The sequence below is a fragment of the Massilia sp. ZL223 genome (assembly GCF_018119395.1).
In the GTDB taxonomy this organism is placed as follows: domain Bacteria; phylum Pseudomonadota; class Gammaproteobacteria; order Burkholderiales; family Burkholderiaceae_D; genus Telluria.
Window position 1 is genome coordinate 57,672 of the sequence record NZ_JAGPWD010000011.1, and the last position, 57,168, is coordinate 114,839.

49 protein-coding genes and 1 pseudogene are annotated in these 57,168 nt (G+C 66.4%); 30 read left to right on the top strand and 20 right to left on the bottom strand.

Annotated features, from left to right (window positions below; genetic code table 11):
- Nucleotides 1-51 precede the first annotated feature (51 nt).
- The 7 genes from KBW95_RS09650 to KBW95_RS09680 all read left to right on the top strand — a co-directional run bounded on the left by KBW95_RS09650 (nt 52) and on the right by KBW95_RS09680 (nt 8,843).
- A complete protein-coding gene (locus tag KBW95_RS09650; protein WP_211522684.1) occupies nt 52-2,079 on the top strand; it encodes a methyl-accepting chemotaxis protein in 2,028 nt (675 codons plus the stop codon).
- Nucleotides 2,080-2,124: 45 nt separating this feature from the next.
- Nucleotides 2,125-3,216 carry a low specificity L-threonine aldolase gene (locus KBW95_RS09655; RefSeq protein ID WP_211522683.1) on the top strand — a complete coding sequence of 364 codons (1,092 nt, stop codon included), beginning with the start codon at nt 2,125-2,127 and terminating at the stop codon, nt 3,214-3,216.
- Nucleotides 3,217-3,240: 24 nt separating this feature from the next.
- Entirely contained in the window at nt 3,241-4,035 is a 795-nt protein-coding gene (locus tag KBW95_RS09660) for a thymidylate synthase (RefSeq protein WP_211522682.1), read from the top strand.
- A 126-nt stretch (nt 4,036-4,161) separates the two neighbouring features.
- Complete coding sequence (locus KBW95_RS09665) at nt 4,162-4,650, top strand: dihydrofolate reductase (protein ID WP_211522681.1); 489 nt, start codon at nt 4,162-4,164, stop codon at nt 4,648-4,650.
- Nucleotides 4,651-5,289 (top strand): DUF4337 domain-containing protein, encoded by a 639-nt coding sequence (locus tag KBW95_RS09670; RefSeq protein ID WP_211522680.1) that lies wholly within the window; start codon nt 4,651-4,653, stop codon nt 5,287-5,289.
- A 177-nt stretch (nt 5,290-5,466) separates the two neighbouring features.
- Nucleotides 5,467-7,725: an arginine/lysine/ornithine decarboxylase gene (locus tag KBW95_RS09675; RefSeq protein ID WP_211522679.1), complete on the top strand. Its 2,259-nt coding sequence runs from the start codon at nt 5,467-5,469 to the stop codon at nt 7,723-7,725.
- Nucleotides 7,726-7,973: 248 nt separating this feature from the next.
- Nucleotides 7,974-8,843, top strand: a complete 870-nt coding sequence (locus KBW95_RS09680; RefSeq protein WP_211522678.1) for a sigma-70 family RNA polymerase sigma factor — start codon at nt 7,974-7,976, stop codon at nt 8,841-8,843.
- Here the strand turns inward: KBW95_RS09680 and KBW95_RS09685 are convergent.
- Both KBW95_RS09685 and dcd read right to left on the bottom strand, forming a co-directional pair.
- Entirely contained in the window at nt 8,830-9,474 is a 645-nt protein-coding gene (locus tag KBW95_RS09685) for a cation transporter (protein WP_211522677.1), read from the bottom strand. The genes KBW95_RS09680 and KBW95_RS09685 overlap by 14 nt on opposite strands.
- A gap of 51 nt (nt 9,475-9,525) precedes the next feature.
- Nucleotides 9,526-10,092, bottom strand: a complete 567-nt coding sequence (gene dcd / locus KBW95_RS09690) for a dCTP deaminase (RefSeq protein WP_211522676.1) — start codon at nt 10,090-10,092, stop codon at nt 9,526-9,528.
- Nucleotides 10,093-10,228: 136 nt separating this feature from the next.
- Between dcd and KBW95_RS09695 the strand changes: the two genes are divergently transcribed.
- On the top strand, nt 10,229-10,477 hold the full coding sequence (locus tag KBW95_RS09695; RefSeq protein ID WP_211522675.1) for a hypothetical protein: 249 nt from the start codon (nt 10,229-10,231) through the stop codon (nt 10,475-10,477).
- A 31-nt stretch (nt 10,478-10,508) separates the two neighbouring features.
- Here the strand turns inward: KBW95_RS09695 and KBW95_RS09700 are convergent, their stop codons facing one another.
- The 3 genes from KBW95_RS09700 to KBW95_RS09710 form a co-directional block, all read right to left on the bottom strand.
- A complete protein-coding gene (locus KBW95_RS09700; RefSeq protein WP_211528121.1) occupies nt 10,509-11,345 on the bottom strand; it encodes an alpha/beta fold hydrolase in 837 nt (278 codons plus the stop codon).
- A gap of 76 nt (nt 11,346-11,421) precedes the next feature.
- Nucleotides 11,422-12,273 (bottom strand): intradiol ring-cleavage dioxygenase, encoded by an 852-nt coding sequence (locus tag KBW95_RS09705; RefSeq protein WP_211522673.1) that lies wholly within the window; start codon nt 12,271-12,273, stop codon nt 11,422-11,424.
- Nucleotides 12,274-12,423: 150 nt separating this feature from the next.
- Entirely contained in the window at nt 12,424-12,576 is a 153-nt protein-coding gene (locus KBW95_RS09710) for a hypothetical protein (RefSeq protein WP_211522672.1), read from the bottom strand.
- A gap of 134 nt (nt 12,577-12,710) precedes the next feature.
- Between KBW95_RS09710 and KBW95_RS09715 the strand changes: the two genes are divergently transcribed.
- From KBW95_RS09715 to KBW95_RS09725, 3 genes and pseudogenes are all read left to right on the top strand, one after another.
- Nucleotides 12,711-13,397, top strand: coding sequence for a response regulator transcription factor (locus KBW95_RS09715; protein ID WP_211528122.1), 687 nt, complete (start codon nt 12,711-12,713; stop codon nt 13,395-13,397).
- 1 nt (nt 13,398) lies between these two features.
- Nucleotides 13,399-14,757, top strand: coding sequence for a cell wall metabolism sensor histidine kinase WalK (locus KBW95_RS09720; protein ID WP_211522670.1), 1,359 nt, complete (start codon nt 13,399-13,401; stop codon nt 14,755-14,757).
- Nucleotides 14,758-14,819: 62 nt separating this feature from the next.
- Nucleotides 14,820-15,501 (top strand): annotated as a pseudogene (locus KBW95_RS09725) (response regulator transcription factor).
- Between the two features lie 4 nt (nt 15,502-15,505).
- Here the strand turns inward: KBW95_RS09725 and KBW95_RS09730 are convergent.
- The 9 genes from KBW95_RS09730 to KBW95_RS09770 form a co-directional block, all read right to left on the bottom strand.
- Nucleotides 15,506-17,854 carry a DNA internalization-related competence protein ComEC/Rec2 gene (locus KBW95_RS09730; protein ID WP_211522669.1) on the bottom strand — a complete coding sequence of 783 codons (2,349 nt, stop codon included), beginning with the start codon at nt 17,852-17,854 and terminating at the stop codon, nt 15,506-15,508.
- A gap of 64 nt (nt 17,855-17,918) precedes the next feature.
- Nucleotides 17,919-18,254 carry a hypothetical protein gene (locus KBW95_RS09735; RefSeq protein WP_211522668.1) on the bottom strand — a complete coding sequence of 112 codons (336 nt, stop codon included), beginning with the start codon at nt 18,252-18,254 and terminating at the stop codon, nt 17,919-17,921.
- Between the two features lie 39 nt (nt 18,255-18,293).
- The gene (locus KBW95_RS09740; protein ID WP_211528123.1) at nt 18,294-20,018 is read right to left on the bottom strand and encodes a T6SS immunity protein Tli4 family protein; all 1,725 of its coding nucleotides are present in this window, start codon (nt 20,016-20,018) and stop codon (nt 18,294-18,296) included.
- Nucleotides 20,015-21,724: a triacylglycerol lipase gene (locus KBW95_RS09745; RefSeq protein ID WP_211522666.1), complete on the bottom strand. Its 1,710-nt coding sequence runs from the start codon at nt 21,722-21,724 to the stop codon at nt 20,015-20,017. Before KBW95_RS09745 ends, KBW95_RS09740 begins: the two co-directional genes overlap by 4 nt.
- Nucleotides 21,721-24,597: a type VI secretion system Vgr family protein gene (locus KBW95_RS09750; protein ID WP_211528124.1), complete on the bottom strand. Its 2,877-nt coding sequence runs from the start codon at nt 24,595-24,597 to the stop codon at nt 21,721-21,723. The genes KBW95_RS09745 and KBW95_RS09750 overlap by 4 nt, the downstream gene beginning before the upstream one ends.
- Before the next feature lie 171 nt (nt 24,598-24,768).
- Nucleotides 24,769-25,572 carry a TatD family hydrolase gene (locus tag KBW95_RS09755; RefSeq protein WP_211522664.1) on the bottom strand — a complete coding sequence of 268 codons (804 nt, stop codon included), beginning with the start codon at nt 25,570-25,572 and terminating at the stop codon, nt 24,769-24,771.
- A 2-nt stretch (nt 25,573-25,574) separates the two neighbouring features.
- A complete protein-coding gene (gene lolD / locus KBW95_RS09760) occupies nt 25,575-26,270 on the bottom strand; it encodes a lipoprotein-releasing ABC transporter ATP-binding protein LolD (RefSeq protein WP_211522663.1) in 696 nt (231 codons plus the stop codon).
- On the bottom strand, nt 26,263-27,528 hold the full coding sequence (locus tag KBW95_RS09765) for a lipoprotein-releasing ABC transporter permease subunit (RefSeq protein WP_211522662.1): 1,266 nt from the start codon (nt 27,526-27,528) through the stop codon (nt 26,263-26,265). Before KBW95_RS09765 ends, lolD begins: the two co-directional genes overlap by 8 nt.
- 43 nt (nt 27,529-27,571) lie before the next feature.
- A complete protein-coding gene (locus KBW95_RS09770; protein WP_211522661.1) occupies nt 27,572-28,852 on the bottom strand; it encodes a lipoprotein-releasing ABC transporter permease subunit in 1,281 nt (426 codons plus the stop codon).
- A 156-nt stretch (nt 28,853-29,008) separates the two neighbouring features.
- Here KBW95_RS09770 and KBW95_RS09775 point away from each other — a divergent pair, with 156 nt between their 5' ends.
- Genes KBW95_RS09775 through KBW95_RS09785 form a run of 3 tightly spaced genes read left to right on the top strand, consistent with a single transcriptional unit; the run spans nt 29,009 to nt 32,842 of the window.
- Nucleotides 29,009-30,028, top strand: a complete 1,020-nt coding sequence (locus KBW95_RS09775; RefSeq protein WP_211528125.1) for a hypothetical protein — start codon at nt 29,009-29,011, stop codon at nt 30,026-30,028.
- The gene (gene recJ, locus KBW95_RS09780) at nt 30,025-31,728 is read left to right on the top strand and encodes a single-stranded-DNA-specific exonuclease RecJ (RefSeq protein WP_211522659.1); all 1,704 of its coding nucleotides are present in this window, start codon (nt 30,025-30,027) and stop codon (nt 31,726-31,728) included. Before KBW95_RS09775 ends, recJ begins: the two co-directional genes overlap by 4 nt.
- 4 nt (nt 31,729-31,732) lie before the next feature.
- The gene (locus KBW95_RS09785; RefSeq protein ID WP_211522658.1) at nt 31,733-32,842 is read left to right on the top strand and encodes a metallophosphoesterase; all 1,110 of its coding nucleotides are present in this window, start codon (nt 31,733-31,735) and stop codon (nt 32,840-32,842) included.
- Here the strand turns inward: KBW95_RS09785 and KBW95_RS09790 are convergent.
- Nucleotides 32,839-33,921 (bottom strand): MBL fold metallo-hydrolase, encoded by a 1,083-nt coding sequence (locus tag KBW95_RS09790; protein ID WP_211522657.1) that lies wholly within the window; start codon nt 33,919-33,921, stop codon nt 32,839-32,841. The genes KBW95_RS09785 and KBW95_RS09790 overlap by 4 nt on opposite strands.
- Nucleotides 33,922-34,194: 273 nt before the next feature.
- Between KBW95_RS09790 and KBW95_RS09795 the strand changes: the two genes are divergently transcribed.
- The 4 genes from KBW95_RS09795 to KBW95_RS09810 are packed head-to-tail and all read left to right on the top strand — an operon-like array spanning nt 34,195 to nt 38,935.
- Complete coding sequence (locus KBW95_RS09795) at nt 34,195-35,358, top strand: exo-alpha-sialidase (protein WP_211528126.1); 1,164 nt, start codon at nt 34,195-34,197, stop codon at nt 35,356-35,358.
- Entirely contained in the window at nt 35,358-36,095 is a 738-nt protein-coding gene (locus tag KBW95_RS09800) for a hypothetical protein (RefSeq protein WP_211528127.1), read from the top strand. Before KBW95_RS09795 ends, KBW95_RS09800 begins: the two co-directional genes overlap by 1 nt.
- Nucleotides 36,073-36,894: a hypothetical protein gene (locus KBW95_RS09805; RefSeq protein WP_373888781.1), complete on the top strand. Its 822-nt coding sequence runs from the start codon at nt 36,073-36,075 to the stop codon at nt 36,892-36,894. The genes KBW95_RS09800 and KBW95_RS09805 overlap by 23 nt, the downstream gene beginning before the upstream one ends.
- Nucleotides 36,895-36,916: 22 nt before the next feature.
- Nucleotides 36,917-38,935 carry an LTA synthase family protein gene (locus KBW95_RS09810; RefSeq protein WP_229429651.1) on the top strand — a complete coding sequence of 673 codons (2,019 nt, stop codon included), beginning with the start codon at nt 36,917-36,919 and terminating at the stop codon, nt 38,933-38,935.
- 69 nt (nt 38,936-39,004) lie between these two features.
- Here KBW95_RS09810 and KBW95_RS09815 read toward each other — a convergent pair whose 3' ends face one another.
- The gene (locus tag KBW95_RS09815) at nt 39,005-39,457 is read right to left on the bottom strand and encodes a DUF4440 domain-containing protein (RefSeq protein ID WP_211522654.1); all 453 of its coding nucleotides are present in this window, start codon (nt 39,455-39,457) and stop codon (nt 39,005-39,007) included.
- Between the two features lie 118 nt (nt 39,458-39,575).
- Between KBW95_RS09815 and KBW95_RS09820 the strand changes: the two genes are divergently transcribed.
- Genes KBW95_RS09820 through KBW95_RS09830 form a run of 3 tightly spaced genes read left to right on the top strand, consistent with a single transcriptional unit; the run spans nt 39,576 to nt 41,024 of the window.
- Nucleotides 39,576-40,013: an MbcA/ParS/Xre antitoxin family protein gene (locus KBW95_RS09820; protein ID WP_211522653.1), complete on the top strand. Its 438-nt coding sequence runs from the start codon at nt 39,576-39,578 to the stop codon at nt 40,011-40,013.
- Nucleotides 40,014-40,700, top strand: coding sequence for an RES family NAD+ phosphorylase (locus tag KBW95_RS09825; RefSeq protein ID WP_211522652.1), 687 nt, complete (start codon nt 40,014-40,016; stop codon nt 40,698-40,700).
- A gap of 3 nt (nt 40,701-40,703) precedes the next feature.
- Nucleotides 40,704-41,024 (top strand): DUF2288 domain-containing protein, encoded by a 321-nt coding sequence (locus KBW95_RS09830; RefSeq protein WP_211522651.1) that lies wholly within the window; start codon nt 40,704-40,706, stop codon nt 41,022-41,024.
- 154 nt (nt 41,025-41,178) lie between these two features.
- On the opposite strand, the gene KBW95_RS09835 is transcribed toward KBW95_RS09830, so the two are convergent.
- Both KBW95_RS09835 and KBW95_RS09840 read right to left on the bottom strand, forming a co-directional pair.
- Nucleotides 41,179-41,568 (bottom strand): sel1 repeat family protein, encoded by a 390-nt coding sequence (locus tag KBW95_RS09835; RefSeq protein WP_211528128.1) that lies wholly within the window; start codon nt 41,566-41,568, stop codon nt 41,179-41,181.
- Nucleotides 41,565-43,577: a bifunctional 2',3'-cyclic-nucleotide 2'-phosphodiesterase/3'-nucleotidase gene (locus KBW95_RS09840; RefSeq protein ID WP_211528129.1), complete on the bottom strand. Its 2,013-nt coding sequence runs from the start codon at nt 43,575-43,577 to the stop codon at nt 41,565-41,567. The genes KBW95_RS09835 and KBW95_RS09840 overlap by 4 nt, the downstream gene beginning before the upstream one ends.
- A gap of 343 nt (nt 43,578-43,920) precedes the next feature.
- Between KBW95_RS09840 and KBW95_RS09845 the strand changes: the two genes are divergently transcribed.
- The 7 genes from KBW95_RS09845 to lysS all read left to right on the top strand — a co-directional run bounded on the left by KBW95_RS09845 (nt 43,921) and on the right by lysS (nt 51,754).
- Entirely contained in the window at nt 43,921-44,862 is a 942-nt protein-coding gene (locus KBW95_RS09845; RefSeq protein WP_211522648.1) for a cohesin domain-containing protein, read from the top strand.
- Between the two features lie 17 nt (nt 44,863-44,879).
- Complete coding sequence (locus KBW95_RS09850; RefSeq protein WP_211522647.1) at nt 44,880-46,337, top strand: triacylglycerol lipase; 1,458 nt, start codon at nt 44,880-44,882, stop codon at nt 46,335-46,337.
- 11 nt (nt 46,338-46,348) lie between these two features.
- On the top strand, nt 46,349-48,016 hold the full coding sequence (locus KBW95_RS09855) for a choice-of-anchor X domain-containing protein (protein WP_211528130.1): 1,668 nt from the start codon (nt 46,349-46,351) through the stop codon (nt 48,014-48,016).
- 32 nt (nt 48,017-48,048) lie between these two features.
- Complete coding sequence (locus KBW95_RS09860; RefSeq protein WP_211522645.1) at nt 48,049-48,354, top strand: hypothetical protein; 306 nt, start codon at nt 48,049-48,051, stop codon at nt 48,352-48,354.
- Between the two features lie 70 nt (nt 48,355-48,424).
- Nucleotides 48,425-49,529 (top strand): peptide chain release factor 2 gene (prfB, locus tag KBW95_RS09865; protein WP_211522644.1). Its coding sequence is split into 2 segments (ribosomal slippage): nt 48,425-48,505 and nt 48,507-49,529, totalling 1,104 coding nucleotides; the frame shifts between segments, so codons are not numbered across the junction.
- A 1-nt stretch (nt 49,530) separates the two neighbouring features.
- Entirely contained in the window at nt 49,531-50,202 is a 672-nt protein-coding gene (locus KBW95_RS09870; protein ID WP_211528131.1) for an HAD family phosphatase, read from the top strand.
- A 16-nt stretch (nt 50,203-50,218) separates the two neighbouring features.
- Nucleotides 50,219-51,754, top strand: a complete 1,536-nt coding sequence (gene lysS, locus KBW95_RS09875; RefSeq protein WP_211522642.1) for a lysine--tRNA ligase — start codon at nt 50,219-50,221, stop codon at nt 51,752-51,754.
- Between the two features lie 177 nt (nt 51,755-51,931).
- On the opposite strand, the gene ppnN is transcribed toward lysS, so the two are convergent.
- Nucleotides 51,932-53,302: a nucleotide 5'-monophosphate nucleosidase PpnN gene (gene ppnN / locus KBW95_RS09880; RefSeq protein ID WP_211528132.1), complete on the bottom strand. Its 1,371-nt coding sequence runs from the start codon at nt 53,300-53,302 to the stop codon at nt 51,932-51,934.
- A gap of 257 nt (nt 53,303-53,559) precedes the next feature.
- Here ppnN and KBW95_RS09885 point away from each other — a divergent pair, with 257 nt between their 5' ends.
- A complete protein-coding gene (locus KBW95_RS09885; RefSeq protein WP_211522640.1) occupies nt 53,560-55,068 on the top strand; it encodes a peptide MFS transporter in 1,509 nt (502 codons plus the stop codon).
- A gap of 142 nt (nt 55,069-55,210) precedes the next feature.
- On the opposite strand, the gene KBW95_RS09890 is transcribed toward KBW95_RS09885, so the two are convergent.
- Nucleotides 55,211-56,110 carry a LysR substrate-binding domain-containing protein gene (locus tag KBW95_RS09890; RefSeq protein WP_211522639.1) on the bottom strand — a complete coding sequence of 300 codons (900 nt, stop codon included), beginning with the start codon at nt 56,108-56,110 and terminating at the stop codon, nt 55,211-55,213.
- Nucleotides 56,111-56,216: 106 nt separating this feature from the next.
- Between KBW95_RS09890 and KBW95_RS09895 the strand changes: the two genes are divergently transcribed.
- Nucleotides 56,217-57,140, top strand: coding sequence for an NAD-dependent epimerase/dehydratase family protein (locus tag KBW95_RS09895; protein WP_211522638.1), 924 nt, complete (start codon nt 56,217-56,219; stop codon nt 57,138-57,140).
- Nucleotides 57,141-57,168: the final 28 nt, after the last annotated feature.

Sequence of the window (57,168 nt, forward strand, 5' to 3'; positions counted from 1 at the left end):
AGCGCGCTAAGATGAATGGTCACCTTTCTCCCTTGACCAACGCGCCCGCCTATGAAAAACAGCAAATATCATCCTGCCAACTGGAGCGTCGGCACCCGCATCAGCGCCATCAACTTCACCCTCGTCAGTGTCATCATCGCTGTCCTGGTCGGCGCCATCACGGTGTCCACCTCGCGCATGCTGGAAGAGCGCGCGGCGCAGAGCGTCGCCAACGAGCTCAAGGGCGTGACCAGCACCGTCGAACTGTTCAACAAGACCGTCAGCGGCCAGGCGGTGGGCCTCGGCCACATCTTCCGCGCCTCGCTGCCGGGCAGCCTGGAGCTCGACACCGAGAGCACCGGCACCATCGACGGCAAGACCGTGCCGCGCCTCAAGCTCGACGGCAACCCGCTCAACCTCGACTTCAGCGCCCCCGACTCCTTCACCGAGCAGACCGGCGGCAACGCCACCATCTTCGTGCTCGACGGCGAGGATTTCGTGCGCGTCAGCACCTCGGTCAAGAAGGAAAACGGCGCGCGCGCCGTGGGCACCAGCCTGGACCGCGCCAGCCCCGCCTACGCGGCCCTGCGCGAAGGCAAGACCTACATCGGCATGGTCAGCCTGTTCGGCAAGCCGACCATCACCCAGTACGAGCCGGCGCGCGACGCCAGCGGCAAGATCGTCGGCGCGCTCTACGTGGGCGTCGACATCAGCAAGGACATGGCGCTGCTCAAGGAGCGCATCCGCTCGATCAAGATCGGCGACACCGGCTACTTCTACGTGCTGAACGCGGCGCCGGGCAAGCAGTACGGCGAACTGGTGGTGCACCCGGCCAAGGAAGGCCAGAACATCCTCGACAGCCGCGCCGCCGACGGCCGCCCCTTCATCAAGCAGATCCTCGAATCGAAGAACGGCACCATCAACTACGACTGGCAGAATCCGGGCGAAACCAGCCCGCGCGAGAAGTTCGTGGCCTACGCCCATGTGAAGGACTGGAACTGGGTGATCGCCGGCGGCACCTACCGCGACGAGATCGTTGCCGCCGCTTCCGACCTGCGCAAGCGCTTCATCCTGCTGGGACTGGTGTCCCTCGCCATCCTGTCCGGCGTGCTGCACTACGTGATTCGCCGCAGCGTCTCGCGCCCGCTCGCCCAGGCCCGGGAAGTCGCTAGGCGCATCGCCGAGGGCGACCTGACCGCCCAGGCCACCGTCAAGCACCGCGACGAGATCGGCGCCCTCACCCAGGCCATGAACGCCATCGGCGGCCGCCTGTCCAGCGTGGTGGGCCAGGTGCGCGAAGGCGCGGAGCAGATCGCCAACGCCTCGCAGGAAATCTCGGCCGGCAACCTCGACCTGTGCCAGCGCACCGAGGAGCAGGCCGCCAGCCTGGCGACCACGGCCTCGTCGATGGACGACCTGACCGGCACCGTGCGCCAGAACGCCGAGCATGCGAACCAGGCCAACGAGCTGGCGCGCAAGGCCTCCAGCATCGCCCAGAAAGGCGGCGACACCGTGGCCCAGGTGGTCGAGCGCATGGAATCGATCACCCAGGCCTCGCGCAAGATCTCGGACATCACCGGGGTCATCGACGGCATCGCCTTCCAGACCAACATCCTGGCGCTGAATGCCGCGGTGGAAGCCGCGCGCGCCGGAGAGCAAGGACGCGGCTTCGCGGTCGTGGCCAACGAAGTGCGCGGCCTGGCCCAGCGCTGCGCGGCCGCCGCCAAGGAGATCAAGGGCCTGATCGAGGCCTCCAACGGCGAAGTCGACGCCGGCAGCCGCCTGGTGGCCGAAGCCGGCCAGACCATGCAGGAAGTGCTGGCCAGCGTGGGCCGCGTGACCGACATCATGGCCGACATCAGCGCTGCCGGCCACGAGCAGACGCGCGGCATCGAGGACGTCAACCGCGCGATCGGCGAAATGGACGCCGTGACCCAGCAGAACGCGGCCCTGGTCGAAGAAGCCAGCGCCGCCGCCACGGCGATGCACGAGCAGGCCGATGCGCTGGCGCGTTCGGTGCGCCAGTTCCGTCTGGCGGACGACGGCGAGACGGGCAAACCCGCCCTGGCGCCGACGCGCCGGCCCGCACTGGCCCGCTGACCGGGCAAGGTGTAGAGTAGCGGGCTCTTGTCCCAGGAGCCCGCCTTGAACGAATCCGAACTGCTGCGCCGCTGCCACACCATCTTCCCGGGGCACCGCGCGCGCCGTCCCGCCGAACTCTACGCCGACATGGCGGCCTGGTGCGAGCGGCACGATATCGACCACGACGTGTACGGCAGCGGGGCGCTGATCCAGTCCTTCGAGGACAAGATCGCGCGCCTGCTGGGCTTCGAGGCCGCCGTGTTCTGCGTCACCGGCACCATGGCCCAGGTGACCGCCCTGCGCCTCGGCGCGGAAGACCGCGGCAGCCGCCTGGTCGCCCTGCATCCGACTTCCCACATCTTCGTGCACGAGCGCTCGAACTACCAGCTGCTCGGCCACTTCCACGCCCTGCAGGCGGGCGACCGCCATCGTCCCTGGCTTGCCGCCGACCTGGAAGCCATCCCCGACCGCCTGGGCGCCGTGGGCCTGGAGATCCCGATGCGCGAGATCGGCGGCCAGCTCTCGAGTTGGGACGAACTGCAGGCGATCAAGGCGCATTGCCGCGTGCGCGGCGTCCACCTGCACATGGACGGCGCCCGTGTGTGGGAAGCCCAGGCAGGCTACGGCCGCAGCGCCGCCGAGATCGCGGCCGGCTTCGATTCCGTCTACGTGTCGCTGTACAAGGGCATCGGCGGGCTGGGCGGCGCGATGCTGGCCGGCAGCCGCGAATTCGTCGGCCGCGCCGCGGAATGGTTCCGGCGCGAAGGCGGAAATGTCATCCACCGCTCGCCCTATATCGTCGCGGCGGCGATGCAGTTCGACCAGCGCCTGGCGGCCATGCCGGACTACTTCCGCCGCACGCAGTTCCTGGTTGAAGCGCTGCGCGCGCATCCGGAAATCCGCGTCAACCCGGCCGCGCCGCAGGCCAACATGCTGCATCTTCACCTGCCCGTGGGCCGCGGGCGCGCCCTCGCGATCCGCAACGAGTTGGCCGCTGAACACGGCATCTGGATGTACAACCGCGTGGCCCACAACGCGCTGCCCGATACGAGCCTGGTCGAGATCTACGTCGGCGACAACCTCGCGGCCATGGACGACGACAGCCTGCGCGGCGCCCTGGCCCTCTTCGCGGCCAAGCTGTCTGAGTTACAATAGCCGGCTACTGTAGAAAGACCCGCAATGCGCCAATACCTCGAATTCATGCGCCATGTGAAAGAGCATGGCGCCGTCAAGACGGACCGCACCGGCACCGGCACCCTGTCCGTCTTCGGCTACCAGATGCGCTTCGACCTGCAGGAGGGTTTTCCCCTCCTGACGACCAAGAAGGTCCACCTGAAGTCCATCATCCACGAGCTGCTCTGGTTCCTCCAGGGCTCGACCAATATCGCCTACCTGAAGGAACACGGCGTCACGATCTGGGACGAGTGGGCCGACGCCAACGGCAACCTGGGTCCGATCTACGGCTACCAGTGGCGCAGCTGGCCGGCGCCCAACGGCGAGCACATCGACCAGATTGCGCAGGTGATGGACCAGATCAGGCACAATCCGGACTCGCGCCGCATGATTGTCTCGGCCTGGAACGTGGCCGACGTGCCGAACATGAAGCTGCCGCCCTGCCATGCCCTGTTCCAGTTCTACGTTGCCGACGGCAAGCTGTCCTGCCAGCTCTACCAGCGCAGCGCCGACATCTTCCTGGGCGTACCCTTCAACATCGCCTCCTACGCGATCCTGACCCACATGATGGCCCAGCAGGCCGGCCTGGAAGTCGGCGACTTTGTCTGGACCGGCGGCGACTGCCACCTGTATGCGAACCACCTGGAGCAGGTGGAGCTGCAGCTGTCGCGCGAGACCCGCGCTTTGGCGCGCCTGGAGATCAAGCGCAAGCCGGATTCGTTGTTCGACTACCGCTTCGAGGATTTCGAGGTGGTGGGCTACGACCCGCATCCCGGGATCAAGGCGCCCGTTGCGGTCTGACGTGTCTTTACAGCTTGACAGATCGCTTGCAAACAGACAACATTTGCAACTCGGAATTACAATCAACGCGAGGACGGTTACAAGGATGCCTGCCCTTTCACTCGAATCACCTTTGGGAGCAGGCCAATGGCGCAGCTGACTCTCGTGGTTGCGGTCGACGCCCAGAACGGCATCGGCGTCGACAACCAGCTCCCCTGGCACCTGCCCGAAGACCTGGCCCACTTCAAGCGCGTCACCCTGGGCAAGCCCATCATCATGGGCCGCAAGACCTTCGACTCGATCGGCCGTCCGCTGCCCAAGCGGCGCAACATCGTCGTCACCCGCAACCTTGAATGGCACCACGAAGGCGTCGAGACCGCGCCCTCCCTCGAGGCGGCCGTGGCCCTGCTGGCGGGCGAGCCGGCCAGCATCATCGGCGGCGCCCAGATCTTCCGCGAGTCGATGGACATCGCGGACGCGATGATCGTCACCCACATCGACCGCGTCTACCGCTGCGACACCTTCTTCCCGGCCATCGACCCGGAGGTCTGGGTCGAGACCGAGCGCGAGACGCATCACTCCGACGCCGACGGCGTCGACTACGCCTTCGTCACCTACGTCCGCAAGGAGCGCTGAATGGCCGACCAACACATCCTCCCGCCGGGCTCGCGCGGCGGCGACCGTTTCGCCGGCAAGATCGCGGTCCTGATCGCCGTACTGGCGACCATCGGCACCCTGTTCGCCTTCCTCGGCAGCAGCTCGCACAACGACGCCGCCATGTACAAGAGCAACGCGGCGATCGACAAGACCAGCGCGGCCAACGCCTGGAGCCATTACCAGGCCAAGTCGAACAAGCAGAACCTGGCCGAGCTGGCTTCCAACCTGCCGGGCGTGAACCAGCTGCGCTACCGCGACGAGATGGAACGTTACCAGAGCGAGAAGGAAACCATCCGCAAGGAAGCCGAGCGCTGGGAAGCCTCGTCGAGCGAATGGAACCGCCGTGCCGAGGAAGAGCTGCACCGCCAGCGCCAGTGGGCCGCGGCCTCGGTGGCCCAGCAGATCGCGATCACCCTGGCCGCCATCACCTTGCTGGCGCGCCGCACCTGGCTGCTGACCCTCACATGCGCCGTCGCCGCCTTCGGGATCACCCTCGCGGTCTTCGCCGCCCTGCACACCACGCCGACCGCCCTGTCGCCGGTTCCCCTGATGAGCGCGCTCGCTGCGGCGGCCCTGACGGAGGGCTTGCGGCGCGCGGGGCGGCGGCTGGACGGCTAAAGTGCGCCAGTGATCGGGGACTCTGGATAATCTAGCAAAAATAATTGCACCGGAGTCCGCGATTTCTGCGAAAATCCGCTTCTTCTTTTTTTCGGTGCCGTGCGCGGCGGCCGGGCCTGTCCGGGATGACCCGGTGAGGGACCGCCGCCCCCACGGCGCTTCGCATTGGAGCTGTCGATGAAATTTCGTTTCCCCATCGTCATCATTGACGAGGACTTCCGCTCGGAGAACACCTCCGGTCTCGGCATTCGCGCCCTGGCGGCCGCGATGGAACAGGAAGGCATGGAGGTCGTGGGCGTAACCAGCTACGGCGACCTGTCGTCCTTCGCCCAGCAGCAGTCGCGCGCATCCGCTTTCGTGCTGTCGATCGACGACGAGGAATTCGGCGGCGGCTCGCTGGAAGAGACGGATTTCGCCCTGGCCGGCCTGCGCGCCTTCGTCCAGGAGATCCGCCACAAGAACGCGGACATCCCGATCTACATCTACGGCGAGACCCGCACCAGCCGCCATATCCCGAACGACATCCTGAAGGAGCTGCACGGCTTCATCCACATGTTCGAGGACACCCCGGAATTCGTGGCGCGCCACATCATCCGCGAAGCCAAGTCCTACCTCGACAGCCTGGCGCCGCCCTTCTTCCGCGCGCTGGTGAACTATGCCTACGACGGCTCCTACTCGTGGCACTGCCCGGGCCACTCGGGCGGCGTGGCCTTCCTGAAGTCGCCGATCGGCCAGATGTTCCACCAGTTCTTCGGCGAGAACATGCTGCGCGCCGACGTATGCAACGCGGTCGAGGAACTCGGCCAGCTGCTCGACCACACCGGCCCGGTGGCCAAGTCCGAACGCAACGCAGCGCGCATCTACAACGCCGACCACTGCTACTTCGTGACCAACGGCACCTCGACCTCGAACAAGATGGTCTGGCACTCGACCGTGGCTCCGGGCGACATCGTGGTCGTGGACCGCAACTGCCACAAGTCGATCCTGCACTCGATCATCATGTGCGGCGCGGTGCCGGTGTTCCTGATGCCGACCCGTAACAACCTGGGCATCATCGGCCCGATCCCGCTGGAAGAGTTCACGCCCGAGTCGATCGCCCGCAAGATCGAGGCGAATCCGTTCGCGCGCGAAGCCGTCAACAAGAAGCCGCGCATCCTGACCATCACCCAGTCGACCTACGACGGCGTGGTCTACAACGTCGAGACCCTGCGCGAAATGCTGGACGGGAAGATCGACACCCTGCACTTCGACGAAGCCTGGCTGCCGCACGCCGCCTTCCACGACTTCTACAAGAACATGCACGCGATCGGCAAGGACCGCCCGCGCGCCAAGGAGTCGATGATCTTCTCGACCCAGTCGACCCACAAGCTGCTGGCCGGCCTGTCGCAGGCCTCGCAGGTGCTGGTGCGCGAGTCGGAATCGGTCAAGCTGGACCAGGACGCCTTCAACGAGGCCTACCTGATGCACACCTCGACCTCTCCGCAGTACTCGATCATCGCGTCCTGCGACGTGGCCGCGGCCATGATGGAAGCGCCGGGCGGCACCGCCCTGGTGGAGGAATCGATCCTGGAAGCGCTGGACTTCCGCCGCGCCATGAAGAAGGTGGACGAGGACTTCGGCCAGGACTGGTGGTTCAAGGTCTGGGGCCCGGACGTGCTGTCGGAAGAAGGCATCGGCGAGCAGAAGGACTGGATGATCCACGCCGACGACGACTGGCACGGCTTCGGCAAGCTGGCCGAAGGCTTCAACATGCTGGACCCGATCAAGTCCACCATCGTGACCCCAGGCCTGGGCCTGGACGGCAAGTTTGGCGAGACCGGCATCCCTGCCTCGATCGTGACCAAGTACCTGGCCGAGCATGGCGTGATCATCGAGAAGTGCGGCCTGTACTCGTTCTTCATCATGTTCACCATCGGCATCACCAAGGGCCGCTGGAACACCCTGGTGACGGCGCTGCAGCAGTTCAAGGACGACTACGACAAGAACCAGCCGATGTGGCGCGTGATGCCGCAGTTCGCGAGCGCCAACCCGCGCTACGAAAACCGCGGCCTGCGCGACCTGTGCACCGAGATCCACCAGTTCTACGCGCAGTACGACGTAGCGCGCCTGACCACCGAGATGTACCTGTCGGACATGGTGCCGGCCATGAAGCCGTCGGACGCCTTCGCCAAGATGGCGCACCGCCAGATCGAGCGCGTGGCGATCGACCAGCTGGAGGGCCGGATCACGGCGATCCTGCTAACGCCGTATCCGCCGGGCATTCCGCTCCTGATTCCGGGCGAGCGCTTCAACAAGACCATCGTCGACTATCTGCGCTTCGCGCGTGATTTCAACGAGCGCTTCCCGGGCTTCGAGACGGACGTGCACGGGCTCGTCAAGCGCGTGGTGGACGGCAAGCTGGACTACTTCGTGGATTGCGTCAGACAGGATGCCTGAGCGCATGCTGTAGAGGAGCCCGGCAAAAGCCGGGCTTTTTGCTTGTCGGGCCGCGGTGCGAACTTGGGCTCCCTTGGCGGGGACCCAAGTTCGATGCGCGGCCGCAAAATATGTGCAGCCCATGTCACACGCCGCCTCCCTGAATCGTCCTTGCTGCATCCCCAGCATCCACCAAGGACGACATGCCCGCCACTCCTCTCCAATCCTGTACTAGCGTCCCCGCCACGCCAGGAGTAAGCTCCCAGCGCATGGACCCCATCAACCTTGATCACGCGAGCTTCTTCGCCTCCCGCCGCCGACGGCTGCAGCGCATCGCCTACCGCATGCTCGGTTCCGTTGCCGAAGCCGAGGACGTGGTGCAGGACGCCTACCTGCGCTGGCACAACGCCGACCGCGAAGCCGTGATCGAACCCGAGGCCTACCTGGTCCGCACCGTCACCCGCCTCTGCCTCGACGTGCTGAAATCCGCCCGCGTCCAGCGCGAGCAGTACATCGGCGCCTGGCTGCCCGAACCTTTCATCGACCCCGGCGACGAGACCGACGACATCACCCTGCCCCTGATGCTGGCCATGGAACGCCTGTCGCCACTGGAGCGCGCCGCTTTCCTGCTGCACGATGTGTTCGAGATGGAGTTCAACGAGGTGGCCGACGCCATCGGCCGCGACCCGGCGGCCGCGCGCCAGCTGGCCAGCCGCGCGCGCACCCATGTCGCTGCGGCGCGTCCGCGCTTCCCGGTGCCCGATGAGCAGCGCCGGAAGATCGCCAGCGCCTTCTTCGCCGCGTCGCGCAGCGGGAACCTGGGCCAGCTCAAGCAGTTGCTGGCGGACGATGTGGTGTTCTATGCGGATGGCGGCGGCAAGCGCAACTCGTCGATCAACCCGATCTATGGCCTGGACAAGGTGAGCCGCTTCCTGGCCGCGCTGGCCGGCAAGGGATGGAGCGCAGCCGAAGTGCTGCGCGACGCCTCGATCGACGGCCTGCCGGGCCAGATCACGCTCGAAAACGATGCGCTGCCCCAGACCATCGCGGTGGACATCGACGACGGCAAGATCAAGGCCATCTATGTGACGCGCAATCCGGACAAGCTTGCACGCCTGGGCCCGCTCAGCGGCGCCTGAGCGCGACCACCGAGGCCCCGGCGCGCAGCTCGCCCAGGGCCTGGCCGATCACCGTGCGCGCCGCCGACAAACCGAGCAGCCCCATGACGGTCGCCACCAGCAGGTCGGGCACGCCGCTGCCGGCCTTCCAGACGCCGACGGCCGCCAGCAGCACCGCCAGGTTGCCGATGGCGTCATTGCGGGTGCAGAGCCAGACCGAGCGCATGTTGGCGTCGCCGTTGCGGTAGGCGAACAGCAAGGCGCCGACCAGGCAGTTGGCGGCCAGCGCGGCCACGCCGATGGCGCCCATGGTCTGGGCTTGCGGTACGGTGCCGGAACGGAGGTGCCAGAAGGTCGTCGCCAGGACGAACAGGCCATACAGGCCCATGGTCGCCCCCTTGAGCAGAGCGGTGCGCGAGCGCCACACGGGCGCCAGCGCGAGGACGAACAGGGAAATGCCGTAATTGGCCGCATCGCCCAGGAAGTCGACTGCGTCGGCCAGCAGCGAGACCGAGCCCGCCCGCCAGCCGCCCGCCAGCTCGACAACGAACATCAGGGCGTTCACCCAGAGGGCAATCCAGAGGATGCGGCGGTAGCGCGGATCGACTGGCGGCTTGCCCGTTGAGCAGCCGCCGCTGCAGCAGGCGGACATGTGGACCCCAAAATATGATTCAAATTCGGCAAATACCTGTCGAAAAATGAATCAGGTTTTCGGCAGGGTCACGCCGTGCTGGCCCTGGTACTTGCCGCCGCGGTCCTTGTACGAGGTTTCGCAGACTTCGTCGCTCTCGAAGAACAGCACTTGGGCGCAGCCTTCGCCGGCGTAGATCTTGGCGGGCAGCGGCGTGGTGTTCGAGAACTCCAGGGTCACGTAGCCTTCCCACTCGGGTTCGAACGGGGTGACGTTGACGATGATACCGCAGCGCGCGTAGGTCGACTTGCCCAGGCAGACGGTCAGCACGTTGCGCGGGATGCGGAAGTACTCGATGGTGCGGGCCAGCGCGAAGGAATTCGGCGGGATGATGCAGACATCGCTCTTGACGTCGACAAAGGAGTTGGAATCGAAGTTCTTCGGGTCCACGATGGTGCTGTTGATGTTCGTGAACACCTTGAACTCGTCCGCGCAGCGGATATCGTAGCCGTACGAAGACGTGCCCCACGAAATGATCTTGCGGCCGTCCGACTCGCGCACCTGGCCTGGCGAGAAGGGTTCGATCATGCCGTGTTCTTCCGCCATGCGGCGGATCCATTTGTCGCTCTTGATAGTCATCGTGGTGTTTCCAAAGCAGGAAGAAAATCCTGCAATTTTACGCGAAATAATCCGCCCGGTGCCCTGTTGGCTTGGACAGGATTGTCGAATTGATCATTTGTGCGTAGCATGGGAGTCCCCGACCACGGAGCTTGAGATGCGTCACGCAACGAACGCCCTGCTGTCTGCAGCCCTGCTGGCGCTGGCCGGCTGCGCCGCCCCACCCGTCCCCGAAGAGGTGCCGCCCGCGATGGCGGGACCGGAGATCGCCGGATCCGGCGAACACCAGCGAACCGGCTCGCGCATCCGCAATGCGAAGTCCAACGACCGCCTGGTGCGGGCGGTCGGACAGCAAGGCTACCGCGACGCCATGGATTCCCAGCCCAGGCCGCTCAACGCCGAATAAGGCGCTTCAATCAGCCGCCTGGACAGGCCGCTTAGCCGGCTTGCGCGACCCTTCTGGCCACGGGATCGCGTGCGACCTGGCCCAGCAGGCGCCCGATCATCTCGTGCGTCAGGCGGGCCGTCGCTTCCGGCTTTTCCATCGGGTACAGATGCGTTCCCTGGATCTTGACCAGGTTCTCGCCCACCAGCTTGCGCGTGGGCGCCAGGCTGGCCTGGCGCAGCTCCTCGGAATCGGTGCCCGCGATGAAGCCCACCGGCACCGGGAACGGTTCGCGGAGGATCCCGCCCAGGTGATGCGGCAAGCCGTTGTAGATCGCCGTCTCGACCTCGCGCCGGAAGCGCAGGGTCACCCCTTCGGGATGCGGCTCCAGGCCATGGTCCAGGTAATCGTCCAGCGCGCCGGGCGCCCAGGCCTGGAACATCGGCTTCGAGGCGAAGTGCTCGTAAGCGGATTGCCGGTCCGGCCACAGGTGGCGGCGCTTTTCCGAGAACTGGGCAGGCGAAAAGCGCGAGCCCATGCCCAAGCCCTTGACCGCGCGCCACAGCATGGCGCGCCAGCCCGCCACCACAGGCGAATCCAGCATCACCACGCAACGCGCCAGGTCGGGGCGGCGCTTGGCAGCCATCGCGCACAGCATGCCTCCCAGCGAATGGCCGACCAGGATGGCCGGACGGCCGTAGGTTTCCAGGTGGACGATCAGTTCGTCCACCAGGTTGTGCCAGCCGTCGTCCACCGGATAGCGCGGATCGTGCCCATGCATGTCGAGCGTCCGTACGTCGTAGTGCTGGCGCAGGGCCTCCAGCAGGCGGTTGTACGATCCCGCCGGGTAGCTGTTGCCGTGGGCGAAGTGAAGAAGCGGTTTGGACATGGACGCGGGACGATGGTGGAATATGGCGAACCATTCTAATGGCTCGCCGCCTGCACGACCGTCCCGCGGCGCTTGTTTAGAGGGAAACGCCTACTGCCAGGGTCGCCACATACCCTTGCGCCGCGTTGCCGGTGACGCTGGCCATCCGCAGCGCCGTGCCGGCGGCGAACACCATGTCGTTCGCGTAGCTCAGCTGCGCCAGGTTGCGCACGCTGGCGCTGTAGCCGGAGGACGCGTAAGCCTCGTTCAGGACCGCCATCGGGAAAGTGAACTGCGAGGTCTTGATCTTGTTCGCCGCGCTGCCGGCCTTGGCCAGGCTCGGATAGACCTCGCCATGCCCATGCGGCTTGCGTCCGTCATAACACCCGGGGAAGATGGTGGTGAAGCTGACGCCACCCTGGCTGTCGGCCTCCTGCACGCCGCGCAGGTAGTTCTCGCCGGCGATGCCGCTGGAGTACATCGAATAGCCGCCCTCGCGGGTGCAATGCCACAGGTAGACCGCCACGCCGGCCGCCGGCGTGCAGCCGGCGGCCACGTTCACCATCTTCAGGCGGATGGTCAGCGGGATTCCCTCGGCCACGCCGGTCGCGCCGCCGACGCTGGCGCGGATGTCGCTGCGGACGATGCCCGCCAGGGCCAATGCGTTGTCGACGCCGTTGACGTTGCGCTTGCTGCCGTCGTCCGGGTACGGGCCGGCGGTCTCCTCGGGAATCACCGTGCAGGCCACGGTTCCCGTGTCCGTAGCCGCGCCGCTGGTCGTGGTGGAAGTCGTGATGCCGTAGTCGCCGCCGGCACCTCTGCCGCCGTAGCCGGCCAGCGGCAGCGATGCCGCGCCGGCCAGCAGCCAGCGTAGCGACCGGCGCCGGCTGGCCGGCTGGGCGAGCATGTTCTCGAGATCGACGGCGAGGCCCCGGTCGTGGTCGTGCATGACGGGCTCCTTATCGGCGCTCGCGGCGCGGTTGCGGGCGGCGCTCCATTTGCGCACGCTGCTCCGGCGTCAGCGCCGCCATGATCCGGACGTCGACGCGCAGGCGCAGCAGCGGCTCACGCGGTCCTGCTGCGCCTCGCTGAGATCCAGTCACGCCAGGCGCGGATGGCCGCCGGGGCCGTGGCCCTCCATGCGGCCGGGATGGTCCATGCCCTCGAGCGGCATGGATTGCGCCAGGACGGCCGGCGCCGACAGGATGCAGGCGGCGATGGCGGCCGCGAGGCGGAGGGAGTGCTTGTTCATGGTGGTTTCCTCTGGTGGTACGGAGCCGCCATTCTGTTGCGCAGCCATGTAAAACGCCGCCAAGCGGCGTAAAAGAAGGTAAATCTTCCCCGCGCGACAAGTGGGCGGCTGGCGTGGTTTGTTATCCTTGCACCATGAACCACGTACTCCTCATCGACGACGACGTCGAGCTGGTCGGCATGTTCGCGGAATACCTCGAACAGGAGGGCTTCCAGGTCTCCTGCGTCCATAACGGCGAGGACGGCGTGCGCGAAGCGCTGGCGGGCCAGCATGCCATCGTCATCCTCGACGTCATGATGCCCGGCATGAGCGGCATCGACGCCCTGCGCCAGATCCGCGCCGCCAGCCGCATCCCGATCCTGATGCTGACCGCGCGCGGCGACGACGCCGACCGCATCCTGGGCCTGGAACTGGGCGCCGACGACTACGTCGCCAAGCCCTGCACTCCGCGCGAACTTACCGCGCGGGTGCGCGCCATCCTGCGCCGCACCCAGGCGCAAGCCGGCGGTGCACCCGGCGCGGCGCTCACGGTCGGCAAGCTGACCATGCTGCCCGAGCAGCGCCGCGCCACCTGGGACGGCGCCCCGCTCGACCTGACCAGCACCGAATTCAACCTGCTCGAAGTCCTGGCCCGCAACGCCGGCCGCCCCGTCAGCAAGAACGAGCTGTCGGAACAGGGCCTGGGCCGTCCGCTGGCGCGCTTCGACCGCAACATCGACGTCCACCTGAGCAGCCTGCGCCACAAGCTCGGTCCCCTGTCGGACGGCCGCTCCTGCCTGCAGACGATCTACCGCCAGGGCTACCAGCTGATCCGGGAATAGCATGGGCCGATTGTTCTGGAAGTTCTTTTTCTCGATCCTGCTCGCGCAAGTGGCGGCCACCATCGGCATCGGCGGCGCCTTCTGGCTGCGCGACCAGGCGCGCCAGCACCAGGCGCCCGTGCTCGACACCGGCCCGCCGGCCACCATCGTCCTCGACGCCGCCACCGCCACGCTCAGGCACGGCGGCATTGGCGCCCTGCGCGGCATGCTGGGCGAGCTGAAACGCCCGCAGGTTTTCGTCCTGGACGCCCAGCGCCGGGACCTGCTGGGGCGCGCCGTGCCGGCAGAGCTGATCCAGGAGGCCGAACGCAGCCTGCGCGAAGGCATTCCGGTGCGCGGCGTGCGCCAGCTGCTCGCCCCGGACGGCAGCCGCTACCTGGCCCTGGTCTCGCGCCGCTTCGGCCCGCCGCCCGGCGGCCTGCGCGGCCCGGGCATGGATCCGGGCTGGGGCCGGCGCGTCGGCCAGGCGGCCGGCATCATCGCCGCGGTGCTGGCCAGCCTGCTGTTCGCCGCCCTCCTCGCCTGGTACTTCGCCCGCCCGATCCGGGCGCTGCGCAGCGCCTTCGACGCGGCCGCGGCCGGCGACCTGGCGCCGCGCTTCGTGGACAAGCCCACCGGCGGCGACGAACTGAGCGACCTGGGACGCGACTTCGACCGCATGAGCGGCCAGCTGCGCATGCTGATGGATGGCCAGCGCCGCCTGCTGCACGACGTCTCGCACGAACTGCGCTCGCCGCTGGCGCGCCTGCAGGCGGCGGTCGGCCTTGCGCACCAGCGGCCCGAGCGCATCGCCTCCTCGCTGGAACGCATCGAGCGCGAGAGCGTCCGCATGGACAAGCTGGTCGGCGAGCTGCTGACCCTGTCGCGCCTGGAGGCGTCGAACGGAGTCGCCAGGCGCGAATCGGTCGACCTGGCCGAACTGGTCGACGCCATCGTCGAGGATGCCCGCTTCGAAGCGGGCGAGGCCAACCCCGACGACACGCCGCGCATCGCGGTCGAGGCGGAAGGCAGCGTCAGCGTCGACGGCGACCCGGACCTGTTGTGGAGCGCGCTGGAGAACGTGGTCCGCAATGCCGTCAAGCATGGCGCGGCCGGCGGGCTGGTGAAGGTGGTAGTGGGCGCGACGGACGGCATGGCGCGTGTCGAGGTCCTGGACCGCGGTCCCGGCATCGCGCCGGCCGAGCTGGCGCACATCTTCGAGCCCTTCTACCGCGCCAACCCTTCCGGCACGAGCGTGGATGGCCACGGCCTGGGCCTCGCCATCGCCCAGCGCGTGGTGCGGGCGCACGGCGGCGACATCGCGGCGGCCAATCGCGAGGGCGGCGGCTTGCAGCTCAGGATTTCGCTGCCGCGCGTCTGAACGCGCAGGCGAACGCGCCAGCCGTGCATCGCGCGGATGGCGTTTTCGCTATGATTTTTGGAATGAGTCCCGTACTGCTGATCGACGACGACGTCGAGCTCGTTGGCCTGTTCGCCGATTACCTCCGGCGCGAAGGGTTTCCTGTCGGCTACCCACGATGGCGAAGCCGGCGCCCGCGCCGCCCTGTCCGGCGATTACGCGATCGCCGTGCTCGATGTCCTCATGCCGGGCATGAACGGCATCGCCACCTTGCTCCGGATTCGCAGCCACAGCAGCATCCCCGTGCTCATGCTCACCGGCTGCGCCGACGATGCCGACCGCATCCTGGGCCTGGAGCTGGGGGCCGACGATTACGTGAGCAAGCCCTGTACGCCCCGCGAACTGACGGCGCGCGTGCGCGCCATCCTGCGCCGCAGCCAGGGGCCGGACGACAGTCCCGGCATCGCGCTCACGCTCGGCAAGCTGGCCGTGTATCCGGAGCAGCGCGGCGCGTACTGGGACGGCCAGCCGCTCGCCCTGACCAGCAGCGAATTCAACCTCCTCGACGTATTGGTCCGCAATCCGGGGCGGCCGGTCAGCAAGCATGAACTCTCGGAACTTGGGCTCGGGCGGCCGCTAGCGCGGAATGACCGCAATGTCGACGTGCACTTGAGCAGCCTGCGCCACAAGCTGGGGCGGATGAATGACGGGCGTTCCTGCCTGCAGACCATGTACCGGCTTGGTTACCAGCTGCTCGCGGAATAGCTGTCTATCGCCCGTGCCAATAGCGCGCGTGTTCGCGCCGGTGCTCGGTCACGGACAGCGCCTGGCCGAAGTGGAGCGTCACCGTGCCGGTTTCGTCGGTACGCAGGCGGCGGATGCCCAGGTCGGCGTAGCGCGCGTAGACCTCGGCTTTTGGATGGCGATAACGATTGCGATAGCCGACCTGGAACACCCCAAGCGTGGGCTTGACCGTCTGCAAGAAGGCCATGGTGGACGAGGTGCCGCTTCCGTGGTGCGGGGCGAGCAGCACGTCGGCGCGCAGGGCCTGCGGCGAGCGGCGTACGAGATCGGCTTCCTGCACGGCTTCAATGTCGGCCGCGAGCAGGATCGCCTTGCCGCCGGCGCTGATGCGCAGTACGCAGCTGCGCGCGTTGGGCTTGAGCGTATGGTCGGCGTAGCTGGCCGTTTCCGGGCCGATCATTTCGAACAGGACGCCATCCCAGCGCCATTGCTGGCCGGCGCCGCAGCGTGTGTGCCGCCGCGCCGCTTCCACCGCCGGATGCGACTGCGGCAGCGAGGAAAGCAGATCGGTCACCGGCAAGGTCGCCAGCATGTCGGCCGCCCCGCCGGAATGGTCGATGTCGCTGTGCGAGACCACCATCGTATCCAGGCTTCCGATGCCTCGGCCACGCAGAAAGGGAAGGATGACGCGGGTTGCGCCGTTGGCGCCCGGCGCGTACTGGGGGCCGGTGTCGTAGAGCAGGCGGTGGCGATGGGTTTCGACCAGCAGCGCCATGCCCTGGCCGACGTCGAAGGCGGTGACGTTGAATTCCCCCGCCGGCGGACTCGATGGCAGCTGGGTCAGCAGCGGCGTCCACGCCGCCAGCCCCGCCCAGCGGTGCGGCCATCCGCGCGGCGCCAGCAACCAAGCGGCGCCGACCAGGGCCAGGACCAGGATCCACGGCGCCGGCGCAGGGGCGCTCCACACGGCGAGACGCGGCGCGGCCAGCCATCCCAGGCATCCCGCCAGCAGCTCCACGGCGCCATGCGCCGCGCCCAGGGCCCATCCAGCCAGGGGGCTGGGCAGCACGCTGCCCAGGAGGGCGAGCGGTGTCACGAACAGGCTGATGACGGGGATCGCGACCGCATTCGCGAGTGGACTTACCAGCGATACCTGCCCGAACAGCAGCAAGGTGAGCGGCACCAGGCCCACGGTCACGGCCCACTGCGTGCGTGCCGCCAGCAGCAGCCCGCCGCGCCATCCGGGCTGTTTCCGCTCCAGGCGGCCGACGCTGGCGTAGAGGATGGCGGCCACGGCGCCATACGAGAGCCAGAAGCCGGGCCACAGCATTGCCCACGGATCGAGCAGCACCACGACGCCCAGCGCCAGGCAAAGGACATGGGAGGCCGCCGTGACGCGCCCCACCCAGAGCGCGACGGCGACGACAGCGAGCATGTAGAAGGTGCGCTGGGCTGGGACGCCGAAGCCGGCCAGCAGCACGTAGAGCAAGGCCGTCGTTGCACCGGCAAGGGCCGCGGCCTTCTGGGCCGGCAAATACAGCGGCAGCTGCGCCGAGGTGAAGAAGGAGCGCCGCCACAGGAAGGACGTCAGCCATGCGGCCAGGCCTGCGAGCATCGTGATGTGCAGGCCGGAGATAGAGACCAGGTGGCTGATGCCGGTGCGGTTGAAAACATCCCAGTCGGATTGCGCGATGCCGCGCTGGTCGCCGATCACCAGGGCGACGATCACGCCGGCGTAGGGTTTGCCGGCCAGCGTTGCGGCGATCCGGTCGCGCAGCAGCGCGCGGGTTCGCTCCACCATGTTGCGCGGACCCGGGACCCAGGCGTCGAGACGACGGTTGCCGCGGCCTGCAGGACGTACATAGCCGGTCGCGCGGATGCCCTGCTCCAGCAGCCAGGCCTCGTAGTCGAAGCCATGGGGATTGGCATTGCCGTGCGGGCGCTGGAGACGCACGGCCAGGCGCCAGCGCTCGCCCGGCCGGACCAGTTGCGGATCGCTCGCCGCCTGGCCGTACCAGGAAAGCGCGACCCGCCCAGGCACGCGCACGCCTGGTGTTTCCACGTGTTCGATAAGGAACTGGAAGCGCGCGCCGCCTTCGAAGCGGTGCGGGAGGCTGTCGACCATGCCGACGATAGCGACGTCGCGGCCTTCGTCGGAACGCGCCAGGCTGCTATCCAGTGTGTGCAACGCAATCGCGCAGGCCCATGTGTAACCTAGCAGGAAACCAATCAGACTACTCCGGGCTTGACCGCGAAGAAGTAGAGCCAAAACTGCTACCAACAAGCAACTTACGAGGACTGTCAGCTCAGGCAGCGTCGGTCTGGTTTGCAGAAACCAGGCGCCGCCCAGGAATGCGAGGATAGCGACGCGCATCTGGTCGCATCAGATCAGCGATCCCGATCCACGGAGATCAGGGGAGTGCAGCTGGAGGTCGCGTTCATGCAAGACTCAGGCCACCGTGCCCATTACGCGCGCTGGAAAGCTCAGCTTCAAATTGACGCACACGCGTTGCAAACTCATCGTCCGTTTCGAGGAAAGAAGTCGGTATGGCATATCCACCCACAAACCCTCGACCCAAACTGAAGCTTGCCTGGGCCGGAATATAGATCAAGTAGCGCCCCACGCATACGACCTTCATCGAACCGGTCATTTGCTCTGCCTGACGGTTGTCCTCGGCGGCCCTCAGCGAACTAAGGAGTCCGAAGCCAAGCATGACGAACGCCACCGAGATTACTTCGATCCAGCGTCGTTGCCGCTTACTAAGCAAGGCCATCCCCCGCTCCATATGCTTCCGCATTCGTTGCAGGCCGCGCTATGAGGCCCGTGGCTTATGTCGACCAGATAGGCCTACCTCTGAACTTGGCGCGCCGCCGTCCGCCGGGGCCTCAGCATGGCGGACCAACTGCCAGGCGCTTCGACGATGAATCAACCCAGGCTGGCCGGCACCATGGCCGTGCACTTGAGTACGGAACGTTGCGGCAGGGAGCAGGCTACCTGCTGCAAACCAGCGTGTCCCGTCGAGTGCATGACCGTCCTCGCAGCACCACCATCCGCTCGCCGGGCAAGCGGCCCCGGTCTTCGCGACGCTACCAATTGGCGCCTCAATGCTGGCGGCAGGGCTGGCACCAGCGGGAACGGCACCTGCTTCCGGCCCTGGCAGAGCTTGCTCAAGTCCGCAAGGTGACGGGACCCGTTTGTTGCTTCGCTTGTCAGCCAATGTCCACGTCGTGCGGTTTGCGCTCTCGTAGCTCGGCTGCATTCCACGCAAGCGCTGCCACAGGGTCGCCGGAGGCAGCAATAGCGCCTGGGGCACGCGCTGCCCTTTTTTGAGGAACTGCCGCTCGCCGCCAAAAACTCCTGTGCCATGCCCACCTTCAGCACATCTCCACCACCCTGTCTCAGGACATACGTCTCCAGCCAGCACGCTGGTCCCGAGTGCGGCCGAAGCTTCGGCCGCGACGGTGGTCCTGCGCGGTTCGGTCGGGCGAATCCGTATGCTGCTCACGACGCGCTCCCAAAGCGCAGTCATCGCGTCTTCCGATAAGGTCGACTGGACTGGCTTACCGCCATTGACGGGGTTAGCGCCGGATACCAGTTCCAGCGCTAACACGGGGGCGTAAATGTCGTCCTGTTTACCGCGCATTTCCCATCTAAAGGAGTAGCCTGTCGTGAAGTTGGGCTCCCGTATGCGAATGCCGACTTCATCACCGGTCAAGCCGTTAACGATTCGCTTTCCTGCACGCAGATCCGTGGATGCCATGCGCACGAACAAAGGTAGCCGTTCGGCGGATCTTGCGTGGCGCTCCAGGAGGCCGGGTGCCGGGTCGGTGCCGGCCATCGATGAGAGCACGATATTTACATCGGGATGGCCGGGCAAACCCGCGAACATGACCACTTTTTCGGTATCCGCGTCGTCGATGGGATCGGACACGATCGCGTGGTCTATACAGAAACCCCTCTCGCGTGGCAGTTCATTTCCATCGAGCGGCCGAATTTGACGCAGTAGCCGGTCCAGTCTTTCTCCGACATCCAAGGCCATGTAATCGGCACTTGCAATAACACTTAGCCCTTCAAAACGTATCAGACCCTGGACACTGACATCTTCAAGCTCCACCACCTTATTGTTGACGAGCGTCTCTCCCCGGCGGCGGTTGTACACGAATACCTTGCCTTGTGCGCTTCCATTCCTGAAAAATTTCGCCGATTGCAAGTATGGCCTGCCATCTTCACTTCGGGCCGCCGCAAACTCATCTTCAAGATTCTGGATTCTGGCGGCAAAGTCGCCGTCCGACTCTTCACTAACGCTGGACAGGTGAAAACCTCCCGTGTAGCCATGACTGATGTTGACCTGGGCCTCCACTGGGAGATCGACGAGGAAGCGGCCTACACAAATGGTTTTCATCTTTGTACTCATCGTTGCTACCTTCTGCTGATCTTGGAGGATCTGAACCGAATTGGCGAAGCAGGAGACCAGGCCCATCGCAAGGGCTGCCAGACCGCCAATCCATCGAATCCTTCGGCTGCCAAGCCACTTCATTGCATGCCCTGAACAATCTTGACGATCAGGTGCCGTGTCAACAGCAGCATGTCACTATGCGAGTAGCTCTCCTGATGGCGAAATCCCGCTGCCGAGAACACCTGGCGCACATGTGGTTTCGGTCCCGCACCGGACTCCACCGGGACAGTTTCATCCCCGTGACTGTCCTGCGGCCACACCGCGAACCGCAGGCGAAGATCGGTTTCGATAGCGACTTCTCGCATTCCCTCCCGGCTGGCCGCCAGCAACTTAGCCTTCCGGACGTTCGCAGGTGTAATCACCCCGCGGGTGCTGGCCGGAAGGCGCGCCACCCATCGAATGCGAGCATACGTTTTGAGCCCGGCGTCAGCGCCATAGAAAGCGTAGGTATTTGGATGGTAATACGGCGTTCCCGGCTTTGCCGCGTCACGCTCTACGGCAAGGAATCTTGTGTGAAATCTCTCCGCCTGGTCGATCCGCTCCCGAACCAGACGTACGATCCCGCCGGGGCTCTTGGTGTACAGCTTCGCCGGATCGACCAGTCCTGGGTCAATCATGCGAAACCACGATGTCATGTCCCGGTAGAAGTCGTAGGGATTTTCATCCGGGAGGGCAAGCAGATCATGTACTTCATCCTTCTGGTTAACTGCCCGTATTGTTTTAATGTGTAACCAGGGCCTGGGGTACAGATGGTTCGGGAGAAGTTGGAGTATGCCGGGGGCAAGAGCCATCACCGGCGTTGTCTCTGCGGCTGTTTCACCAGCAATCTCAGCAAATGCTGCAGCATTGATGTTGTCCATCAATTGATTGGTGAAGCTTCCGCCTTCAGTGCCGCAGGCGATCCGTCGATACGCAACGGGCGCTCCCAGCGCAGGCATCACCCCGTGAATCACGCCAGCGATGTCCGGGTCTTCGCCGTCGGTCGACTCATGCATTCGCGCGCAGGCGCGTGCTACCAGTCCCCCCATCGAATGGGTTACAAGAATTACCTTTCGACAGTCATGCTTACGCTCGCTCCAAAATTTCTTGATCTGCTCGATCCGCTTCCGGAGCCGCTGGCCGGAGACCTCGCATGATTCGAGCCAGTTATACCCAAAGGCATAAACCGGATACTGGTAAGCCGCGTATTTTTCCAGCTCGGCCTCTGTAATCTTGTCGATGCTGCGGACACCCCAACGATCAGGAGAAACTTGCATGACGCGCTTCCAATACGATCTCACTTCGCGTTTACCGGTCGTGGTGGAGCGTTCATATGTCTTATCGAGGCGCCGCTGGAGCTCGACCAACACAGTCCCATAAGACGCTGCATGTACTTCACCCCAGCCGCGTTCGCGCATCACGTGTTCGTCAAGCAAGGATCCGTGATAGTCAAGGTCACCCTCCGGATCAACTTCCAGAAGACCTGCATTGAGTATGCGCTGTCGCTGAGCGGGATCGCGCTCGGACCAGAGCGTCATTGCGCGATACCCGTCGATCAATCCATTGGGAGGACGCCATGCCGCCTCGCCAGGCTTCACCGTTGACCCTGTCTGCGGTTCCAGGTTTCTGCGAAACCGCAAATTCGACCCCATGATCCCCGGCACAAAGATCACCGGTATCACCTTGCGCGAGCCCACGGTCACCCGCGCCCTCACCTTGAAGGAGGTGGGCGTGGCAACACTGTGCGCCACCAGGCTACCGTCGGATTCGACTCTCGGCTGGTGGAGTGGGCGGGTCGGCTCGCTCATGCCTGACCCGCATCGGGGGGACTGGGGTCGTTCTCCGGGTTGTCGTCCGGTAGAAGGCGGATTTCGACATCGCCCATGGCATAGGTCTGGAGGATGCCGGTGCGTCCTTCGTCGTCCGTCACCCCTTCGATGGTGGTGCCGTTCTCGTGGCGGACGACGTAGCGCCGCCCCTTGGCGGGCATGCCGGTCTGGCGGTCGATCACGATCACTCGCTCGTCGGTCTCGAGTGAGGTCGCCGGCAGCTTCAGCCCGACCGGCGAACCGGCGCCGCCGGTCAGGTAGTCGACCGCTCCCGATTTGATCACGTGCTTGCCACTGCTCTGGTGGGTGATGGTGCCGCCGTCCCAGTCCGTCTGGGTACCTTGCGAGACCACCTTCACCGACGGCGCCTCCAGGTCGATGCCCTTCGCCGCGATCAGGCTGATGCGGCCGGATGACTTGATCTCGATATCGCCCTTGTCGGTCTGCACCACGATGTTGCCGCGCCCCGCGATCAGCCTGAGCCCGAGTTCGTAGGCGAACAGGTTTAATGCCCTGGCGGCGCGCAGGAACAGGCCGCGCCCGGCCGCCACCTCGGTGTCGCCGGCCGAGACCAGGTCGATCTTGTTCCGGGCGCCCAGTGCGATATTGTCTTCACTTGCCAGCATCACGCCGGCCGGCGCCGTCATCGCCGCTATCGACTGGCCGCCCTTGCCGGTCGTCGCCGGGGCCAGGTTCGAGCCTTCATCCCAGCGCCGCAGCTTGTCGACCAGCTCCGCCAGGCGCGGCCTGGCCTGCTCGTATTCGCCGTGGTCGGCCGCCAGCTTGCCCAGTTCTTCCAGTACGCCCTGCATCACTTCGCCGATACCCACCAGGCCGCTGCGCTCGAGCTGGCCGCCTCCATCCCCGGCCTTGCCGCCGGCGCTGATCAGGACGCCCTCCCCGCCGCGTACCGCCACCGACTTGTCGCTGCGCAGCTCCGCGCCCTCGCCGCGCGGGGCCGCCTGGCCGTTGGCGCGCGGTTCGCCCAGCCAGCCCAGATTCAGCTCGGAGGCCGCATGCTCGCTCGCCAGCTGGACGCCGATCTGGCCGGGCGTGTCGTCGAACATCAGCTGGCCGCCGCGCGTGCCGCGCACTTCCTGGCTGCGCATCCCGGACAGATAGCGGTTGCCGGGCAATTCGCCCAGGCGGCTCAGGGCCGGCGGCTGGGAACGCTGGTTGTAGAGCTGGGACAGGATCACGGGCCGGTCAGGGTCGCCGCCGAGGAAGGCGACCAGCACCTCGCTGCCCACCCGCGGCAGGGCGAGCGTCCCGGATTGCTGCTTGCTGCCCGGACCGCTCCCGGCCCAGTTTGAGGCCACCCGCACCCAGGCCGAGTCGGCCGGCGTGTCGGACGCTCCGGCGCCATGCGCTTGCCGATGGTCTTGCGCACGCATGCCGGGAAAGCGGATTTTCACCCTCCCCAACCCATCGCAATGCACTTCCTCGCCCGGCGGACCGGTGACGATGGCGCTTTGGAGCTGCGGATGCGGCAGGTCGAAGCGCGGGTCGAAGGCGGGGACCAGCGGAATGCCGCGCCGGACGGCGTCGAAACTGACGCGCGCCCGCGAGCTCGCCAAGGGGTCGCCCCGCCCGTCGAGCAGCATCTGCGCCCCAGTGTCGCGATAAGGCCCCATCAGGCGGCGCACGCGCGTGGCCACGTCCCCCGGCAGATTGCTCTCGGCTTCGATGCGCAGCGAGGTCACGACGAAATCGCGCTCGGCCGGCGGATGGGCGTCGATTTCCGGGTGGCCGCTCAGGCTGAAGTATTCGCCCGCGCGCAGGTCGCGTACCGTGCCCTCGCCATGGAAGCACTTGGTCTCGAATTCGTGCCGGTTCATGCGCACCTGGCCCAGCCGCCAGTGGTCTTCGACGTCGTTGCCGGCGTGCGGCATCTCGACCACGTAGTCGTCCAGGCTGGCCGCGAGCTCGTTGCCGCTGCGGCCCTGGTCGGCCATGCTGCGCGCGGAGGAGGTCATGAACTGGGTGCCGAGCGGGTTGCGGTAGTCCCAGCTGTGGCGCGTGGTGCTGCCCGGCTGCAGGCGGCGCGCCGCGCACCAGGAAACGATGGTGTCGCGTTCTTCGGTAGCGTCGTCGCGGTGATAGCGCACGCTGCCGGCGCCGCTGCGGGGCAGCGAGTTGGGGTCGGCAAACAGCACCAGCGTATGCGCCGGCACCGCCGCGCGCTCGGGGTCGATCCCATCTTCCTGCTCGCGGCCGGAACGCCCGCGCCCGGAGCGGGCCAGGCCGGGACGGAAATACCAGGCCACCCCGCGCCGCTTGAGCAGGCGGCGCACGAAGGCGGCGTCGGATTCGTTGTGCTGCATGGTCTGCTCGCGCGCCGGGAACTGCCGCATGTCGAACAACGGGTCGAGTTCGTAGTCGAAGGCGCTGGCCATCACGCCGTTGGAGCGGCTCCATTCCTCGAACAGGACCTGGACGATATCGAGCTCGCTCTGGTAGCGGAACACCCGGCTGTTGATGCGCTTTTCCATGATCGCCAGCGCATCGCGGATCACCAGCTGGTAGACGGCCAGGCCGCCGTCGTAGTCGCCGGCCCTCGCCTCGGCCACGATGCCGCACACGCCGCGCAGCTGGCCGCGGTCGGTCACCAGCTGGACTTCGGCGGGAAGCGCGATCAGTTCCTTGAGCGGGAGGCGCGGCGTCGAGGCGACGCAGGTGACCACGTATTCCAGGCCCCCGCACACCGATTCGCAGCCACTGACTCGCTGCGGCAGCAGGACTTCATCGGCGAGGTGGTCGGCATGCCCGAGCCGCAGGCGGATGGGCCGGTGGGCGGTCGTCAGCGACTTCTCGTGCTGTAGCATGCGCAGGAATTCGCTCGCGCTGTCCAAGTGTCTCTCCTGTTGGGGAAAATGGCCCCGCTGTCGCAGCGGAGTAAACATCTTGGCAGAGCAGCAGGATTTACAACTTGCTTCGGATCATGGCGATCCGGCTGAAATTTTGTGAACTTCCCTGTATTGACGTGGTCGGCGCGCGCCGTTTGAGCCCGTTCCGAATCCGCCTCAGAGGCCGGTCAGCCCCTGGAGCCGGGGGATGGCCGCCAGGGCGTTGCGGTGGGTCGCGCGCCTCACCTCGTCGTCGGACAGGCCGCGCAACCCGCCCAGGGTAGCGCCGATGGCGGGCAGCTGCTCCGGGCTGTTGCGGCCCGGATGCACCCAGGCCGGAGGAATGTCCGGGGCGTCGGTTTCCAGGACGATCGCGTCCAGGGGCAGCTCGGCGGCCAGCCGGCGGATCTGCAGCGCCCGGCTAAAGGTCATGGCGCCGCCGAAGCCCAGGTGGAAGCCCAGGTCGATGAAGTTCTGCGCCTGCTGGAAGCTGCCGTTGAAGGCGTGCGCGATGCCGCCCGGCGGCGTGATCTGGCGCAGGTGCTTGAGCACCTGGTCTTGCGAACGCCGCACATGCATCAGGGCCGGCAGGCCGAAGTCGCGCGCGATGCGCAGCTGCTCGCGAAAATAACGTTCCTGCTTCTCGCGCATCGCCGGTTCGCACAGCATCGGGATGAAGAAATCCAGTCCGATCTCGCCCACGCCCACGAATTTGGGATCACCCATGGCTGCTTCGACCGCCGCGCGCAGCGCGGCCAGGTCCTCGTCCTGCGCCTGCGGCACGAAGATCGGATGAATGCCCAGCGCATAGCAGGCGTTCGGAATGCGCGCCGCCAGGCCGGCCACGGTGGCGAAGTTCCCGCGGTCGACCGCCACCAGCACGATCATCGACACCCCTGCTTCCCCGGCCTGGCGCGCGACCCCGACGGCATCGCCGCCGAATTCATGCGCGTCCAGGTGGCAGTGGGTGTCGATCCACATGTTCAGGCCTCCAGCGGCTGCAGGCCGTGCTCGGTCAGGCGCAGCACGCGGTCGCAGCGGCGCGCCAGCTCCATGTCGTGGGTCACGATCACGAAGGCGGTGCCCAGGGTGCGCGACAACTCAAGCATCAGGTCGAAGATGTTCTGGGCCGTGCTGTGGTCCAGGTTGCCGGTCGGTTCGTCGGCCAGCACGCAGGCCGGCTGGGTCACCAGCGCGCGCGCCAGGGCCACGCGCTGGCGCTCGCCGCCCGACAGCTCGCCGGGACGGTGGATGACGCGCTTGCCCAGTCCCACGCGCTCGAGGATGGCCTGGGCCTTCTGCATGGCGCTGTCGCGCTGCTCGCGCCGGATCAGCAGCGGCATCATGACGTTGTCCAGCGCCGAGAATTCCGGCAGCAGGTGGTGGAACTGGTAGACGAAGCCGAGCGAGGTGTTGCGCAGCTCGCCGCGGCGCGCTTCCGACAGGGTTGCGAAATCCTCGCCATGCAGGGTGACGCTGCCGGTGCTCGGGGTATCGAGGCCGCCCAGCAGGTGCAGCAGGGTCGACTTGCCCGAGCCGGACGCGCCGACGATGGCCACGCGCTCGCCGCGGTGCACGGCGAAGTCGATGCGGTCGAGCACCTGCACGGTGTAGTCGCCCTGTTTGAAGGTCTTGCTTAAGGCCCGGCAGGCCAGGACCGGTGCGGACGTGTTACTCATAGCGCAGCGCCTCCGCAGGTTTCACGCGCGCCGCCGAGCGGCTCGGATAGAGCGTGGCGGCGAAGGCCAGCAGCACCGACACGACGCCGATGCGGGCCACGTCCGGCCAGCGCAGCTCGGACGGAACGGTACTGATCAGGTAGATATCTTTCGACAAGAACTGCACTCCCAGCAGGTTTTCAATAAAGGGGACGATGACGTCGATGTTCAGGGCCACCAGCACGCCCAGCAGCACGCCGGCCACGGTGCCGAGCAGCCCGATCACGGCGCCCTGGATCATGAAGATCTTCTGGATCGATGCGGGCGAGGCGCCGAGCGTGCGCAGGATAGCGATATCGGCCTGCTTGTCGGTCACCGTCATCACCAGGCTCGACACCAGGTTGAAGGCGGCCACCGCGATGATCAGGGTCAGCACGATGAACATCATCTTCTTTTCGGTCTGCACGGCCGCGAACCAGTTGGCGTTGAGCTTGGACCAGTCGCGGATCACCACGCCGGCCGGCAAGGTGGTTTTGAGTTCCTCGGCCACCTGGGGCGCGTCGCGCACCTGGGCTATGCGCAGGCGCAGCCCGGCCGGGGCGCGCAGGCGCTCCATGCGCTGCGCATCCTCGATATGCACGAAGGAGAACGAGGCGTCGAAGTCCGGATGGCCGGACTTGAAGATGCCGACCACGGTGAAGGAACGGGTGCGCGGCAGCATGCCCGCCGGCGTGGTCTGGGCATGCGCCATCAGCATGGTGATCTTGTCGCCCACGCCCACGTTCAGCGCGCGCGCCAGCAGGTCGCCCAGCACGATGTTGAACTGCCCCGGCTGCAGCGCCGCGAAGCTGCCCTGGACCACCTGGCGCGCCACGTCCGACACCTTCTCCTCTTCGCCCGGCAGCACGCCGCGGATGGCTGAAGGCCGCATGGCGCCGTCGCGCAGCAGCATGCCCTGGGTCTCGACGAAGGGCGCGGCGCCGCGTACGGCCGGGTGCTGCCCCGCCTTCTGCGCGGCGGCGCGCCAGTCCGGCATGCCGCCTTCCTCGTTGAAGACCTCGACGTGGGCGAGCACCGACAGCATGCGGTCGGTGACGTCCTTCTGGAAGCCGTTCATCACCGACAGCACGATGATCAGGGCCGCGACGCCGAGCGCGATGCCGGTGACCGAAATCAGCGAAATGAAGGAGATGAAGCTGTTGCGCCCGCTGCGCTTGCCGGCGCGCGTATAGCGCAGGCCGACCAGCCATTCGTAGGGCAGTGTCTGGATAAAGCTCATGGTTTCCTGAATATTTGTTGCAGAGCGCAGTTTGCCATAGGCCTCACTCGTAGCGCAGCGCTTCGGCCGGCTTCACGCGCGAGGCCGACCAGCTCGGATAGATCGTCGCCAGGAAGGACAGCAGCACCGCCACCCCGCCGATCCAGCTCACGTCTCCCCAGCGCAGCTCGGACGGAATCGAGTCGATCAGGTAGACCTCCTGCGACAGGAAGCGTACGTTGAAGAGCTGTTCGATGCTTGAAACGATCGCGCCAACGTTGAGCGCCAGCAGGATGCCGGACACCACGCCCAGCGCCGCGCCCAGCAGGCCCACCAGGGTGCCCTGCACCATGAAGATTTTCATGATCGAACCCGGCGAGGCGCCCAGGGTGCGCAGGATGGCGATGTCGGCCTGCTTGTCGCGCACCGTCATGACCAGGGTCGACACCAGGTTGAAGGCGGCCACGGCCACGATCATGGTCAGGATGATGAACATCATGCGCTTTTGCGACTCGACCGCCGCGAACCAGATGTAGTTGACCTTGGTCCAGTCTCGCAGCACCAGGTCGCCCGACATGCTGCGGTGCAGTTCCTCGGCCACCTGCGGGGCCTGGTGCAGGTCCTTCAGGCGCAGGCGGATGCCGGTCGGGGCCGGCGCATCCAGCGCGCCCTCGGCGTCGTTCAGGTGCATGAAGCCGAGCGAGGAATCGAATTCGAAGTGTCCGGCCTCGAAGATCCCGGCCACCACCAGCGCGCGGGTGCGCGGCAGCGCATCGGATGCGGCGCCCGGCATCCCCGGCACACCGTTCGAGGCCAGCAGCAGGGTCACGCGATCGCCCACGCCCACATCCAGCGCCTTCGCCAGCGCGCTGCCCAGCACCACCTTGTAGCTGCCCGGCTGCAGGGCATCGAAGCTGCCCTGGCGCATATGGCGGCTCACGTCCGACACCCTGGCCTCGTCCTGCGGCAGCACGCCGCGCAGCAGCACCGGCTTCATGACTTCGCCGCTCAGCAGCATGGCCTGGGCGTCGAGGAAAGGCGCGGCGGCCGCGACCGCCGGGTTGCGCAGCGCTTCCCGGGTGGAGCTACGCCAGCCGCTCATGGCGCCGTGGACGTCGTAGACCTCGACATGGGACACCACCGACAGCATGCGGTTGGTGACTTCCTTGGTGAAGCCGTTCATCACCGACAGCACCACGATCAGGGCGGCGACGCCGAGCGCAATGCCGGTCACCGAGGCCATCGAGATGAACGAAATGAAGCGGTTGCGCCCGCTTTGCTTGCCGGCGCGGGTGTAGCGCAGGCCGATCTGCCATTCGTAGGGAAACTTGTGGGTGGTGCTCATGAAATCCGGTTCAGGGTCGTCAACCCCGCAGTTTGCCAGACAAACCCCTTACCTGGCATGAATTGTTAAAAGTACCAGATTATACGAGTAACAAGCAGGTGCCGGAAAACCTCCCCGCAGTTCTCGTCCGGGCCCCGTTTGGCCTAAAATAGAGGGATGTCCAAGATCACGCTCGTCCTGCCCTACGCACTGCCCCTCCCCGAATTCGCTCCCGACCTGGTGCGCGCCTTGAACGCCCCCGGGCTGGCCGCCCTGCTCACGCGCACCTCGCAGCACGCGCGCGTGCCGGTGAGCGAGGACGTGCGCGCCCTGCCGCACGAGCAGTGGCTGGCGCGCGCCCTGGGCGCCGGGCAGGACGGCAAGCCTGCCTTCGCCGGCGCGGCCATGCGCGGCTTCGGCCTGGACCCGGCGGACGGCACCTGGTTCATCGTCAACCCGGCCCACATCCAGATTGCGCGCAGCCACCTGATGATGGCCGACCTGCGCCACCTGGCCCTGAGCGAGGACGACAGCCGCGCCCTGTTCGAGGCCGCCCGCCCCCTGTGCGAGGAAGCCGGCCATCCGCTGGTCTACGGCGACGCCCAGACCTGGTTCCTGCGCGCCGACGACTGGGCGGCGCTGGATACCGCCACGCCGGACACGGCGGTCGGCATGGACCTGATCGATTTCATGCCCAAGGGCGAGCGCGCCATCGCCTACCGCCGCCTGCAGAACGAGGTCCAGATGCTGTGGCATGCCCACCCGGTCAACGCCGCGCGCGAGGCGCGCCGCCTGCCGGCCGTGAACGCCTTCTGGCTGTGGGGCGCGGCACAGCCAGCGGCAGCGGACCGGGCCGCGCACCTGACGACCTACGCCGCGCCCGGCTGGCTGGCCGCGCTCGGCGCGCGCCGGCTCGCCGGCCTGCACGAACTCGACGGCGCGCTGCGGGACGACACCATGCTGGTGGCCGGCAACCTGGCCGAGGCGGCCATCGCGGCCGACTGGGGCAGCTGGGTGATGGCCATGCAGCAGCTGGAAGAACAGCTGTTCGCGCCCCTGCTCGCGGCCGTGAAGCAGGGCCGGGTGCGCGAACTGCGCCTGGTCCTGAGCAGCCGTGAAGGCCTCCTTGAATCGACGACTACCGGCATGGCCCAGCGCAGCTTCTGGCGCCGTCCCACATTGGAACGACTGACTTGAGCATCAAGACCCGCATCGCCACCCGTCCCTGCCCCTTCCGTACCTCGGAACTGCTGCGCCAGGGCGGCATCCATCCCGTGCTGGCCCGCATCTACGCGGCGCGCGGGCTGGAAGACCCGCGCGAGCTGGCCAGCGAGCTGGCCGCGCTCTCGCCCCCGAGCGGCCTGAAACACATCGACGCCGCCGCCGTCTTCCTCGCCGACGCGATCGGCGCGGGCAAGAAGATGACCATCGTCGCCGACTACGACTGCGACGGCGCCACCGCCTGCGCCACCGCGCTGCGCGGCCTGCGCGCGATGGGCGCCCGGGTCGACTACATCGTGCCCAACCGCTTCGAGTACGGCTACGGCCTGACGCCCGAGATCGTGGCGCTGACCGCGCGCGAAAAGGCGCCGGACATCATCATCACGGTCGACAACGGCATCGCCAGCATCGACGGCGTCCTGGAGGCAAAAGAGCGCGGCATCGACGTGGTCGTCACCGACCACCACCTGCCGGGCGAGGTGCTGCCGCCGGCTCGCGTGATCGTCAACCCCAACCAGCCCGAGTGCGGCTTCCCCAGCAAGCACCTGGCCGGTGTCGGCGTAGTGTTCTACGTGCTGCTGGCCCTGCGCGCGGAACTGCGCCGGCGCGGCGTGTTCGACGCCCAGACCCAGCCCAAGCTCGACAGCCTGCTCGACCTGGTGGCGCTGGGCACGGTGGCCGACGTGGTCAGGCTGGACGCCAACAACCGCATCCTGGTGGCCCAGGGCATCCGCCGCATGCGCGCGGGCCGCATGCATGCGGGCGTGGCCGCCCTGTTCCGTGTGGCCGGGCGCGAAGCGCGCTGCGCCTCGCCCTTCGACCTGGGCTTCGCGCTGGGTCCGCGCCTGAACGCCGCCGGCCGGCTGGAAGACATGTCGCTGGGGATCGAATGCCTGGTCACCGACGACGAAGGGCGGGCCTGGGCCATCGCCCAGCAGCTCAACGAGATCAACCTCAAGCGCCGCGAGATCGAAGCCGAGATGCAGGATACCGCCCTGCTCCACCTGGACAGCTTCGAGCCCTCCGGCGCAAGCACCATCGCCGTGTTCGACGAAGGCTGGCACCAGGGCGTGATCGGCATCGTCGCCTCGCGCCTGAAGGAAAAATTCTATCGCCCGACCATCACCTTCGCCCCGGCCGGCGAGGGCTGGATCAAGGGCTCCGGACGCTCGATTCCGGGTTTCCACCTGCGCGACGCGCTCGACCTGGTGTCCAAGCGCGTGCCCGGCCTGATCGACAAGTTCGGCGGCCACGCGATGGCGGCCGGCCTGTCGATCCGCGCCGACGCCTTCCCGCACTTTTCGGAAGCCTTCGAGGCCGTAGGGCGCGCCTGGCTCACGGAAGCCCAGCTGGAACGCATCATCGAGACCGACGGCCCGCTGGAAGACGAGTACTACTCGACCCAGTTCATCGAGCTGTGCGACGGCCAGGTCTGGGGCCAGGGCTTCGCGCCGCCGGTGTTCTGCGACGAATTCCGCGTGGTCAGCCAGCGCGTGCTCAAGGAACGCCACCTCAAGCTGCTGCTGGAGAAGAACGGCCGCCGCTACGACGCCATCTGGTTCGGCCACAACGAGAGCCTGCCGGAGCGCGCGCGCGTGGCTTTCCGCCTGGACGCCAACGAATACAACGGCGTGACCAAGGTCCAGCTGCTGGTCGAACACGCGGAACCGGCCTAACCGGATGTTTAATATCGTCCTGAACGTCGCCGGCTCGCTGATGCACCTGTACGTGCTCGCGCGCCTGTACCGCATCGACGCCATTCGCTCCCGCTTCAAGCCGGGCGCCTGGGCCCTGGCCGGGCTGCTGGTCTGGCTCGTCTACCTGGGCGGCGTCCATCTGGGCGACGAGGCCATGGACTGGCGCTGGTGGCCCGGCCAGTTCGCCATGACCTGGCTCGGCATCGTGTTCGTCATGTCGGTGTGCCTGCTCATCGCCGACATCGCCACCGGCTTCGGCACCTGGTGGCGGCCCCATAACCGCAAGCTCACCGCCGGCGCCGCCGTCCTTGGCGCCCTGGTGAGCGGCTTCGCCATCTACCAGGCGGTGCGCACGCCGGTGGTGGTCGAGCACGAGGTGGTCTTGCCGGGCCTGCCGCAACAGCTGGACGGCACCGTGCTGGTGGCGCTCAGCGACATCCACCTGGGCGCCCAGCGCCGCGCCGCGTGGATGGAACAGGTGGTCGAACGCATCAACGCCCAGAACCCGGCCGCCGTGCTGCTGCTGGGCGACCAGGTCGAGGACGAACCGGCCGCCGACCCGCGCCTGGCCGGCGTGCTGCGCGCCATCCGCGCCCCGCGCGGCGTGTGGGCGGTCACGGGCAACCACGAATACTATGGCGACGCCGCCGGCACCATCGCCGAGTTCGAGGCGGGCGGCGTGCACTGGCTGCGCGACCAGCGGGTCGAGCTGCTGCCCGGCCTGCACCTGGCCGGCCTCGACGACATCGGCAGCCGCATGCGCCGCGGCGGCGACATCCTGTCGGGGCTGGACCGGCTCTATCCGGCGCGGGCCGAGGGCGCGGCCATCCTGATGGCCCACATCCCGGCCGCGCCCGTGATCGAGCGCGCGGCAGCGCACGGCATCGGCCTGATGCTGTCCGGGCATACCCACGGCGGCCAGATCTGGCCCTTCAACTATGCGGTGCAGCGCCGCTTTCCGCAGGTGGTGGGCGCCCACCGCATCCAGGACCTGCAGCTGATCATCAGCCGCGGCGCCGGCAGCTGGGGCCCGCGCATGCGCCTCTGGAAACCGGGCGAGATGCTCAAGATTACCCTGCGCGCCCCACGCTAGCGCTGCGGCCTGTAGGTCTCGCCGATCTTCATGACGAAAAAGGCGTCGTCGGCCACGCCCTGCTCGCGGCGCGCGTCGGCGAGGTCGCGCGGCGCCTGGTCGAGTCGCTCCTGGCCCATCGGGAAGGTCCCCCAGTGCATGCCGACGCTGCGCCGCACCCGCAGCTCGCGGTGAATGCGCACCGCCTCGCCGGGGCTGACGTGGGAGTTGCGGTACCACACCGGCTGGTAGGCGCCGATCCCGATCGCCGCCAGGTCGAAACCCTCGAAACGGGCGGCGATGTCCTGGATATCGCGCGAATAGCCCAGGTCGCCCGAAAAGAAGAAGGAAAAGCCCGGCCGCGTGACGGCGTAGGCGCCCCAGAGCGTGGCGTTGCGGTCCCAGGGCGTGCGCGCCGACCAGTGCATCACCGGCAGCAGCTGGATCTCGTGCCCGCGCAGGCTGGTCTTGTCCCACCAGTCCAGGCGCACGATGCGCGAGCGGTCGCCGTCGGTCACGTTCTGTTCCAGCCAGACGTCCACGCCCAGCGGCGCCACCAGCAGCGGCGCTCCGCCCTTCTGCCGGTAGAGGGCGCGCAGCGAGGCCTGCGACAGGTGGTCGTAGTGCGAGTGGCTGATCAGGATCGCGTCGATGCGCGGCAATTGGCTGAGCGCCAGGCCCGGTGGCTGGTGCCGCTTCGGCCCCGCGAAGGACAGCGGCGAGGCGCGTTCCTCGAACACCGGATCGGTCAGGATGTTGAGTCCGTTCCCGGTCTGGAACAGGAAGCTGGCGTGCCCGATCCAGGTCAGCGCCGGCTCCGCGGCATTGGCGTGGATGAAGTCCAGGTCAGGGGCGACCGTCGGGATGGGCGCCAGCGGCAGGCGCTCCGAACCGTCCGAGGTCCAGTTCCTGATGCGCGCCGCCCAGCCCTCCACGAAGCCGGCCTGCGGGCGCCGGTACGCCGGGTTGGACGGATAGTTGTTCACGAAACCGTCGCGCCGGTGATGAGGCTTGGCGTCGTCATAATAGGGATTGACGTTCGCGCAACCGCTGGCGAGGAGTCCGGCGACGAGCGCCGGCACGATCATGGTGGTGCGCATGGGCGGCAAGGATTGGTAAAAAAGCACGAGTATACGTCAGCTCGCGAACCGGGCTTGCCAGCATGTCATATTCCTCCGCACATTTCCTTATTCTGCGTTGTTCAGCGCTATCAATTTCCTGTAGGATAGCGATTTTTTCGCGGGAATATTGAGCTCGGCGACCCCGGCTCGATCGCCTGCGAAGCGGCCCGCACAGCTTGCCGTCAAGCGGCGCCGGTCATGTGAACGTTAGGAATCCTGCTCTACCGGGAAGGTTTCCGCTACTGGAAGAGTATGGAGCGTCACCAGAACCTGCAGTCACGCCGTTACCGCTGGACCGTATTCGCTTGCGCCCTCGCCGTCCTGGTCGTCGCCGGCGCCGAAGCGCTCCGCTGGGCCCACGTGGCCCGCTCCAAGGCCGTCCCGACCCTCCCCAAGGCCGTGTCATCCGGCCGGGTGGCGCTGTCCGAACTCTCGCGCTCCCACATCCCGATGCCGCAGGGCGTCCCCTCGGCCCACGCCAGCGCCCTGACCGCCCTCGCGGGCGACCGCATGCTCGCCTTCTGGTGGGCCGGCAGCCGCGAGAGCGGCCCGGACGTCAAGGTGTATGCGTCGCGCTGGCACAACGGCGGCTGGAGCCCGCCCTGGGAAGTCGCCAGCCGCGCCTCGCTCGGCAAAGCCCTCGGCTTCGGCGTGCGCCGCATCGGCAATCCGGTCGCCTGGACCGACCGCGACGGCCGCATCCACCTCTATGTCGTGGCCACCGGCCTGGGCGGCTGGGCCGCCTCGCGCGTGGCGCACATGATCTCGGCCGACCATGGCGCCAGCTTCGACGTCAAGCGCGTACTGCCGATGTCGCCTCTGTTCAATACCAGTGTGCTGGTGCGCACCAATCCGGTCGGCACCGGCGACGGCGGCTGGTGGCTGCCGGTCTACTTCGAGATCGGCATCAAGTACCCCATGCTGATGGCCTTCGACGCCGAAGGCGACCCGACCTGGCTGGGCCGCATCGGCGAGCGCACCACGGCCCTGCAGCCGGCCATCGTGCCGGTATCGAATACCGAGGTGCGCGCCTGGATGCGCGACGCCAGCGACGAACAGCGCGTCCAGCACGTGACCAGCCGCGACGGCGGCCATAGCTGGGAAGACCAGCCGCCGCTGAACATGGCGAACCACGATACCTCGCTGGCGGTCATCCGCCTGAGCAGCGGGCAGTTCCTGATGCTGCACAACCCGGTCGAAGCGGGGGGCTCCTCGCGCAGCACCTTGCGCCTGTCGATCTCGAACGACAGCCATTCCTGGCGCACCGTCGCCGATGTCGCGCGCGGCCCGGCCGGCGACGAGTTCTCCTACCCGACCATGCAGCAGGTCGGCGACGAGCTGCACGTCACCTATACCCACCAGCGCCAGTCGATCGCCCACCACCGCTACCGCATCTCGCTTGGAGACACAATCTGATGAGCTTGCCCGACCTGACCTGGCAGATGATCTACGGACGGCTGGCCTGGGCCATCGTGCTCGCCACCGTGCTGGTCGTCCTGGCGCCCGGCCCCTGGCGCCGCAGCCGCCGCCTGCCGCTGGCGGCGCTCGGCCTGATTGTGCTGCTGGCCGTCCTGCCGGGCCAGGCCTCGCCGGCGTGGACGCTGGGCCTGGCCTTCCAGTATCCGAGCGGATTGCTTACCGCCTGCTGCCTGCTCAAGCTGCTGGACCGGCGGCGCGGCATGCGCGCCGTGTGCGTCCTCCCGACCGGCCTGGCCGCGCCGCTGGCCATCGCCGGGACCGCGCTCTACCTGGATGCCTTCGGCCTGATTTCGCAAGGTTATTACTACGCGGGCTTCTCCGCCGCCAGCGTGCCGGTCCTGGCGGTGCTGGCGACCATCGCCTGCGCCGCCGCCATCGTGCGCGGCCGCAACCAGCGCCAGGCGCTGCCCCTGCTGGGCGCCTTCCTGCTGTTTTCCCTGCTGCGCCTGCCGACCGGGAACATCTGGGATGCGGTCATCGACCCGCTGCTGTGGGGCTGGGCCGTGATCGCCGTCGCCGCCGCCGGCCTGCGCCGCCTGCGCCGCCGCCCGCTGAACACACAACGCCAGCCGGTCCCTGGCCTGGCCGCCGACCTGCCGGCCCTGCGCGCGGCCGGCATCGACACCTATTCACCGATCAAGGAGCACAGAAGTGGTAACGTCAGCAGCAACTAAGAGGAATTGGCTCACCCATCCGGCCATCGCCACGGGCATCGCCGTCAATGTATTCGTCCTGGGCCTGGCGGTCGCCTGGTCCGGCCCGGACCCGAAGCAGCTGTGGCGCCTGCTGGGCGAGGACGGCATTGTCGAATGGATGCAGTTCCTCTGCTTCACCGTGATCGCCGGCCTGCTCGCCTTCGCGACCGTCGAACGCGCCCGCCAGCCTGGCGCCGGCCGCCTCGAACTCCTGGCCCTGGGCGGCCTGAGCGTGGTGGTGGCGCTCGCGGCGATCGAGGAAATCAGCTGGTTCCAGCGCGTGCTGCAGGTACAGTCGCCGGACTTCTTCCTGCAGAATAACCGCCAGGCCGAAACCAACCTGCACAACCTGGCCGTGGGCAGCGGCAGCCTGCACAAGAACGTCATCCTCAAGCTGATCGTGATCGTGGGCCTGACTCATAACCTGGTCCTCCCGCTGCTGGCGCGCTCGCGCCCGGCCGTGCGCGACTTCGTCGAGCGTTTCGGCCTTTACCTGCCGCCGCTGGCCGCGTCGATCCCCTACCTGGTGCTGGTGATCCTGTCGCACCTGCTGATCGACCACCCGCGCAAGGGCGAGCTGGGCGAAATGTTCGGCGCCGTGCACTACCTGGCGACCGTGTTCGGCGCCTATTTCGTGGGCGTGGCCACCAGGCGCGCACCGCTGTTCGAGAACGCGAACGACGGCCGCCGCTTGAGCACCCTGTTCGCGATGATGCTGGTATTCCTGCTGTTCGTGGCCTGGCTGCTGAGCGCGGGCGTCGGCGCCACCGGCGCATAAACCTTACCTTCCAGGGGCTGCCATGCGCGTCGATCCCAACACCATCTTCCACCAGCCTTCCTTCGGCAGGCAACCCTTGAGCACCAGCGCCGCATGGCTGGCCCGGATCACGCGCTGGGCCGGGCCCTACGTCAGCCTGGTGCAGATGCTTGTGATCGGGCTGGTGCTGCTGTCGCTCTCGCGCCTCGGGCTGATGGCCTGGCAATGGGATCGCGTATCCGCCACCGGCATCGCCGGCACCATGCTGGTCCAGGGCGTGCGCGCCGACCTGATCCTGATGGGCTACCTGTTCGTGCTCCCCCTGGTCCTGGCGCCCTTCCTGGCTTACCGCAAGACGCAGCGCGCCTGGCGCATCCTGACGGTGGTCTGGGCCGCCTGTGGACTGATCTTCGTGGTGTTCATGGAGGTCTCGACGCCGCAATTCATCATGCAGTACGACGTGCGGCCGAACCGGCTGTTCGTCGAATACCTGTCGCACCCGCGCGAAGTGGGCGCCACCCTGTGGAACGGCTTTCGCATCGCCCTGCTGCTGGGCGTGGGCGCGACCATCGTGCTGGGCGTGAGCCTGCTCCGCCTCCTGAAGGCCGCTTCCACCGGCGCCGGCCTGTGGTCCGCGAAGAAGCTGCTCCTGACCTGGCCGCTGATCGTGCTGGTGGTGTTCTTCCAGATCCGGTCGACCACCGCCCACCGCCCGGCCAACCCGGCGCTGTTCGCCCTGACCAAGGATGCGATGGTCAATTCGCTGATCGTGAACTCCCCCTGGTCGGTGCTGGACGCGATCAATTCGATGGGCAAGGAAGCCAAGTCGTCCGAGATCTATGGCAAGCTGCCGCGCGAGACGGTTTTCGCTCAGGTGAAGGCGGCGCCGTGGCTGAAGGACCACCAGTTCCCGAACGCCGAACTGCCGACCTTGCACCGCCAGCTGGCGGCCGTCCAGCGCGCCAAGCCGCTCAACCTGGTGATCGTGCTCGAGGAAAGCCTGGGCGCGACCTTCGTGCAGTCGCTGGGCGGCCTGCCGGTCACTCCGGAATTGGAAAAGCTGAAGGGTGAAGGCTGGTGGTTCGAGCAGCTCTACGCGACCGGCACCCGCTCGGTGCGCGGCATCGAGGCCGTGATCGCCGGCTTCCCGCCGACGCCGGCGCGCAGCGTGGTCAAGCTCTCGCTGGCGCAGCAGAACTTCTACACCCTGGCCGCTGGCCTGGGCCAGCAGGGCTACCACACCGAGTTCGTGTACGGCGGCGAAGCGCACTTCGACAACATGCGCAGCTTCTTCACCGGGAACGGCTTCCAGAGCGTGGTCGACCAGGCACAGATGAAGCCGAAGTTCGTGGGCAGCTGGGGCGCTTCGGACGAAGACCTGTTCGATAAATCGCTGGAGCGCCTGAAGCACCTGCATGGACAGGGCAAGCCTTTCTTCAGCCTGATCTTCAGCTCCTCGAACCACGAGCCTTTCGAATTCCCGGATGGGAAGATCAGCCTGCACGATCCGGCCAAGCAGACCGTCAATAACGCGGTCAAGTACGCCGACTTCGCGCTCGGCCAATTCATCCGCGAAGCCAAGAAGCAGGAGTACTGGAAGGATACGGTATTCCTGATCGTGGCCGACCACGACAACCGTGTGTACGGCAACAGCCTGGTGCCGATCAAGAAGTTCCACATTCCCGGGCTGATCCTGGGAGCGGACATCCAGCCGAAGCGCATCGCGACCATCGCCAGCCAGGTGGACCTGGGACCGACCCTGCTGTCGCTGCTGGGCGTGTCGAGCGAGCACCCGATGATCGGACGCGACTTCGCGCGCGACGACGCGACGCCGGGACGGGCGCTGATCCAGTTCAACGATTACTTCGCGTGGCTCGAGGGCGAGTCCGCGACCATCCTGCGGCCGGGGCAGGCGCCGCTGCTGGCGAAGTACGAGGCGGCCAGCGGCAAGGTCGACTTCAATGCAGGGACGCCAAGCAAGGCGCAGGTGGAGCAGGCGATGGCGCACGTGATGCTGCCGTCGCTGTTGTATCGCGAACAGCGTTACCGGTTGGGAAAATAGTTACACTGTGCTTCGTCATCCCCGCGAAGGCGGGGATGACGTTTTTCGACTAATGGTGAGTGCAGAAAGTTACTTCTTGCACTCACAAAAATCCGACCCCCGATCGAACACCACCCTCCACTTCCCCGGCGCTTCCAGCCGCCAGATCGAATTGAAGCGCCCGATCTTCTTCCCGCTGCGGTCGTAGATCGGCCCGCCGCTATACGCCAGCGTCCCCGAGTCCACCACCTCCACCTCTTCCGGCTCCCACGAGAACGGCGCTGCAGGCTTGTCGAAATACTTGCGCCAGCCCTGCGCCACGGCCTGCTTGCCGCGCAACGCGCCCTCGCCGGACATGAAAATGGCCTCATCCGCCACGAAGCGGGTAAAACCCTCGAAATCGCGTGCCTTCATGGTCGCGGCAAAAGCCCGTTCGCTATCCGCCACCTGTTTCCTGAGGTCCTCGTGGGGCCCCCGTGCACTGCTGCCCGTCGCCGCCAGCATGAGACAGGCGGTCAGCAGAGAAATCGTACGTAGACGCATGGACAAATCCTTTTCGATTTGGCAAGTTTGCGATTCTGTCACGGTACCACACACTTGACAACCACCGGTTGCAAAGCCTCCAAAAACGGAGTATAAAGACTCCATATTCGGAGGAACCATGAGCCTAGCCTATTCATACCCCAAGAGCCGATTCGAGCCGGCCGTGCTGGTCGACCTGAATTCGAAGGCCGAGCGCGAGCGTTTGTCGCGCTCGGCCTTGAAGGGCTTCTTCAAGCTGGCCGGGGCCTGGCAGCTGCGCGAGGACGATGCGCGCGAACTGCTCGGCGGCCTGTCCTCGTCCTCGTACTACGACTGGAAAAAGAACCCGGACCGGGTGCTCGAAGTCGACCGCATCACCCGCATTTCCTATTTGCTGGGCGTCTACAAGGCCCTGCACATCCTCTACGGCGACAAGCTTGCCGACGAATGGATCCACCTGCCCAACACCAATCCGGTCTTCGCCGGACGCACTCCGCTAGCCTACATGCTGGCCGGCGGCCTGATCGCGATGCAAACGGTACGCAAACTGCTGGACGCGCGCCGCGGAGGGTTGTGAGTGACCCTGATTCCCAAACTCACTCCGCTGCGCCAGTTCGATACCTGCCGCCTGATTCCATCCCGCTTCGCCGACCTGGAAGATTCCGTCCTCGCCCCGCTGGCCGAGGACGACGACATGCTGCGCGACCTGTTTGATCTCGACAACGCCACCAACGAGCGCCTGCGCGGGGAATCCGGCCTGCTGCCCGGGATCGGCATGGACGAGCTGGTGTTCGGCGTGCCGAACTTCCGCATCATCAACGCCGCCTTCACCTATGCGCGGCCCGAGGGCAGCCGCTTCAACGACGGCGAGCGCGGCGCCTGGTATTGCGCTTTCGCCGCCGAGACCTCGCTGGCCGAGGTTATCTTCCACAAGACGGTCGAGTACCACGAGATCAACCGCTTCGACGACAGCGTGACCTACCAGTGCCTGCTGGCCGACTTCGGCGCGCCCTTCCACGACCTGCGCGGCATCGCGGCCTACGAGGATTGCCTGGACCCGCGCAGCTACGTGGCGTCCCAGGCGCTGGCCGCCGAACTGCTCGACACGGGTTCGATGGGCGTGATCTACCCGAGCGTGCGCCATCCCGGCGGCACCTGCCTGGCCTGCTTCCGGCCCGCACTGGTGGGCAATGTTCGCAAGGCCCAGACCTATCGGTTAACATGGCGGGGTTCGCCGCAGCCCGCGGTGGAGATCCTGAGCTGAGCCATGAAGACCAATCCCGAAAAAGACACCGAACTGCACGACAAGATCAACCGCGAGACCGGCCGCGTCAAATGGAGCGAACTGGAGCGCCACTTCGCCAGCGGCTCGGTGGTGTATGTGAGCGAGGAGCTGGACCTGATCGACGTGGCGCTGCGCATCGCGCACGACGACAAGGAGAGCATCACGCAGTGGATGCAGTCGGGGAAAGTGGCCAAGGTGAGCGACCAGCAGGCGCAGACCTGGACGGCGGCGGATGCGACGCTCTGGGCGTCGGTGGTGAGTCCGTTTGTGCTGGTGCAGCCGGAGAAGAGGCAGCTTCACTGAGCAGGGCAACTTGGGCGGAACAATGCCAGTGGCATTGTTCCGGCCTCCGCCGGGATGACGTGCACAGGTCGCGTACTGTCGCTAATTCCGTCAGTCCGCAGTTCTACAACGTCATCCCGGCGAAGGCCGGGACCCAAGTTTTCCAAGCAAACCGCTAACGCGAAACCTCACCCCGGTGCGTCAACGCATGCGCCGCCCTCCGCATCAGCTGCGCCGCCTTGACCGGATCCGGCTCCATCAAGGCCAGCTGCTGCCACGCCTCCGCGCAATCCAGCTGCGCCGCAGCCTCCAGCAGCCGCCGTGCCTCCGCCTCGTCGCGCGCCACCCCATCAGCCGCCAACAACATGTTCGCCAGGATGAACATCGCCTCCGGCACCTCGCGCCGCGCCGCCACGCCCAGCCAGTGCGCCGCCAGCGCCGGCTCGCCATTGCTGCGGTAAGCCAGCCCGCGCCTTAGCGCCGCGTCGCCCTCGTCGCCATGCTGGGCCGCCGCCGGCTGCGCCAGCACCAGCGCCGCCATGGCCATCACGATAAAACGCTTCATTTCGACAGATCGATCACGTACAGCGCCGTGCCCTTGCCGCGCCCGTCGTCCGGCAGGACCTGGCTGACATTCTGCAGCCCCGCCTCGTGCGCCAGCCCGATCATGCCCGGCGCCGAATGGAACACCACCGGCCCCGCCGTCTTCACCGGCGCGAAACGCCAACTGCGCGCGGCGCCATGCGCGGCGCGGGTCAGCTGCCTGGTTGCCTTGATGTAGGCGATCAAGACGTCGCGGCTGTTGTCCGGCGAGGCGATCACGGTCTTGCTGCCGTCCAGGCCGGGGAAGTTGCCGCCGCCGCTGGCACGGTAGTTATTGGTCGCCACCAGGAATTCCTGCGCGGCGTCGATCCGCTTGCCGCGCCAGCTCAGGTTGCGGATGCGCTCGCCGGGCGCCCGGGTAACGTCGATCTCGTAGCTGACGTCGAGGCTGGTGATAGTGTCGAAGTTATAGCTCGGTACGGCCAGGTTCACCAGTTCCTGCGGCTCGGCCTTGCCCGGGTCGATGGTGTTGAAGCGCTGCGCCGCCTTTTCCAGCCAGGCCTTGAGCTGCGCGCCATCCACCTTTACCGCGTACAGGGCGTTCGGATACAGGTAGAGGTCGGCCGCGTTGTTGAGCGCCAGTGCGCCCGCCTTCACGTCCGTGTAGTCCGACGGTCCCGCCACCCCGCTCTTGAAAGGCGCCGATACCGACAGCACCGGCAGCCTGGCGTACTGCGGCAGGTTGGCCGCGACGTACTTCGCCACATACGCGGTCTGCGCCTGGTTCACCACCTGAATCGCCGACACATCGCCGACGTCGGCGAAATAGGTCGACATGCGGAAGGCGGTGCTGCCGACCGGCGTCTTGACGTAGTCGATGGTGGCCTCGTGCTCCGCCTTCACCAGCGCCAGCACTTCCGGATCGGCATCGACGAAGGACTTGGCGCCGGTCTGGGCGGCGCGCGCCTGCACGAAGGTCTTGTCCTTCTCGACCTGCCAGCGCTTGCCGTCGTGCTTCAGGTGCAGGCCGATCACGCCCAGGTGCTTGCCCCACAGGTTGGCCATCACGGTCGGCACGCCGTGCACGAAGCCGCGCGCCTTGTCCACGCCCGGCAGGTTGAACTGGGCGACGGTGCTCTCAGCGTTCGGGAACAGCTGGTGCGAGTGCCCCAGCAGCATGGCGTCCACGCCCGGCACTTGCGCCAGGTAGTAGTTGGCGTTCTCCATCGTGGGCGAATAGCGGCTTGCGTCCAGCCCGCCGTGCGAGATCGCCACCACCAGCTCGGCGCCTTTGGCGCGCATCTCGGGGATGTACTTCTCGGCCGCCTCGCGCACACCCTCGGTGTAGACGCGGCCTTCGAGCCAGCGCTTGTCCCAGGACATGATAGTCGGCGGCGCGAAGCCGATGATGCCGACCTTGACGGTCGCGCTCACCGGCTTGCCGGCGCCGTCCACACCGGTGATCTTCTTGTCGATGATGCGGTAAGGCGCGAACAAGGGCTTCCCGGTCTTGGCGCTGTAGACGTTGGCCAGCACCACCGGGAAGGCCGGCCCCGCGCACTTCTTCCCGGCCTTGACGCCCTTGACCTCGAAACGGCTGCCGGTCACCTGGCCCAGGTAGGCCAGGCCGTAGTTGAACTCGTGGTTGCCGACGCCCGCGCCGTCGTAGCCGAGCTTGTTCATGATCTTGTATATGCCGAGCGTCTCGCCGCAGCCGAGCGGCTTGACCAGGGCCTGGTAGTCGGCCAGCGCGTTGCCCTGGATCGTATCGCCGTTGTCGAGCAGGAGGGTGTTCGGGAATTCCTTGCGCGCCTGCGCGATCAGGCTGGCCGTGCGGTCCAGGCCGAACGAGGGCTCGGGCGCCAGTTTGTAGTAGTCGTAGCCCACCACGTTCGCGTGCAGGTCGGTAGTTTCCAGGACGGCCAGCATGGCGCTTGCGCCTGCCAGTTTCGCCGTCGCGGGCGTGGCCGACCAGGCGGCGCCGGAGGCGCCCAGTACGACGGGAATCAGGAACAAAGTGGGGAAACGCATGGCGGAGAGCAATCAATGGCAAACGCCGCATGATACGCAGGGCCTCACCATGCATCAAGGGCAAGCCTCGGCCAGGCCCTTCTCTGTCGGCTTTCTTTACATGCATACAAGAAGCGCCGAGCGCCTGGATTCGATGGGGAAACTACCCAAAAGGCCGACTCGCCACCCTTGCTGCATGAAAAGTTTATTAACTTTGTGTCGGTTGTCTTTACACGGATGACAACTTTACTCGTCCTTCCATGGTGATTTCCGGTAGGCACGATTAATGCTCTGTTTCCGCGCTGAACGACCAACATGGCGTTCTGTCCACGGGTATGTCCCTAACAATTCTAAAGAGGTTTCCATGCATATTTTTCGGTTGCTGTCCCGAAATATTAGTTGCGCGCTGCTCGCCGCGGCCGCCTGTGCCGCCCCTAGCGCAGGCGCGGCCACCATTTCCGTCGCCTCGTCCGCCTCGCAAGTCGCGCTCGGCCAGAGCTTCCGCGTCGACTTCCGCATCGCCGGCTTGAGCGCCGCGCAATACGACTCGCTGGGCGGCTTCGATCTCGACGTGCTGTTCGACACCAGCGTGCTCGAATTCGCCGGCTTCAGCTTCCTCGACGCCGCGGCCAGCAGCAACCAGCTCGACCTCCCGGAACCCGGCTCCTTCGGCTTCTTCGGCGACGCCAGCGCTGCCGGTGGCACCATCGACGCCTATGGCGTCTCGGGCAACAGCTCGGCGGTCCTCGACGGCGGCCAGGCCGGCGCCTTCCGCTTCCTGTCGCTGGACTTCAAGGCGCTGGCCGCCCATGCCGGCACCGCGATCCAGATCGATCTCGCCGACCCGAACCTGCTCTTCCTCGACAGCGGCGCCGGCCTGCTGGACACGAACTACAGCACTGCGCGCGTGCAGGTCGCCATCGGCCAGACCGCTCCGGTGCCGGAACCCGAGACCCTGGCCCTGCTCGGCCTCGGCGCCCTCGGCCTGGCCGCTGCCCGCCGCCGCAAGGCCGGCGGCGCCCTGCTTGCCGCCGCCATCCTGGCCGCCGGCCCCGCCACCGCCCAGACCTCCGCACCGGCGCCCAAGGCGGCCCCGGCGGCGCAAGCCTCAGCCGGCACGCCCGTGAGCGGCGAGGTGGTCGAAGTGCGCGGCAAGCGCGTCCTGCTGCGCCTGGCGAGCGGCGAATCGCGCTGGGTGTCGTCCACCCAGGAACTGAGCCCGGCGGACGTCGGCAAGAAACTCAGCGCCAGGCTCGCGCCGCGCGGCGACGCCGTCGTCATGAGCGACATCACGTTCACCAACTGACCGCCACGGAGCCCACCATGCACAACGCCATCAAAGCGCTTCTGCTGCCCATCGCGGCCGGCCTGCTGCTGCCGCTCTCCGCGCAGGCGCAGAACTCGTCGCCTTTCACCCCGCCCGAGGAAAAGCTCGGCACCTACGTCGTCAATTCCGGTTCCGGCCTGGACACCGGCTGCAGCTACCGCAGCGAGGGCCCGCTGCGCATCAGCATCACGATTCCGAAGCTGGTCAACGACACCCAGCTGAACGCGGACGGCACCCTCAAGGACGCGGCCAAGCTGGTCGCCAACGGCGTGCTCTCGGCCCAGTTCGCGCTGCGCTTCCCGGTCTACGACATCGACGACAAGGCCGCCACCGACGGCACCTACCAGCCCGAGGTCGACCGCGTCTCCTTCAACGGCAAGTTCAAGAAGACCCTGGGCGGCTTCGACGGCACCTGGACCGACGACACCATCATGATCCCGATCGAGGAACTCAAGTTCGGCCAGCCGAACGAGATCCGCATCGACATCGACACCGCCAACAGCGACGAATACTGGTGCATGGCGGTCGACTGGGTCTCGGTCGAATTCCACGCCGCGGCGCCCTACATCCTCCAGCACGGCATCTCGGCCGGCGCCGACACCTGGGACGAAGCCTCGGCCAACGGCGTCATCCGCGCCCTCGAGGACCGCGGCGTGCTGTTCGAGCGCTTCTCGCTCGGCGCAGGCCAGGGCGGCAACGGCTCGGTGGCCGCCAACGCGGCCGAACTGCGCACCCGCATCGACAACTTCCTCAAGCCGCTCAAGGCCAAGCAGGTGCACGTGATCGCCCACAGCAAGGGCGGCCTGGACACCCAGGGCCTGCAGGCAATCGGCCCCGAGTTCGAGATCCTGTCGCTGTCGACCCTGTCCACGCCCCATCTGGGCAGCGTCGCCGCGGACATGTCCATCATCCAGAAGACCAAGGCCGACGACAAGATCAACTCGGGCCAGGACCCGAACGGATTCGCCGACGCCTACATCAGCACCTGGACCTTCGGCCAGGGACCGCAGCTGCCTGGCCTGGCGGACCTGACCACGGGCGCCGCCACCACCGCGCTCTCGCTCGGCCTGCGCGGCAACATCCCCAACACCTATACCTACGGCGCCAACGCCGACCTGAACGGGGATAACGACCTGACCCAGCCGGAATCCGACCCGCTGTTCCCGTCGATCGCCCACTACGCCGCGCGCCGCGCCTGGCTCGTGCTGCGCGACTTCCAGTCGGCGCCGATGACCCTGACCACGGTCCCCGGCCGCCTGTGGGGCACGCGCACGGTCCTCACCTACGACACCATCCTGGCCCCGGCTCCCCAGGCCAACGACATCGTGGTGACCCTGCGCTCGGCCCACCCCGGCTACGGCACCCCGCTCGGGAACAATGCGGCGAACCACAGCACGGTCAAGAATGGCCTGAATGTGAACCGCATTCTCGACCTGACCATCCCCCTGAATTAAGCGAGGCCCAGATGAAGATCTTTAACATGACCCAGACCGGCGCCCAGCGTCCGGCCCTGATCCTCGGGTGGCTGCTCGCGCCGTTGTTCCTGCTGCTGATGCTGCTGAGCGGCCGCGCGCTGGCGCAGACCGTGCCGGTGGCGCTCAACCTGCCGGCGACGGTCACCGGCGACATCAACGCCGGCGCCACCCGCCTGGACATTCCCTTCGCCCTCAGCGGCGCCGACAGCCTGTCCTTCGACCTGATCGTGCCGGTCGACGGCGCCGTCTTGACCCTGGTCGACCCGAATGGCGACGTAGTGCTGGGCGCCGGCGACCCGCGCCTGAGTTTCCACCCGGGCTCGGAGCGCACGCCGGCCCTGCCGGGCGGCGTGTTCGTCGCCGAAGCCATCGCCGCGCCCGCGGACGGCACCTGGACCCTGCGCCTTACCTTCCCGGCCGCGCCCGGCCCGACCGTGGCCCTCGGGACCATCATGGCCCGTTCGCGCTACCAGGCCGGCATCGCGATCGAGCGCACCACCCTGCTGGCGGGCGAAGACGTCTCGGTCGGCATGGTGGTGCTGGACAACGGCGCGCCGATCACCGGGCTAAGCCCGTCGATCGCGATCGGCAGCGGCCAGCCTGGCGCCGCCCAGACCGGGTATGACGACGGCAAGACGCCGGACGGCCGCGCCGGCGACGGCGTCTACAGCGTCGACTACACCTTCGCCACCCCGGGCCTGTACGACATCCTGGGCACGGTCACGATCCCGACCCCGAAAGGTCCCGTGCTGCGCACCGCCGCCTCGCAGGTGAACGTCGTGGCGCCGCAGTTGAGCGCGCGCGGCATCCGGCTGGAGACCATCGGCGGCGTGAATGCCTGCGTCGCCACCCTGCGCGCGACGGTCGACGTCGATGTGCTCAAGGCCAGCCGCTACGCCAGCCTGATGCGCCTGGTGGCGCCGAACGGCAAGAGCATCGACGCCCGCAGCGCCAAGGACATGGGTGTCGGCCCCGGCACCCTGGTGGCGAATTTCAGCGCCGCCGACATCAAGGCCAAGCTGGGCGTCGACGGTCCTTACACGCTGGCCCAGGTCGATGCGCTCGACGTCGGCGGCAGCGAGATCGCGCTGGCCTACCGCAAGCGCGAAGCCGGCGCCTTCTCCACCACCCTGGCCAATCTGTGCGCGGATGCGATCGAACTCAAGCCGCAGCTGACCGTGACCCCGGTGCTGCAGGACGGCTACATCGCCTCGTTCAACGCTTCCTTCCCGGTCACGGTGCGCAATGCCGGCTTCTACCAGATCTCGTACAAGGTGATCGGGCGCAATGGCGACATCGGGCTGGTGAACGCCTCGCGCAGCCTGTCGGCGGGCGTAAACAACGTCTCGATGAACTGGGCCTACGATGGCTTCCAGGGCGTGGACGGTCCTTACCGCGCGATCTCGCTGCTGGTGGTCGGCGGCGGCAGCAGCGCGCGCCTGGGCGACATCGGCGCCAGCCAGGCCTACGAGCGCTGGCAGTTCGTGCCCAAGAAGGCGGGTGACCTCGACAACGACGGCGTGGTCGGCGCCGGCGACGTGGCGATCATCAACCAGTACCGCGGCCTGCGCGCCCTGGTGCCGGGCGACCGCCGCGACCTGAACCGCGACGGCCTGATCGATATCCGCGACGCACGGGCCGCCCAGACCATGCGTTAAGATGGGGGCATGAATAGTCGGGTGAGAATCGGATGAGATACAGGAACCGGCCCCTGCTGGCCGCGGCGCTGACCGCGGCCTATTTCGGCGCCGCCATCGGGGCGGTCGCCAGCTTCAACCTCGGCTTGCCGCCCTGGCTGGAGCAGGCGCTCTCCCTGCTGGCGGCGCCGGCCGTCCTCCTGTTGCTCGTTTGGAACCCCGTGCTGCGGCCTCTCGGGCTGCTGCACGGGGAAGCCGTCGCCCTGCCCAAGGGCTGGGTCTGCGTCTTGCTGGTCCTGCTCTACGCCGGGCTTGTCTATTTGATCACCCTTCTTCTCTCCCGCCGCAAGCGTCCATAGCACACTGGCTGACAGGCGTCCTAAGGTATAATCCTGGGTTCGATCCAACTCATACCCACACTTAGCCGCCATGGAAGCTGAACGCATCAACGCCCTCTCCGCCCTGCTGAACGACCTGACCAGCCGTGAAGCCGAACTTCGGAGGTATCTTTGACTTCGATAAGAAGTCGGAGAAACTAGAACAGGTCAACCAGGAACTGGAAGACCCGAGCATCTGGAACGACCAGAAACGCGCCCAGGAAATGGGCAAGGAAAAGAAGGCGCTCGAAGGCGTCGTCCTGACGCTGGAAAAAGCGCGCGCCGACTTGCTTGATGCCGCCGACCTGTTCGAGATGGCGCGCGAAGAAGGCGACGACGACACCCTGCAAGCGGTGGCCGGCGACGTCGATGGCATCCAGAAGATCATCGAGGCGATGGAATTCCGCCGGATGTTCAGCAACCCGATGGACCACGCCAACTGCTTCATCGACATCCAGGCCGGTGCCGGCGGCACCGAGGCCCAGGACTGGGCGTCGATGCTGCTGCGCCAGTACCTGCGTTACTGCGAGCGCAAGGGCTTCAAGGCCGAGGTCATGGAACTGTCCGAGGGCGAGGTCGCGGGCATCAAGACCGCCACCATCAAGGTCGAGGGCGAGTACGCCTACGGCCACCTGCGCACCGAGACCGGCGTGCACCGCCTGGTGCGCAAGTCGCCGTTCGACTCCGCCAACGGCCGCCACACCTCGTTCACCTCGCTGTTCGTCTATCCGGAAGTCGACGAATCCTTCGAGATCGAGATCAATCCGGCCGACGTGCGCATCGACACCTACCGCGCATCGGGCGCGGGCGGCCAGCACATCAACAAGACCGACTCCGCGGTGCGCCTGACGCACGCTCCGTCGGGCATCGTGGTCCAGTGCCAGAACGACCGCTCGCAGCACCGCAACAAGGCGGAAGCCTTCGACATGCTGCGCGCCAAGCTGTTCGAACTCGAGCTGCGCAAGCGCATGGCCGAGCAGCAGAAGCTGGAAGACTCCAAGACCGACGTCGGCTGGGGCCACCAGATCCGTTCCTACGTGCTCGACCAGTCGCGCATCAAGGACCTGCGCACGGGCTTCGAGACCGGCAACACCAAGAACGTGCTGGACGGCGACCTGGACGACTTCATCTCGGCCTCGCTCAAGCAGGGCATCTAAGATGAAGCACGCTGCACGCGCCTTCGTGTTCGACATGGACGGCACGATCGTCGACAACATGGCCTTCCACACGCGTTCGTGGATCGCCTTCTTCGAGCGCCGCGGCCGCGCCATCGATGCGGACGAATTCTTCCGCACCACGGCCGGCCGCCAGGGCAAGGAGATCATCCGCGCCCACATGGGCGAGCATCTCGAGGACGACGAAATCGCGACGCTCAACCACGAGAAGGAAGCGGTGTACCGCGAGCTCTACCTGCCGCACCTGCGGCCGGTCGACGGTTTCGAGGACCTGATCGCCACCGCCAGGGCCAGCGGCACGAAGCTTGCCGTGGCGACCGCGGCGCCGCCGGCCAACATCGAGTTCACGCTCGACGGCCTGGACCTGCGCCGCCATTTCGACGCCGTCGTGGGCGCCACCGACGTCGCGCGCGGCAAACCGCACCCGGACGTGTTCCTGGAAGCGGCCCGCCGCTGCGGCGTCGCGCCGGAACACTGCATCGTGTTCGAGGACGCGCCCCTGGGCCTGGAAGCGGCGCGCCGCGCCGGCATGCGCGCGGTGGTGCTGACCACCACCCTGCCCGCGGCGAGCTTCGCCGAATTCGACAATATCGTGGCCATCGTCAACGACTTCTCCGAGCTGGACGTTGACAGCCTGTTCGCCCGAACAATTTAAAAAGAATCCATCCATCATGACTACGGAAAACCAAGAACAGGCGCCGATCGTGGCCGCCGACGATAACAAGATCATGGCCGAGCGCCGCGCCAAGCTGGCCGCGCTGCGCCAGCAGGGCAATCCCTTCCCGAACGACTTCGTCCCCCAGGACAAGGCGGCCAACCTGACCGAGGAACACGGCGGCAAGAGCCGTGAGGAGCTGGAAGCGTCGCCGGTGGCCGTGGTCCTGGCCGGCCGCATGATGCTCAAGCGCGAAGCCGGCAAGAAGGCCGCGTTCGCGACCCTGCAGGATTCGTCGGGCCCGATGGCCGATGGCCGCATCCAGATCTACGTCACCCTGGACAACGCCGGCCTTGATGCGATGGAAGCCCTGCACCACTACGACCTGGGGGACATCCTGGGCGTGGAAGGCACCCTGTTCAAGACCAAGACCGACGAGCTGACCGTCAAGGTCACCAAGCTGCGCCTGATCGCCAAGTCGCTGCGCCCGCTGCCGGACAAGTTCCACGGCCTGGCCGACCAGGAGACCAAGTACCGCCAGCGCTACGTCGACCTGATCATGAACGAAGAGACGCGCCGCACCTTCAAGGCGCGTACCGCCGCGATGTCGTCGATGCGCCGCTTCATGGAAAAGCACGGCTTCATGGAAGTCGAGACCCCGATGCTGCACCCGATCCCGGGCGGCGCCGCGGCCAAGCCTTTCATCACCCACCACAACGCGCTGGACATGGAAATGTACCTGCGTATCGCGCCTGAACTCTACCTGAAGCGCCTGGTGGTGGGCGGTTTCGACCGCGTGTTCGAAATCAACCGCAACTTCCGCAACGAAGGCGTGTCGGTCCGTCACAACCCGGAATTCACGATGATGGAATTCTATGCGGCCTACACCGACTACAAGTGGATCATGGACTTCACCGAGCAGGTGATCCGCCAGGCCGCGGTCGACGCCCACGGCAGCGCTGTCCTGAGCTACGGCGGCCGCGAGCTGGACCTGTCCAAGCCTTTCCAGCGCCTGACCATCGTCGAAGCGATCGACAAGTACGCGCCGGGCTATACCCCGGAGCAGCTGAACTCGATGGACTTCCTCAAGGAAGAACTGCTGAAGTTCGGCGTCAAGCCTTTCGCCACTTCGGGCCTGGGCGCGCTGCAGCTGGCGCTGTTCGAAGAGACCGCGGAAGCCCTGCTGTGGGAACCGACCTTCATCATCGATTACCCGGTCGAAGTGTCGCCGCTGGCGCGCGCTTCGGACAGCCGCGAAGGCATCACCGAGCGTTTCGAACTGTTCATGGTGGGCCGCGAGATCGCCAACGGCTTCTCGGAGCTGAACGATCCGGAAGACCAGGCGGCGCGTTTCCTGTCGCAAGTGGCCGCCAAGGACGCGGGCGATGAAGAGGCGATGTATTTCGACGCGGATTACATCCGTGCGCTGGAATACGGCATGCCGCCGGCGGGTGGCTGCGGGATCGGCATCGACCGTCTCATGATGCTGATTACGGACTCGCCGAATATCCGTGATGTGCTGCTGTTCCCGCACCTGCGCAAGGAAGACTGAGAATCAGGTATGGCCGCCGTGGCGGCCAGGTGAACAGGCGGACGTGCAAAGCACGCCCGCCTTTTTTATTGTGTGAAAACCGACAGCACTTCCGTCCCCCACCACCCTAAAGACCGTCATACGCGCCACTGGCGCCTACGACGGTTTTGGGGACGGTGGTACTGAAAGCGTCGACGATTATTGGACGATGGTGTAGCACGGGATATATGCCTTCCCCGGCAACTTCATCCTGCTCTGCTCCACGAACGACGCCAGCAAGGCATCCATCGGCCCCATGATCGCGCTCTCGCCCTGGATCTCGTACTTCCCGTATTGCTCGATCGCGCGAATCCCCTCTTCCTTCACATTCCCCGCCACCACCCCGGAGAACGCGCGGCGCAGATTCGCCGCCAGCATGTGCGATTCCTGCGCCCGGTGCAGCTTCAGGTTGCGCATGTTCTCGTGCGTCGGCCGGAACGGACGCTGGAACTCGTGGTCGATCCGGAGGCGCCAGTTGAAGTAGTAGGCGTCGCTGTGCGCCTTGCGGTACTCGCGCACCTGCTTGATCCCCGCCTGCATCTCGCGCGCCACGGCGTCCGGGTCGTCGACGATGATCTTGTAGCGCCGCTGCGCCGCCTCGCCCAGGGTCAGGCCGATGAAGTGGTCGATCTGCGTGAAATACTCGCGCGCCGTGGCCGGGCCCGTGAAGACCAGCGGGAACGGAATCTCCGCATTTTCCGGATGGAGCAGGATGCCCAGGATGTACAGGATCTCTTCCGCCGTGCCGGCGCCGCCCGGAAACACCACGATGCCGTGGCCGGTGCGGACAAACGCCTCCAGGCGCTTCTCGATGTCCGGCATGATCACCAGGTCGTTGACGATCGGGTTCGGCGACTCGGCCGCGATGATGCCCGGCTCCGAGATGCCGAGGTAGCGGCCGCCGCCCAGGCGCTGCTTGGCGTGGCCGATGGTCGCGCCCTTCATCGGGCCCTTCATGGCGCCCGGTCCGCAGCCGGTGCAGATATCGAGCTCGCGCAGGCCGAGCGCGTAGCCGACCCGCTTGGTATATTCGTACTCCACCCGGCTTATCGAGTGGCCGCCCCAGCACACCACCAGGTTGGGATTGCGCTGCGCCTGGAAAACGTTGGCGTTGCGCAGGATGTGGAAGACCGCGTCCGTGATGCCTTCGGTACGGGTCATGTCGAATTTGGGGTTGTCGGTGACGTCGAAATGCACGTACACGATATCGCGCAGCACCGCGAACAGGTGCTCGTGGATACCCTTGATCATCTTGCCGTCGACGAAGGCGTGGGCGGGCGCGCCGCGGATGTCGAGCTTGATGCCGCGCTCGCGCTGCAGGATGCTGATGTCGAAGCTGGCGTAGCGCTCCATCAGCTCCTTGCCGTCATCGATGTCGCTGCCGCTGTTCAGGACCGCCAGCGCGCACTTGCGAAAAATGTCATACAGGCCGGCCTTGCTGGTGTCGAGCAGCTTGGCCACCTCCGCCTTGGACAGCACTTCCAGGCGGCCTTCCGGGGAAATAAGCGTATCGACTACATCATGGGTCATGGTGTTCTTTTCCTTTTCTCTTCTGTGAAACGAGCCACTGAGGGACAGGCCTGATAGGCAATATACGCCAAAGTGCAACATTTTGCCTCCCTCGCGCCTCGGCTCCGTGCGCCTGCCTGCGCGCGTATTAACACAACTGGAAAAAAATCGCTTGAGCTGACAGATATGCACTAGAATGCGTGCCTATTGGAATTATCGGCAAGCCGGTTCTCCATACAACCAATCATCGAGACAAACATTATTTCGGGAGGAACCGCATGAGCGGTGCAGCTACTTCACCTGCCAAGGGACCTATCCCAGAATTCAAGCAGTTCATGGGCCATCCAGCTCCGCTGTGGATGCTGTTCATGACTGAATTCTGGGAACGGTTCGCTTTCTACGGCATCCGTTGGGCCCTGGTGCTTTACATCGTCGCTCAGTTCTACGGCGGCGACGCCGTCGGCCAGGCCGACGCGAACCTGACCTACGGTTCCTACCTCGCGCTGGTCTACGCCGGCGCCGTCTTCGGCGGCTATGTGGCCGACCGCGTCATCGGCTACCAGCGCTCAATTCTCGTCGGCGCCGTCTTCATGGCGGCCGGCCTGTTCATGATCACCATCCCGAGCCAGGACGTCTTCAAGCTCGGACTGGCGACCATCATCGTCGGCAACGGCATGTTCAAGCCGAACATCTCGGCCATGGTCGGCCAGCTGTACGCCATCCATGACACCCGCCGCGACTCGGGCTTCACCATCTTCTACATGGGCATCAACGCCGGCGCCTTCATCTCGCCGATCCTGACCCAGCAGCTGGCGCAGAACGTGTTCAACACCGGCGATACTCCGGCCTACAAGATCGTGTTCTTCGCTTCGGGCGTGGGCATGCTGTTGTCGCTGGTGTGGTTCTACTTCGGCCGCAAGCAGCTCAAGGGCATCGGCGCACCGGTCGGCGAACTGGCCAGCCCGAAGCGCCTGATCGGCGTGGTCGTCGGCTCGCTGGTGGTGATCCCGGTCGTCTACCTGCTGCTGCAGGCCGGCGCCGCCAACCTGCAGATCGTGCTGACCGTGCTGTTCATCATCCTGGCCCTGATGCTGATCGTCGAAGGCGTGCGCGAAGGCGCCGTCTCGCGCGACAAGACCATCGCCATGATGATCATCTTCTTCTTCAACATCCTGTTCTGGTGCTTCTTCGAGCAGGCCGGCAGCTCGTTCACCTTCCTGGCCGAGCAGATCGTGAACCGCGACTTCGGCGACGGCAAGATCTTCCCGGTGGCCTGGTTCCAGTCCGTAAACTCGATCGCCATCATCGTCTGCGCACCGATCATCGCCGCCATCTGGGTGGCCCTGGGCAAGCGCAACACGAACCCGTCGATCCCGCGCAAGTTCGGCCTGGGCATCATCTTCAACGGCCTGGCCTTCGGCCTGCTGATGTATGCGCTGACCCAGCTGATCAACGACCAGGGCAAGATCCCGTTCTGGACCCTGTTCATGGTCTACGTGATCCAGTCGATCGGTGAGCTGTGCCTGTCGCCGATCGGCCTGTCGATGGTCACCAAGCTGGCTCCGACCCGCCTGGTGGGCCTGGGCATGGGCGGCTGGTTCCTGTCGACCGGTATCGGCAACAACCTGTCGGGCATCTTCGCCTCGCACGTGTCGGGCGAGTCCGGCATGTCGGTGGCCTCGGCGCTGGACGGCTATACCTTCGGCTTCTGGATCCTGCTGGGCGGCGGCGTGCTGCTGTTCCTGATCGCTCCGCTGATTCAGAAACTGATGCACGGCGTGAAGTAAAAGATCGTCGCTTCAAATGAGAACGGCAGCCATTCGTGGCTGCCGTTGTTGTTTGTGGTTGCGGTGCGAACTTGGGTCCCGGCCGAGGGGAACGCCGAGTCCCCCTCGGCCGGAACCCAAGTTTGCACACACGGCCCGCAGCTCATCCCTTCTCCAGCGACGCCCGCATCTCCTCCATCTCGCCGACCATCCACGCCCTGAACCGCTGCACCTTGAGCATATGTTCCTTGTGCGGATTCACCAGGAACTTGTACCCATTCGCAAACGGCGCACTGCGCGCCGGAATCTGCCTGAGCGCCCCCTTCACGATATCCTGGAAGGCGATCCCGTAGGGCACGAGCGCCACGCCCTGCCCGGCGACCGCCGCCTGCACCAGCACACCCCAGTGGCTGTACCCGCGCGAGAAGTCGTACTTGCCCTTCAGCGCCTTGTTCTCGTTGAGCAGCTGCAGCCAGGCCTCGGGCGACTGCTCCACCAGCAGGCGGCAATGCGGCAGATCGGCCAGGGTCAGGCCGGCCTGGCCGGGCGCCAGCAGCTCGGGGCTGTACACCGGCACCAGGCGCTCGCGGAACAGCACTGAGGGGTCGCCCTCGCGCACCGGCCCGTAGCGGATCGCCACGTCGGTGCTGTCGGCGTGCAGGTCCACCGGCGCGTCGTTCGAGTCGATGCGAATGTCGAGCTCCGGATACAGCTTGGTGAAGCGGTGCATGCGCGGCACCAGCCACTTGATCGCGAACGAATGCGTAGTCGAGATCCGCAGCACCGATTCCTCGTCGCCGCGCTGCAGCGCCGCCACCTTGGCGCGCAGATCGCCCAGCATGCGCCCGGTGGCGATCGCCAGTTCCTGGCCTTTTTCGGTCAGCGAAATGTGGCGCGGATGGCGCACGAACAAAGGAAAGCCGACGTTTTCCTCGAGCTGCTTGACTTGCTGGCTGACCGCCGCCGGGGTCTTGTGCAGCTCGCGCGCGGCCAGCTTGAAACTGCCCCAGCGCGCCGCGCATTCGAAGTCGATCAGGCCCGACAGGCTGCGCAAAGGCTTCATACCGCCTCCATGCATAAGAATTTCTTATTCAATACCTGTACTTTTTCTAGGTTGAAGGGATTAACTACCAGAAAATACAATATAGCCCATCACACAAGGAAAAGTCATGCCCAAGAATATATTGGTGATTGGTGGCACCCGCTTTTTCGGCAAACTGCTGGTGCAGCGCCTTCTTCTGGCCGGTCACCGTGTGACAATCGCAACACGGGGCTATGCGCCCGATCCTTTCGGCGGCCGCATTACCCGCGTGCGCGTCGACCGCCGCAATGAATCCGCCATGCGCGCCGCCTTCGGCGCCAGCCGTTTCGACATCGTCTACGACCAGATGTGCTATTCGCCGCTCGACGCGGCGATCTCCGTGCGCGTCTTCGGCGGCCGCGTCGGGCGCTACGTGATGACCTCGACCATCGACGCCTACCGCGAACTGGAACCGCTCGGCCGCCCGTTCGCGGAACGCGACCTCAATGTCCACGCCCAGCCCATCGACGCCGGCTACCCCTGGCACGATCCGGCGCGCGCCGTCGAGAGTTATGTGGATGGCAAGATCCAGGCCGAGGCCTACCTGTACCGCGACGGCAGCCTGCCCGTGGTGACGGCGCGCCTGGCCCACGTGCTGGGCGGCCCGGACGACTTCACCGGCCGCCTGGCCCACTACGTCGACCTGGTGCGCCTGCGCGCCGCGCTGCCGTATTCGAACGCCCAGGCGGATGTCTCCTTCATGCAGGCCAAGGAGGCGGCCAATTTCCTGGTGTGGGCGGGCGAACAAAGCTTTACCGGGCCGGTGAACGCCGCCGCGGACGGCCCGCTGTCGGCGTTTGCCCTGCATGCGCGCGTGGCCAAGGCGCTCGACGAGGATGCCTTCCCGCGCCAGGCGGCGCAGGTGGCGGCGCCTGGGGTCCTGTCGCCCTTCGATTTTCCATCGGCGCTGGTGCTCGATACGAGCCGCGCGAAGGCGCTGGGCTACCGCTTCGGGCATACGAACGACTGGATTGATGTGGTCATTCGGCAGCACGATCTGGCTTACGTTTGAACTCGGGTCCACACAGCATATAAAAAAG

Bases quoted from the DNA above. Each gene is read 5' to 3' on its own strand.
- KBW95_RS09670 (WP_211522680.1), top strand. From the start codon at position 4,651: ATGGCCGACCAACACATCCTCCCGCCGGGCTCGCGCGGCGGCGACCGT.
- KBW95_RS09765 (WP_211522662.1), bottom strand. From the start codon at position 27,528: ATGAGCTTTATCCAGACACTGCCCTACGAATGGCTGGTCGGCCTGCGC.
- KBW95_RS09675 (WP_211522679.1), top strand. From the start codon at position 5,467: ATGAAATTTCGTTTCCCCATCGTCATCATTGACGAGGACTTCCGCTCG.
- KBW95_RS09870 (WP_211528131.1), top strand. From the start codon at position 49,531: ATGAAGCACGCTGCACGCGCCTTCGTGTTCGACATGGACGGCACGATC.
- KBW95_RS09775 (WP_211528125.1), top strand. From the start codon at position 29,009: ATGTCCAAGATCACGCTCGTCCTGCCCTACGCACTGCCCCTCCCCGAA.
- KBW95_RS09665 (WP_211522681.1), top strand. From the start codon at position 4,162: ATGGCGCAGCTGACTCTCGTGGTTGCGGTCGACGCCCAGAACGGCATC.
- KBW95_RS09860 (WP_211522645.1), top strand. From the start codon at position 48,049: ATGAGATACAGGAACCGGCCCCTGCTGGCCGCGGCGCTGACCGCGGCC.
- KBW95_RS09770 (WP_211522661.1), bottom strand. From the start codon at position 28,852: ATGAGCACCACCCACAAGTTTCCCTACGAATGGCAGATCGGCCTGCGC.
- KBW95_RS09850 (WP_211522647.1), top strand. From the start codon at position 44,880: ATGCACAACGCCATCAAAGCGCTTCTGCTGCCCATCGCGGCCGGCCTG.
- KBW95_RS09710 (WP_211522672.1), bottom strand. From the start codon at position 12,576: ATGAACAAGCACTCCCTCCGCCTCGCGGCCGCCATCGCCGCCTGCATC.
- KBW95_RS09740 (WP_211528123.1), bottom strand. From the start codon at position 20,018: ATGAAGTGGCTTGGCAGCCGAAGGATTCGATGGATTGGCGGTCTGGCA.
- KBW95_RS09855 (WP_211528130.1), top strand. From the start codon at position 46,349: ATGAAGATCTTTAACATGACCCAGACCGGCGCCCAGCGTCCGGCCCTG.
- KBW95_RS09815 (WP_211522654.1), bottom strand. From the start codon at position 39,457: ATGCGTCTACGTACGATTTCTCTGCTGACCGCCTGTCTCATGCTGGCG.
- KBW95_RS09840 (WP_211528129.1), bottom strand. From the start codon at position 43,577: ATGCGTTTCCCCACTTTGTTCCTGATTCCCGTCGTACTGGGCGCCTCC.
- KBW95_RS09705 (WP_211522673.1), bottom strand. From the start codon at position 12,273: ATGCACGACCACGACCGGGGCCTCGCCGTCGATCTCGAGAACATGCTC.
- dcd (WP_211522676.1), bottom strand. From the start codon at position 10,092: ATGACTATCAAGAGCGACAAATGGATCCGCCGCATGGCGGAAGAACAC.
- KBW95_RS09795 (WP_211528126.1), top strand. From the start codon at position 34,195: ATGGAGCGTCACCAGAACCTGCAGTCACGCCGTTACCGCTGGACCGTA.
- KBW95_RS09695 (WP_211522675.1), top strand. From the start codon at position 10,229: ATGCGTCACGCAACGAACGCCCTGCTGTCTGCAGCCCTGCTGGCGCTG.
- KBW95_RS09885 (WP_211522640.1), top strand. From the start codon at position 53,560: ATGAGCGGTGCAGCTACTTCACCTGCCAAGGGACCTATCCCAGAATTC.
- KBW95_RS09830 (WP_211522651.1), top strand. From the start codon at position 40,704: ATGAAGACCAATCCCGAAAAAGACACCGAACTGCACGACAAGATCAAC.
- ppnN (WP_211528132.1), bottom strand. From the start codon at position 53,302: ATGACCCATGATGTAGTCGATACGCTTATTTCCCCGGAAGGCCGCCTG.
- KBW95_RS09790 (WP_211522657.1), bottom strand. From the start codon at position 33,921: ATGCGCACCACCATGATCGTGCCGGCGCTCGTCGCCGGACTCCTCGCC.
- KBW95_RS09810 (WP_229429651.1), top strand. From the start codon at position 36,917: ATGCGCGTCGATCCCAACACCATCTTCCACCAGCCTTCCTTCGGCAGG.
- KBW95_RS09735 (WP_211522668.1), bottom strand. From the start codon at position 18,254: ATGGCCTTGCTTAGTAAGCGGCAACGACGCTGGATCGAAGTAATCTCG.
- KBW95_RS09680 (WP_211522678.1), top strand. From the start codon at position 7,974: ATGGACCCCATCAACCTTGATCACGCGAGCTTCTTCGCCTCCCGCCGC.
- KBW95_RS09745 (WP_211522666.1), bottom strand. From the start codon at position 21,724: ATGAGCGAGCCGACCCGCCCACTCCACCAGCCGAGAGTCGAATCCGAC.
- KBW95_RS09800 (WP_211528127.1), top strand. From the start codon at position 35,358: ATGAGCTTGCCCGACCTGACCTGGCAGATGATCTACGGACGGCTGGCC.
- lysS (WP_211522642.1), top strand. From the start codon at position 50,219: ATGACTACGGAAAACCAAGAACAGGCGCCGATCGTGGCCGCCGACGAT.
- KBW95_RS09890 (WP_211522639.1), bottom strand. From the start codon at position 56,110: ATGAAGCCTTTGCGCAGCCTGTCGGGCCTGATCGACTTCGAATGCGCG.
- KBW95_RS09845 (WP_211522648.1), top strand. From the start codon at position 43,921: ATGCATATTTTTCGGTTGCTGTCCCGAAATATTAGTTGCGCGCTGCTC.
- KBW95_RS09660 (WP_211522682.1), top strand. From the start codon at position 3,241: ATGCGCCAATACCTCGAATTCATGCGCCATGTGAAAGAGCATGGCGCC.
- KBW95_RS09720 (WP_211522670.1), top strand. From the start codon at position 13,399: ATGGGCCGATTGTTCTGGAAGTTCTTTTTCTCGATCCTGCTCGCGCAA.
- KBW95_RS09730 (WP_211522669.1), bottom strand. From the start codon at position 17,854: ATGCGCGTCGCTATCCTCGCATTCCTGGGCGGCGCCTGGTTTCTGCAA.
- KBW95_RS09650 (WP_211522684.1), top strand. From the start codon at position 52: ATGAAAAACAGCAAATATCATCCTGCCAACTGGAGCGTCGGCACCCGC.
- KBW95_RS09755 (WP_211522664.1), bottom strand. From the start codon at position 25,572: ATGTGGATCGACACCCACTGCCACCTGGACGCGCATGAATTCGGCGGC.
- KBW95_RS09700 (WP_211528121.1), bottom strand. From the start codon at position 11,345: ATGTCCAAACCGCTTCTTCACTTCGCCCACGGCAACAGCTACCCGGCG.
- KBW95_RS09785 (WP_211522658.1), top strand. From the start codon at position 31,733: ATGTTTAATATCGTCCTGAACGTCGCCGGCTCGCTGATGCACCTGTAC.
- KBW95_RS09715 (WP_211528122.1), top strand. From the start codon at position 12,711: ATGAACCACGTACTCCTCATCGACGACGACGTCGAGCTGGTCGGCATG.
- KBW95_RS09685 (WP_211522677.1), bottom strand. From the start codon at position 9,474: ATGTCCGCCTGCTGCAGCGGCGGCTGCTCAACGGGCAAGCCGCCAGTC.
- KBW95_RS09835 (WP_211528128.1), bottom strand. From the start codon at position 41,568: ATGAAGCGTTTTATCGTGATGGCCATGGCGGCGCTGGTGCTGGCGCAG.
- KBW95_RS09820 (WP_211522653.1), top strand. From the start codon at position 39,576: ATGAGCCTAGCCTATTCATACCCCAAGAGCCGATTCGAGCCGGCCGTG.
- KBW95_RS09895 (WP_211522638.1), top strand. From the start codon at position 56,217: ATGCCCAAGAATATATTGGTGATTGGTGGCACCCGCTTTTTCGGCAAA.
- lolD (WP_211522663.1), bottom strand. From the start codon at position 26,270: ATGAGTAACACGTCCGCACCGGTCCTGGCCTGCCGGGCCTTAAGCAAG.